This window comes from Peribacillus sp. NPDC097197 (assembly GCF_050278025.1).
Classification (GTDB): Bacteria; Bacillota; Bacilli; order Bacillales; family DSM-1321; genus Peribacillus.
In genome coordinates this window covers 1-57,671 of record NZ_JBNNST010000001.1, presented here as the reverse complement: position 1 = coordinate 57,671, position 57,671 = coordinate 1, and the positions used below count along the sequence as shown (strand labels likewise).

At 42.2% G+C, this 57,671-nt stretch carries 51 protein-coding genes, 1 tRNA gene, 1 pseudogene and 1 riboswitch (1 of these 54 running past the window's edge); of the genes and pseudogenes, 22 read left to right on the top strand and 31 right to left on the bottom strand.

Annotation, left to right across the window (positions count from 1 at the left end):
• The 7 genes from ACQKL6_RS00265 to ACQKL6_RS00235 all read right to left on the bottom strand — a co-directional run.
• A protein-coding gene (locus tag ACQKL6_RS00265) for a FecCD family ABC transporter permease (protein ID WP_427591684.1) crosses the window boundary here: on the bottom strand, positions 1 to 889 show its 5' portion. The gene continues 167 nt to the left of window position 1, outside the view; 889 of the gene's 1,056 nt are visible here — the first part of the coding sequence; it begins with the start codon at positions 887 to 889; the stop codon falls past the left edge of the window.
• Complete coding sequence (locus ACQKL6_RS00260) at positions 852 to 1,817, bottom strand: helical backbone metal receptor (RefSeq protein ID WP_427650209.1); 966 nt, start codon at positions 1,815 to 1,817, stop codon at positions 852 to 854. Before ACQKL6_RS00260 ends, ACQKL6_RS00265 begins: the two co-directional genes overlap by 38 nt.
• Positions 1,818 to 1,983: 166 nt before the next feature.
• Positions 1,984 to 2,161: riboswitch (cobalamin riboswitch) on the bottom strand.
• Between the two features lie 121 nt (positions 2,162 to 2,282).
• Positions 2,283 to 3,131 (bottom strand): ABC transporter ATP-binding protein, encoded by an 849-nt coding sequence (locus ACQKL6_RS00255; RefSeq protein WP_402955000.1) that lies wholly within the window; start codon positions 3,129 to 3,131, stop codon positions 2,283 to 2,285.
• A complete protein-coding gene (locus tag ACQKL6_RS00250; RefSeq protein WP_427650208.1) occupies positions 3,128 to 4,126 on the bottom strand; it encodes a FecCD family ABC transporter permease in 999 nt (332 codons plus the stop codon). Before ACQKL6_RS00250 ends, ACQKL6_RS00255 begins: the two co-directional genes overlap by 4 nt.
• Before the next feature lie 14 nt (positions 4,127 to 4,140).
• A complete protein-coding gene (locus ACQKL6_RS00245) occupies positions 4,141 to 5,271 on the bottom strand; it encodes an ABC transporter substrate-binding protein (RefSeq protein WP_427650206.1) in 1,131 nt (376 codons plus the stop codon).
• A gap of 12 nt (positions 5,272 to 5,283) precedes the next feature.
• Positions 5,284 to 5,880, bottom strand: coding sequence for a hypothetical protein (locus tag ACQKL6_RS00240; protein ID WP_427650204.1), 597 nt, complete (start codon positions 5,878 to 5,880; stop codon positions 5,284 to 5,286).
• Positions 5,877 to 6,497: a hypothetical protein gene (locus ACQKL6_RS00235; protein WP_427650203.1), complete on the bottom strand. Its 621-nt coding sequence runs from the start codon at positions 6,495 to 6,497 to the stop codon at positions 5,877 to 5,879. The genes ACQKL6_RS00240 and ACQKL6_RS00235 overlap by 4 nt, the downstream gene beginning before the upstream one ends.
• Positions 6,498 to 6,903: 406 nt before the next feature.
• Between ACQKL6_RS00235 and ACQKL6_RS00230 the strand changes: the two genes are divergently transcribed.
• Positions 6,904 to 6,977, top strand: a tRNA-Arg gene (locus ACQKL6_RS00230).
• 142 nt (positions 6,978 to 7,119) lie between these two features.
• On the opposite strand, the gene ACQKL6_RS00225 is transcribed toward ACQKL6_RS00230, so the two are convergent.
• A complete protein-coding gene (locus ACQKL6_RS00225) occupies positions 7,120 to 7,797 on the bottom strand; it encodes a YetF domain-containing protein (protein WP_427650484.1) in 678 nt (225 codons plus the stop codon).
• A 508-nt stretch (positions 7,798 to 8,305) separates the two neighbouring features.
• Here ACQKL6_RS00225 and ACQKL6_RS00220 point away from each other — a divergent pair.
• On the top strand, positions 8,306 to 8,467 hold the full coding sequence (locus ACQKL6_RS00220; protein WP_402870111.1) for a hypothetical protein: 162 nt from the start codon (positions 8,306 to 8,308) through the stop codon (positions 8,465 to 8,467).
• Between the two features lie 59 nt (positions 8,468 to 8,526).
• Here ACQKL6_RS00220 and ACQKL6_RS00215 read toward each other — a convergent pair whose 3' ends face one another.
• Both ACQKL6_RS00215 and ACQKL6_RS00210 read right to left on the bottom strand, forming a co-directional pair.
• Positions 8,527 to 8,805 (bottom strand): nitroreductase family protein, encoded by a 279-nt coding sequence (locus ACQKL6_RS00215; RefSeq protein WP_402991188.1) that lies wholly within the window; start codon positions 8,803 to 8,805, stop codon positions 8,527 to 8,529.
• Positions 8,805 to 10,997 carry a DNA topoisomerase III gene (locus ACQKL6_RS00210; protein WP_402991182.1) on the bottom strand — a complete coding sequence of 731 codons (2,193 nt, stop codon included), beginning with the start codon at positions 10,995 to 10,997 and terminating at the stop codon, positions 8,805 to 8,807. Before ACQKL6_RS00210 ends, ACQKL6_RS00215 begins: the two co-directional genes overlap by 1 nt.
• 255 nt (positions 10,998 to 11,252) lie before the next feature.
• On the opposite strand from ACQKL6_RS00210, the gene abc-f reads away from it, so the two are divergent.
• Complete coding sequence (abc-f, locus tag ACQKL6_RS00205; RefSeq protein WP_402870105.1) at positions 11,253 to 12,803, top strand: ribosomal protection-like ABC-F family protein; 1,551 nt, start codon at positions 11,253 to 11,255, stop codon at positions 12,801 to 12,803.
• A gap of 79 nt (positions 12,804 to 12,882) precedes the next feature.
• Here the strand turns inward: abc-f and ACQKL6_RS00200 are convergent, their stop codons facing one another.
• Genes ACQKL6_RS00200 through ACQKL6_RS00190 form a run of 3 tightly spaced genes read right to left on the bottom strand, consistent with a single transcriptional unit; the run spans position 12,883 to position 16,550 of the window.
• A complete protein-coding gene (locus ACQKL6_RS00200; protein ID WP_427650202.1) occupies positions 12,883 to 14,082 on the bottom strand; it encodes a class I SAM-dependent methyltransferase in 1,200 nt (399 codons plus the stop codon).
• A 33-nt stretch (positions 14,083 to 14,115) separates the two neighbouring features.
• A complete protein-coding gene (locus ACQKL6_RS00195) occupies positions 14,116 to 15,024 on the bottom strand; it encodes a phosphotransferase (RefSeq protein WP_427650200.1) in 909 nt (302 codons plus the stop codon).
• A 14-nt stretch (positions 15,025 to 15,038) separates the two neighbouring features.
• Positions 15,039 to 16,550 carry a DEAD/DEAH box helicase gene (locus ACQKL6_RS00190; RefSeq protein ID WP_427650198.1) on the bottom strand — a complete coding sequence of 504 codons (1,512 nt, stop codon included), beginning with the start codon at positions 16,548 to 16,550 and terminating at the stop codon, positions 15,039 to 15,041.
• 306 nt (positions 16,551 to 16,856) lie between these two features.
• Between ACQKL6_RS00190 and ACQKL6_RS00185 the strand changes: the two genes are divergently transcribed.
• Complete coding sequence (locus ACQKL6_RS00185) at positions 16,857 to 18,149, top strand: NCS2 family permease (protein WP_402870094.1); 1,293 nt, start codon at positions 16,857 to 16,859, stop codon at positions 18,147 to 18,149.
• A gap of 117 nt (positions 18,150 to 18,266) precedes the next feature.
• Here ACQKL6_RS00185 and ACQKL6_RS00180 read toward each other — a convergent pair whose 3' ends face one another.
• On the bottom strand, positions 18,267 to 18,815 hold the full coding sequence (locus ACQKL6_RS00180; protein ID WP_402870092.1) for a hypothetical protein: 549 nt from the start codon (positions 18,813 to 18,815) through the stop codon (positions 18,267 to 18,269).
• 8 nt (positions 18,816 to 18,823) lie between these two features.
• Positions 18,824 to 20,017, bottom strand: coding sequence for a hypothetical protein (locus ACQKL6_RS00175; RefSeq protein WP_402870090.1), 1,194 nt, complete (start codon positions 20,015 to 20,017; stop codon positions 18,824 to 18,826).
• 360 nt (positions 20,018 to 20,377) lie between these two features.
• On the opposite strand from ACQKL6_RS00175, the gene ACQKL6_RS00170 reads away from it, so the two are divergent.
• The 3 genes from ACQKL6_RS00170 to ACQKL6_RS00160 all read left to right on the top strand — a co-directional run bounded on the left by ACQKL6_RS00170 (position 20,378) and on the right by ACQKL6_RS00160 (position 22,997).
• The gene (locus ACQKL6_RS00170; protein WP_402991171.1) at positions 20,378 to 21,898 is read left to right on the top strand and encodes an FAD-dependent oxidoreductase; all 1,521 of its coding nucleotides are present in this window, start codon (positions 20,378 to 20,380) and stop codon (positions 21,896 to 21,898) included.
• A 112-nt stretch (positions 21,899 to 22,010) separates the two neighbouring features.
• A complete protein-coding gene (locus ACQKL6_RS00165; protein WP_057914066.1) occupies positions 22,011 to 22,205 on the top strand; it encodes a YwbE family protein in 195 nt (64 codons plus the stop codon).
• A gap of 135 nt (positions 22,206 to 22,340) precedes the next feature.
• Positions 22,341 to 22,997: an SIMPL domain-containing protein gene (locus ACQKL6_RS00160; RefSeq protein WP_402991168.1), complete on the top strand. Its 657-nt coding sequence runs from the start codon at positions 22,341 to 22,343 to the stop codon at positions 22,995 to 22,997.
• Positions 22,998 to 23,062: 65 nt separating this feature from the next.
• Here ACQKL6_RS00160 and purU read toward each other — a convergent pair whose 3' ends face one another.
• Entirely contained in the window at positions 23,063 to 23,965 is a 903-nt protein-coding gene (purU, locus tag ACQKL6_RS00155; RefSeq protein WP_402870082.1) for a formyltetrahydrofolate deformylase, read from the bottom strand.
• A gap of 492 nt (positions 23,966 to 24,457) precedes the next feature.
• Here purU and ACQKL6_RS00150 point away from each other — a divergent pair, with 492 nt between their 5' ends.
• From ACQKL6_RS00150 to ACQKL6_RS00135, 4 genes are all read left to right on the top strand, one after another.
• Entirely contained in the window at positions 24,458 to 25,237 is a 780-nt protein-coding gene (locus ACQKL6_RS00150; RefSeq protein WP_402870080.1) for a transporter substrate-binding domain-containing protein, read from the top strand.
• Positions 25,238 to 25,263: 26 nt separating this feature from the next.
• Entirely contained in the window at positions 25,264 to 25,929 is a 666-nt protein-coding gene (locus ACQKL6_RS00145) for an amino acid ABC transporter permease (protein ID WP_402870078.1), read from the top strand.
• A 12-nt stretch (positions 25,930 to 25,941) separates the two neighbouring features.
• Positions 25,942 to 26,682 carry an amino acid ABC transporter ATP-binding protein gene (locus tag ACQKL6_RS00140; RefSeq protein ID WP_402870075.1) on the top strand — a complete coding sequence of 247 codons (741 nt, stop codon included), beginning with the start codon at positions 25,942 to 25,944 and terminating at the stop codon, positions 26,680 to 26,682.
• 259 nt (positions 26,683 to 26,941) lie between these two features.
• The gene (locus ACQKL6_RS00135) at positions 26,942 to 28,594 is read left to right on the top strand and encodes a glutamine--tRNA ligase/YqeY domain fusion protein (protein ID WP_402870072.1); all 1,653 of its coding nucleotides are present in this window, start codon (positions 26,942 to 26,944) and stop codon (positions 28,592 to 28,594) included.
• Positions 28,595 to 28,684: 90 nt separating this feature from the next.
• Here ACQKL6_RS00135 and msrB read toward each other — a convergent pair whose 3' ends face one another.
• The 4 genes from msrB to ACQKL6_RS00115 all read right to left on the bottom strand — a co-directional run bounded on the left by msrB (position 28,685) and on the right by ACQKL6_RS00115 (position 33,245).
• Complete coding sequence (msrB, locus tag ACQKL6_RS00130) at positions 28,685 to 29,644, bottom strand: peptide-methionine (R)-S-oxide reductase MsrB (RefSeq protein ID WP_427650195.1); 960 nt, start codon at positions 29,642 to 29,644, stop codon at positions 28,685 to 28,687.
• Between the two features lie 183 nt (positions 29,645 to 29,827).
• The gene (locus ACQKL6_RS00125) at positions 29,828 to 31,006 is read right to left on the bottom strand and encodes a NupC/NupG family nucleoside CNT transporter (protein WP_402870067.1); all 1,179 of its coding nucleotides are present in this window, start codon (positions 31,004 to 31,006) and stop codon (positions 29,828 to 29,830) included.
• A 329-nt stretch (positions 31,007 to 31,335) separates the two neighbouring features.
• On the bottom strand, positions 31,336 to 32,562 hold the full coding sequence (locus tag ACQKL6_RS00120; RefSeq protein ID WP_427650193.1) for a sensor histidine kinase: 1,227 nt from the start codon (positions 32,560 to 32,562) through the stop codon (positions 31,336 to 31,338).
• Positions 32,563 to 32,573: 11 nt separating this feature from the next.
• Positions 32,574 to 33,245, bottom strand: coding sequence for a response regulator transcription factor (locus ACQKL6_RS00115; RefSeq protein ID WP_427650191.1), 672 nt, complete (start codon positions 33,243 to 33,245; stop codon positions 32,574 to 32,576).
• A gap of 355 nt (positions 33,246 to 33,600) precedes the next feature.
• Between ACQKL6_RS00115 and ACQKL6_RS00110 the strand changes: the two genes are divergently transcribed.
• Both ACQKL6_RS00110 and ACQKL6_RS00105 read left to right on the top strand, forming a co-directional pair.
• Positions 33,601 to 33,927, top strand: a complete 327-nt coding sequence (locus ACQKL6_RS00110) for a DUF485 domain-containing protein (protein WP_427650483.1) — start codon at positions 33,601 to 33,603, stop codon at positions 33,925 to 33,927.
• Between the two features lie 7 nt (positions 33,928 to 33,934).
• The gene (locus ACQKL6_RS00105) at positions 33,935 to 35,470 is read left to right on the top strand and encodes a solute symporter family protein (protein ID WP_427591674.1); all 1,536 of its coding nucleotides are present in this window, start codon (positions 33,935 to 33,937) and stop codon (positions 35,468 to 35,470) included.
• A gap of 66 nt (positions 35,471 to 35,536) precedes the next feature.
• On the opposite strand, the gene ACQKL6_RS00100 is transcribed toward ACQKL6_RS00105, so the two are convergent.
• Both ACQKL6_RS00100 and ACQKL6_RS00095 read right to left on the bottom strand, forming a co-directional pair.
• Positions 35,537 to 35,989, bottom strand: a complete 453-nt coding sequence (locus ACQKL6_RS00100) for a threonine/serine exporter family protein (protein ID WP_402870056.1) — start codon at positions 35,987 to 35,989, stop codon at positions 35,537 to 35,539.
• Between the two features lie 18 nt (positions 35,990 to 36,007).
• Positions 36,008 to 36,763: a threonine/serine exporter family protein gene (locus ACQKL6_RS00095; RefSeq protein ID WP_402870054.1), complete on the bottom strand. Its 756-nt coding sequence runs from the start codon at positions 36,761 to 36,763 to the stop codon at positions 36,008 to 36,010.
• 622 nt (positions 36,764 to 37,385) lie between these two features.
• On the opposite strand from ACQKL6_RS00095, the gene ACQKL6_RS00090 reads away from it, so the two are divergent.
• Positions 37,386 to 38,654 carry a dicarboxylate/amino acid:cation symporter gene (locus ACQKL6_RS00090; protein ID WP_402870052.1) on the top strand — a complete coding sequence of 423 codons (1,269 nt, stop codon included), beginning with the start codon at positions 37,386 to 37,388 and terminating at the stop codon, positions 38,652 to 38,654.
• Positions 38,655 to 38,795: 141 nt separating this feature from the next.
• Positions 38,796 to 39,473: a lysoplasmalogenase gene (locus ACQKL6_RS00085; protein ID WP_427650189.1), complete on the top strand. Its 678-nt coding sequence runs from the start codon at positions 38,796 to 38,798 to the stop codon at positions 39,471 to 39,473.
• 74 nt (positions 39,474 to 39,547) lie between these two features.
• Here ACQKL6_RS00085 and ACQKL6_RS00080 read toward each other — a convergent pair whose 3' ends face one another.
• From ACQKL6_RS00080 to ACQKL6_RS00070, 3 genes are all read right to left on the bottom strand, one after another.
• Entirely contained in the window at positions 39,548 to 40,756 is a 1,209-nt protein-coding gene (locus ACQKL6_RS00080) for a class I SAM-dependent rRNA methyltransferase (protein ID WP_427650187.1), read from the bottom strand.
• 102 nt (positions 40,757 to 40,858) lie between these two features.
• On the bottom strand, positions 40,859 to 41,851 hold the full coding sequence (locus ACQKL6_RS00075) for a PTS transporter subunit IIC (protein WP_427650481.1): 993 nt from the start codon (positions 41,849 to 41,851) through the stop codon (positions 40,859 to 40,861).
• Between the two features lie 482 nt (positions 41,852 to 42,333).
• On the bottom strand, positions 42,334 to 43,236 hold the full coding sequence (locus ACQKL6_RS00070; RefSeq protein WP_402870044.1) for a LysR family transcriptional regulator: 903 nt from the start codon (positions 43,234 to 43,236) through the stop codon (positions 42,334 to 42,336).
• Between the two features lie 163 nt (positions 43,237 to 43,399).
• On the opposite strand from ACQKL6_RS00070, the gene gdhA reads away from it, so the two are divergent.
• Positions 43,400 to 44,782: an NADP-specific glutamate dehydrogenase gene (gdhA, locus tag ACQKL6_RS00065; RefSeq protein WP_402870042.1), complete on the top strand. Its 1,383-nt coding sequence runs from the start codon at positions 43,400 to 43,402 to the stop codon at positions 44,780 to 44,782.
• Between the two features lie 111 nt (positions 44,783 to 44,893).
• Here the strand turns inward: gdhA and rbsB are convergent, their stop codons facing one another.
• From rbsB to ACQKL6_RS00035, 6 genes are read right to left on the bottom strand one after another with little or no spacing between them, the layout of a single operon-like run.
• The gene (rbsB, locus tag ACQKL6_RS00060; RefSeq protein WP_402870039.1) at positions 44,894 to 45,814 is read right to left on the bottom strand and encodes a ribose ABC transporter substrate-binding protein RbsB; all 921 of its coding nucleotides are present in this window, start codon (positions 45,812 to 45,814) and stop codon (positions 44,894 to 44,896) included.
• 16 nt (positions 45,815 to 45,830) lie between these two features.
• Positions 45,831 to 46,775, bottom strand: a complete 945-nt coding sequence (locus ACQKL6_RS00055) for an ABC transporter permease (RefSeq protein ID WP_402870036.1) — start codon at positions 46,773 to 46,775, stop codon at positions 45,831 to 45,833.
• A 1-nt stretch (position 46,776) separates the two neighbouring features.
• Complete coding sequence (locus ACQKL6_RS00050; protein ID WP_402955036.1) at positions 46,777 to 48,258, bottom strand: sugar ABC transporter ATP-binding protein; 1,482 nt, start codon at positions 48,256 to 48,258, stop codon at positions 46,777 to 46,779.
• Positions 48,259 to 48,276: 18 nt separating this feature from the next.
• Positions 48,277 to 48,669, bottom strand: coding sequence for a D-ribose pyranase (gene rbsD, locus ACQKL6_RS00045; RefSeq protein WP_402870030.1), 393 nt, complete (start codon positions 48,667 to 48,669; stop codon positions 48,277 to 48,279).
• The gene (gene rbsK / locus ACQKL6_RS00040; protein ID WP_402870027.1) at positions 48,666 to 49,550 is read right to left on the bottom strand and encodes a ribokinase; all 885 of its coding nucleotides are present in this window, start codon (positions 49,548 to 49,550) and stop codon (positions 48,666 to 48,668) included. The genes rbsD and rbsK overlap by 4 nt, the downstream gene beginning before the upstream one ends.
• Positions 49,547 to 50,530, bottom strand: coding sequence for a LacI family DNA-binding transcriptional regulator (locus ACQKL6_RS00035; protein ID WP_427650185.1), 984 nt, complete (start codon positions 50,528 to 50,530; stop codon positions 49,547 to 49,549). The genes rbsK and ACQKL6_RS00035 overlap by 4 nt, the downstream gene beginning before the upstream one ends.
• A 362-nt stretch (positions 50,531 to 50,892) precedes the next feature.
• On the opposite strand from ACQKL6_RS00035, the gene ACQKL6_RS00030 reads away from it, so the two are divergent.
• From ACQKL6_RS00030 to ACQKL6_RS00005, 6 genes and pseudogenes are all read left to right on the top strand, one after another.
• Entirely contained in the window at positions 50,893 to 51,576 is a 684-nt protein-coding gene (locus ACQKL6_RS00030; RefSeq protein ID WP_427650184.1) for a polyphosphate polymerase domain-containing protein, read from the top strand.
• 32 nt (positions 51,577 to 51,608) lie between these two features.
• Complete coding sequence (locus ACQKL6_RS00025; protein WP_427650182.1) at positions 51,609 to 52,304, top strand: DUF4956 domain-containing protein; 696 nt, start codon at positions 51,609 to 51,611, stop codon at positions 52,302 to 52,304.
• Between the two features lie 30 nt (positions 52,305 to 52,334).
• On the top strand, positions 52,335 to 54,077 hold the full coding sequence (locus ACQKL6_RS00020) for a CotH kinase family protein (protein WP_427650180.1): 1,743 nt from the start codon (positions 52,335 to 52,337) through the stop codon (positions 54,075 to 54,077).
• Positions 54,078 to 54,376: 299 nt separating this feature from the next.
• The gene (locus tag ACQKL6_RS00015) at positions 54,377 to 55,834 is read left to right on the top strand and encodes an alpha-amylase (RefSeq protein ID WP_402870020.1); all 1,458 of its coding nucleotides are present in this window, start codon (positions 54,377 to 54,379) and stop codon (positions 55,832 to 55,834) included.
• A 168-nt stretch (positions 55,835 to 56,002) separates the two neighbouring features.
• Complete coding sequence (gene pepT, locus ACQKL6_RS00010) at positions 56,003 to 57,238, top strand: peptidase T (protein WP_427591672.1); 1,236 nt, start codon at positions 56,003 to 56,005, stop codon at positions 57,236 to 57,238.
• Positions 57,192 to 57,671 (top strand): annotated as a pseudogene (locus ACQKL6_RS00005) (hypothetical protein); the annotation flags it as partial. The gene pepT and the pseudogene ACQKL6_RS00005, both read left to right, overlap by 47 nt.

Sequence of the window (57,671 nt, the reverse complement as noted above, 5' to 3'; positions counted from 1 at the left end):
GCGTATGGTCTGGCCCCCAAATCCTGCGGACCAAATGGGGGATGACCAGCCCTACAAAGCCAATCGTCCCTGATACGGCAACGGCAGCCCCTGTCAGTATCGAGCCGGCGATCAGAATCAGCATCTTCCTCCGCTGAACATTCACGCCTAGGTGCCTCGCACGGTCTTCCCCAAATGTCATGGCATTCAATTCGTGGGTGTTCATCATCAATACGAGAGAACCAACGAGGAAAAATGGCAAAATGATCGTGACATGACTCCAACCACGCATCGAGACACTTCCCATCAGCCAGCTGATGATTTGCCTTAACTCCTCACCCGTCAATGCAATCATCAATGAGATGAAAGCACTTAAAAACGAGCTGAAAATGATGCCGGTTAAAATAATCGTTTCTACCTTCATGGAACGATCCATTTTTCTTGCAAAGGTCAATACGCAAAAAATCGTCAACAATGAAAAAAGAACGCTTAATGTAGGCAGTGTATATAGGCCCAAAAACGGCAGTGACAAATTCAAAAACAACGTTAATACTGCACCAAGCGAAGCCCCTGAGGATATTCCCAGGGTATAGGGGTCAGCTAGGGGATTCCTGAGCAATCCCTGAAATGCTGCCCCTGCTATTGCAAGGGATGCCCCAACCAAACTTGCAAGCACGACCCTCGGCAGGCGGATGTTCATCACGATATTCGTCAGTGTCCCATCCGGTTCCATGGCCAGGGGCAAATGAAGGACTTCCTTGCCAATGATTTGCAAAAGCACTGGTATCGGAACAGAAACCGATCCTAAGGAAACACCGATCAATATCGAAATAACCAAAAATGATAGGGCAAATACATAGGCCAATGCCCGTTTAGTTTTTAAATACGTTCGGATAGACTGATTTGGCAAGTTCCTCTACTCCCTCTATAAGCCTAGGACCGGAACGAGTGACAATATCTGAATGGACATCGAAAACCTCACCATTCTTAACTGCCTGAATGTCGGCCCATCCATTTCTTCCCGTTACCTCTTTGACTGGATCTCCTGTGTAATAACCATAGGTTGTAATGATGACATCCGGGTTGGCCGCTATCATCGACTCTTCATCGAGTTTTACCCAGCCATCCAATTCACCTGCGACATTATCCGCTGAAATGATGTCCAGCATTTCATCCATGAAAGTATTTTTTCCCGTTGTATAGATTTCAGGTGACGGTGAAACCTCTACAAAAACACTTTTTCTATCCTCACTCTTGATTGCCTTAGCCTTTTCTTTGATCTTTTCCAGCTTGTTCTGCATCGTCTTGACGATTTCCTTTGCCTTATCCAGTTCCCCTATTGCCGTTCCAATCATCTCGATAGACGTATACACTTCTTTAAAGCTTTTAGCATCATTGACGATTATAACTGGAATACCCGCATCCTTAAGCTGTTGGATTCCTTCTTTGGAATTATGGGCACTCTCATGAGCAAGAACGATATCAGGCTGCAAGGCTAAAATCATCTCTGTATCTATTTCCATTCCACCTATCTTCTGAATATCTTTCGTTTCTTCCGGGTAATTGTCATTTTCAGACACTCCAATCACTTTCTCACCCGAACCTAGCGCAAAGACCGCTTCTGTATTACTTGGGATTAATGAAACGATTTTTTCTGGTTTCTGCTCGATGGTGACTTTGTTACCCACTGCATCTTGTAACGAAAGCGGGAAGCCCTGGTTAACAGCTTGTTTTGTCGACTGGTTTTCTCCTGTTCTATCCTGAGAGGCATCGCTACAGCCAACCAATATACCGACCATCAATCCCATCACAAGCATGAAACTATATATCTTCCTCATCTTAAAACCTCCATCATTTTTGTGTTCATTTCTGGACCTTCACACATGTGTTGCGAATATCAAAAGCCATACAAAAAAGCATCCCCCATCAAAACGGAGGATGCTTGTATGGCAACGGAACAAAAAAGGGACATAGCTCTGCCACACACCTCCCCATCCGCGTGGTTACCGGTGTACAATTTTGGCAGGTCTCCTGGCTCATGGTCATTGCTAACGGCACCTTCCCATATTATTCATACAGTGGTATACATCCGTTAACTCCCATTTACAGTGGCGCGACCGCGTTGGCATTTCACCAACTTCCCTTTCAAGTCCTTACAGACACCAAATTGTTCATATGTATATAATTTCACTGCCTTTCATTATACACCATATAGGAAATCGTATTATATGATATTTCAGATTACTTTAAATTAAGATTTGGAACGCAAAAAGGCAACCATCACATGGCTGCCTTCTATAGCTTTAGATGTCACTATTAAAACGGCATGTACTTTGATCACGTAAAAGACCTAGATCTTTCGGCACCATCGTTTCAATCAAAAAGTCATCCTCTTCCTCATAAATGATTTTCTTCATTTCGATTCCGAAGTACTCTTTCATCCGGGCTTCCGTCATCACTTCGCGGACTTCGCCATACACCACACGCTTTTCCTTGGCAGTCATTAAAACATGGTCAGCCAAGTAGAATGCGTGGTTCGGATAATGCGTGTTTATGATACAAGAAATGTTCTTCTCTTTCGATAACCGCTTAAGTGTCTGTAAAATCACGATTTGCTTTTGAATATCAAGATGCGACTCCGGCTCATCAAGAATCAATACATCCGGATCCGATACAAGCGTCCGGGCAATCAAGGCCAGCTGCAATTCCCCACCACTAACGGAATTACAGGACTTTTTGGCAAGGTGAGCAATGCCAACCATTTCAAGAGCAGCGATGGCAGCCTCCCGATCCTTTGCAGAAGGCTGGGACAGCGTACTGATATAAGGCGCCCTTCCCATAATGACAAGCTCTTCCAAAGTAAATCCGAAAACCATTTTATGTGCCTGAGGAACATAACCGATTCGTTTCCAGATCGTTTTGCGTGATAGCGCAGTAAGCGGCTTTCCGTCGATGAGCGTTTGACCCTTTTTCCAATCAAGAAGGCCGGTGATACACTTCAGCATCGTGGTTTTACCGGCACCGTTCGGGCCAAGGATCGCCATGATCTCTCCGTCATTCAACGAAAAGTCAATGTCGGTCTGGTAAAGAAAAGGAGCTTTCTCTCTTTTTTTAGCATAGAAAAAATTCCCTCCCTGCACCTCGATTTTCATGACCACCCACCTCCTGTCTTTCTAAGTAGAATCGCAAAAAATGGTGCGCCGATAACGGCTGTCAATATCGATAGCGGAATTTCCGTAGCCGTTACAGAACGAGCCAGATTATCGATCAGGAGTAAATAGGCGCCACCAACCGATAGGGATACCGGTAAGACAAGTTGATTGTTGTTCCCGACAAGCATTCTTGCCACATGAGGGATAATCAATCCAACCCAGCCAATGATACCGGCTATCGCTACAGAAGAAGCCGTAATTAACGTCGCACCAAGAATGACCGTCCACTTCAATCTAGTGACCGGGATACCTAGCGATTTTGCTTCATCCTCAGGTAAGGTCAGTAAATTGATTCTCCAGCGTAGTGAATACAAAATCAAGATGCCGACAAGGATGATTGGTCCACCCACATATAAATCCTTGTATGTGGCCGTTCCAAGGCTTCCCATTAACCAGTATGTGATGGCTGGCAGCTTTTCCTCAGGGTCGGCGACAAACTTAATTAACGAGATCAACGCTTGGAAAAGGGCGGAGGTGACAACCCCAGCCAAAACAAGCATGAAGACCGGTGAATCTTTTTTGCCGCTGATTATGAACGTGAAAACGATGGCGGCTAAACCACAGCCAAGTGCCAAGACTTGAGATGCAAAACCATGTCCCAATAATAAAATCCCAAGGGAAGCACCGAACCCAGCACCTGCAGACACTCCTAGGATATCGGGACTGACCAAGGGATTGCCGAACATCCCTTGGAAAGAGGCGCCTGCAATCGATAGGCCCGCACCGATTAACAAGGCCAGTAAAATTCGTGGCAGACGTATTTGAAGGACCACTGTTTCTTCCATCTGTGTCCATGTTGGCTCGATTGGAAACACGGTTGAAAGCAATATTTTAATTTGAGTCCCTAAGTCCATTCCAAAGCGTCCGATGCTCAATGATAGGAGAACCATCGCAATGGGCAATATCCAGAAGAGGACCGTTTTCCATTTTTTCATTTTCATTCCCTACTTTACTGTTTTGCGGCTTCGGAAGATGGGTGAAGAATGTTCTCTACTTGTTCTTCCGTTACATCATAATCATAGAACTCTGAGTAGTAATCCGTGATTTCATCCTTCATATCATAATCAAATAGCTCGGGATGATTTTTCTGAGCCATCCATTTTAACATAAGAGGTGCATCACCGCTTGGTGGGAACCATCTATAGATGCCCAGCGGAATTTTATATACATTTCCTTCTTGTACAGCACTGACCTGACTCCAATCTTGTCCCTTCACTGTATTGTTCGTTAGGTCTTCAGGCTGAGTTGTCGAAAAGTTTGTAATGTAGATGATATCCGGGTTCCATTTGTAGATTTGTTCCATATTGACTTCTTTTGTTCCTGTAACTTCTTCTGCTGCTATATCATAGGCCCCTGTAGCATTTAACCATTGGTTACTAAAGAAGTTCTTCCCACCGACCATGATGCTTTTATCACTGTGCTGATAGAGGATCAATGCTCTAGGCTTTTCTTTATCCTTAATGCCATCTAATTTCTTATCCAATTCGGCTTGAACGGCTTGGCCTTTTTCCAAGAACTTGTCCGTTCTTTCGGTAGTGCCCGTAATTTCCCCAGTCAGTTCCAACCAACTGTTGAAGGTAGCCAATGGCTCCGCAGCTGCTGCATCCATAGGGTTGAGTGCCACAACCGAAACACCTGCATCTTCTAATTTGTTTATGGACTTTTGGTCCTGTGCTTTTTCAAAGTATAGTTGCGGATTGACTTTCATCAATTCTTCCACGTTCACTTCGCCATTTTTAATGAATGATGTATCTGCCTTTAAAATATCGGGTGATATTTCAGAAAGAATCGAGTTTTCCGCGGCATTATACGCATTAGGATGCAAGCCGACAACTTCCTTCGTCGAATTCGTCGCTACATACCAAGTCGAGAAGTACGGAAGAATGCCACCGACCGCAATACGTTCCACTTTACCTGGTACCGTTACATCACGGCCAAGTTGATCTTGAATCACTTTTTCCTCTGCAGTCGTCTGTTTTTCTGAAGTATTGCCTTTCGAATCATCCCCAGAGTTTCCACAGCCCGTAATCAAAGCGGCCATCGCAGTGGTTGCCGCTAACATTGTCCATTTCTTCTTCATAAAACTTCCTCCTTATCCTTCTCTAAGCCACTTAGCCATCCCATGTAAGAATGGTTTAGATTGGTCGATGAATCCAAGTCCAATGTGGAATATTGGATCAAGTGTGGTAATGATCAATTCTCCTTTATAAGACACATCATCGGTGTAGATGATCGAGCGACCCTCGGGAGTATTCACAAGTGATTTTGCCCCTTCCGGAACGTGGAACGTCCCGTGGTAATGCCACTTCATATCTGATAGGGATACATGTTGATATAAAGGATGATCTGTATTTTCAGCCATTAAAGGTAAATCTCCATGCTCCTTCACCCACCAACTGAAATTCACTTCAGATTCCTCCCAGTCTATTCCAGGAAGCCAGTTATCCAACACTTCACCGAAAACGACTAGACGTTTTCCCTCTTGAAGGAACTTCACGAAAAGCGACTGGTACCGTTTTAAAAGCATTAGGGACATCCGATCATTAACAATTAGCGTGTCATATTGACTTAAATCATATGTATGGAGCTGACGAAGTTGAAGCACATCATCATACATATAAGCAAACTCGTCCATTTGAAAGAAACGATGATGGAAACTATAACCGTTATCTAAGATTGCCACTTTCATTGCTTTTTTTCCCCCTTGTTTGCTTCATACTCTTCGCGTATCCAGTCCAAAATTTGTTGACGTAGCACACGCGAGCTATTTTCTTGGATTCCAAAGCGGTATAGATCCGTTCCTGCACCCGCGACAATCGTGCCACCAGTCGTTTTTCGGTCAATGTAAATGATTGCTTTTCCTTCTTGGTCTTCAACGATTACTTCCGAATGTTCTGGAGCCTCAAGATATCCTCTTGAGAAAAAGCCACGAACCCCTTTTTTATAATTCAAATCATAAGGGTCAATTCCTGCGAACATAGGATGTACAGGCTCAGTCAAGCGGATTTCACGGTCCTTCAAAGAAATCGGAGAACGCATCCAATTTCCGCAACCAGGTAACCAAGGTAGGAAATTTTCGGTTTGGGAAAGAATGACGCCGCCATCATTCAAATAATTTTCGATGATTTCTTTATGTTCAAGTAAAAAGGCCTCTTCCACGAAATTAGTCACGATGACCCCAGCATATGCCGAGAAATCAGCAAATGGAATATCATACAATTGCAAAGAAACCAAACCATTTTCATGATCGATATCTTTAAGTCTTGTGAATTGAATATCAGTACTTATATAGGCTATAGGTTTCATAATCAACCATCTTTCTTATATTGATATAATATTATTTCGATTGTAAATATTGTCAAATGTTGATTTAACGGGATATAACCACTTTTATTTATTACTTCAAGATAGAATATTTATGTTTATCAGTATAAGTGATAATGATTATCATCGTCAACAAAAACTTTTATCCAATTGGTTTTATCAAATAACTAGTGGGGTAACTGATGGACTCCACCGTAATTAGCCTTTCTCTGTCGAACGAAAAAGCATGGCGCGAAAGGTATTTATCGCCTTCTTCACACTGCCATTCAGACACTACAAGGCAGTCAATATAGATAATTTCCCATGAATATTTTCGCAACAAGAGGCTATAACCTTGAAATGTTTACTAATAACAAATATAATAAGAAAGTCGTCGTTACCTTTATATGTCCCAGTAGCTCAGTAGGATAGAGCGACAGCCTCCTAAGCTGTAGGTCGTAGGTTCGATTCCTATCTGGGACGCTAAATTGAAAACAGCCAAAACCTTGTAATATGGAGGTTTTGGCTGTTTTTTTATTGGAACAATGATAAAAGTAGAAATATTGATGTAAGTTGTTTATTAAAAGAGGGATATGACATCCAGCCTGTCCAATTATTCATACCATTAATAAAGGCTGCCTTCCTTTATGTCCATATAAAGTGTTCGGTCTGATTGAACTTCAGCATAAAAGACATCAGAGATTGATGTAATACCAGCTTTAGCTAATTGACCATTCAACCACTCCATATCAAGGTTTAACTGATCCAGGTTATCCATGTTGACTACCCCATCCGAAATAACGCCTGTTATGATGGGCGAAGGGTTCTTTTGAAGATTTCCAATATTCATGTCGCCTCTTACGATAGGCTGTTTATGTTCTTTCTTCATAACGGAAAGCTTACCCGTAATTTCAAAAATGGCATACTCCACTTCAGTGATTGAGAATATACTTTTTTGCCTAAGCAATGCCATTAACGTATCTGCATCCAAGTTAACCTTGCGAAGTGGTTTTTCCATCATTTTACCGTTTTTGATAATGATAAGGGGTTCCCCATCAATTACTCTTCGTGCTTTTTTAGACTTAATGACAATTCGTCCAGATAAGATCGTAAGTAAACTCCATATCATTAAGGCGACTATACCATTTTGAATGCTTAAACGATGGTTGAAAGAAAGATTTCCCGCTATTGAACCGATGGAAATGGCAGAAGCAAAGTTGAAGAATGTCATCTCTGAGATTTCTTTTCTTTCCATCACCCTTGTTAGAGTCAAAAGAATAACAAAGGACAATGATGATCTAATGATTATTTCGATAACCCCAAATCAATTCCCCCTTTTCTACAATATTATTTCCACCATTGATAAAAATATCGTAAAAAGGTTATTTTTCTCGAAGGCGAAATAATACAAGACTCTAAATAATAATTACTCGTATATTTTTTTACTTTTTTTGAAAAAATTGTTTAATCTTGTCCCAATCGGGTAGATAAATAGTGTAAGACATTCTCACCAAAGGAGATGATGTGCAAGATGAGTACTATCAGAAGCCAATGGAACAAAGAGAATGACGCAGCGGTGTTTAGTCCCGGTGATCAGCGTTAGAAGCTAGTGAAGCTTTCATGAAAACCACGAGGAAAATACAAATCTTCTCATCCAAAGGAGGATACCAACATGAGTATTTACAGCCAATGGAATCCAGAGAATGACGAAGCAATTTTCAGTCCAGGGATCAGTGTTAGAAACTAGTAAAGCATTCGATGAAAACCATGAAGGAAAATGACAAATCTTCTCACCAAAGGAGGATACCAACATGAGTATTCACAGCCAATGGAATCCAGAGAATGATGAAGCAATTTTCAGTCCAGGTGATCAGTTGCCCTTCAGTGCGCTCACACCATTAGAAACGGTCAAACAGACGACCGATAAAACACCTGAATTTGATTTACAAGGTACCGTACTGAATAAAATCTAATTGATATTGATGAATGATAGAAAAAGGATGGAGCAAATCTGCTCCATCCTTTTTCATATTTAGATGAACTTCGCTACTTCATCTAACGACAATCTTGTAGTTTGGAAAGAAGGTGAAGCTGCCTTCCCTATTGCAATTAAGACAATCGGAACATAACGTTCAGGCACATCGAATCTTTCAATGAATTGTTGTTTATTATACCCACCCATTGTAAGTGTGTCGTATCCCTTAGATTTCGCTATTAGCATAAGCTGCATCGAAACAAGTCCAGCATCAAAATTAGCCATACTCTCCCTGGTTTCTCTTGAAGCATCATTCCGATACTGGACTTTTCCTATTATTTATCGAATTTCAGTTTCGCCAATGCATCTGCTAATGCTGTATTGATTGGCTCCTCTTTGTTTTGCTTTTTCATATAATTCGAGACTTCATTTTTAGACACTTTCTTATTCTTGTTTTGACCTTTTCGTTTGTTATATGAAGAAAGCTTTTCATGAAAGCCACATTTACATGTGAACGTCTGTGCTTCTCCTTGCCCTCTCATTTCCATTTTCTTATGGCATTGTGGGCATCTTGCATTTGTTACACGTGAAACACCTTTTTTATGCCCGCATTCTCGGTCTTGGCAAACGAGCATTTTCCCTTTTTTACTGTTTACTTCAAGCATCAACTTGCCGCAATCCGGGCATTTTGTGCCGGAAATGTTATCATGCTTGAATTTTTGATCACTCGTCTTGATTTCGTGAACGATATTTTTCGCATAGGTGCGCATATCCCCAATGAATGTACGCTTATCAAGCGTTCCGTTAGCAATGGCGGTTAGCTTCTGTTCCCATTGTGCGGTCAACGCTGGCGAACGTAGATCTTCGGGAGCCAACTCGAGGAGCTGTTTACCTTTTGAGGTAACATGAAGACCTTTTCCACGTTTTTCAATCAGGAAACTATTGAACAATTTTTCAATAACATCGGCCCGGGTCGCAACGGTGCCGATTCCCCCGGTTTCCCCCAACGTCTTAATGAGTTCCTTGCTTTCCCCAGCCATGAAACGAGCGGGATTTTCCATTGCAGATAACAAGGTGCCCTCATTGAATGGCTCCGGTGGTCTTGTTTCTCCCTCTGTTTGTTTCACTGCCGTGATGTCTAAGATGTCACCATTCTCGAGTGTCGGAAGCAATTGCTCTGTAAGGCCATCACTTGCCTCTTCTTCCTCGAACTGATGATCATAGACTTCCTTCCAACCTGATTTCAAGATGACTTTTCCTTTAGCGACGAATGTTTCACTGCCCACTTTTGCGGTAACGGTCGTTTGCTCATATTCAAATGGTGGCATCAGAACCGCAAGGAACCGTTTGACGACAAGGTCGTAAATTTTCGATTCCTTGTCACTCAATTTACCCGGTAGTGGCGTTTGCTCAGTAGGTATGATGGCATGATGATCACTAACCTTGCTGTCATCCACGAATGATTTATTAGCCTTGATCGGGCTACGCAAGATTCTCGATGCATATTGGGCATATGGCTTGATGCTGACTGCCTGTAATCTTTCTTTCAGCGTCTCGACCAAATCCGAGGTTAAGAAACGCGAGTCCGTTCTTGGATAGGTCAGGACTTTATGTCCTTCATATAAACGTTGCATGATGGAAAGTGTCTCTTTCGCCGAATAACCGAATTTCTTATTGGCATCCCTTTGTAGCTCAGTTAGGTCATATAACTGGGGCGCAAAATTCTTCTTATGGGCTTTTTTCACTTCCACCACTTCAGCCTTTTTGTTTTTCACATCAGCAAGGACTTTGTCTGCCTTTGCCTTTTCGAATGTGCGTATATCTTTCGAATGGACGTCTTGCCAGACAAGGCGTAGTTGAGATTCTGCCGTTGCCGTAACGCCATAAAATTTCCTCGGCTGAAATTGTTTGATTTCCTTTTCCTTGGCAGCTATCATCGCTAGTGTAGGCGTTTGAACCCTTCCGCACGATAACTGGGCATTATGCTTCGTTGTCAGTGCCCTTGTAGCATTCATACCGACAAACCAATCCGCCTCGGCCCGAGCAACTGCAGAGGCAAATAGATTCTCGTACTCTTTCCCATCCTTCAGCTTGTTAAATCCATCCTTAATCGCCTTATCAGTTACCGATGATATCCAGAGCCGCTTGATTGGTTTTTTAACATTCGCTTTTTCCAGAATCCAACGTGCAACGAGCTCCCCTTCCCGTCCTGCATCGGTTGCGATGATGACGTCCTTGACATCACTGCGGTTCAATTGCGTTTTTACCGCTTGAAACTGCTTTCCGGATTGCTTGATTACGACCAATTTCAAGGATGGAGGCAACATAGGGAGGTCTTCGAGCCGCCATGTTTTGTATTTTTCGTCATACGTTTCCGGATCTGCATGGGTAACTAAATGACCAAGCGCCCAGGTGACGATATACTGACTTCCTTCCAAATAACCGTTGCCTTTTTTTTCGCAATTCAGCACTTTTGCTATATCTCTTCCGACCGATGGTTTCTCGGCCAGTACGACTGTTTTACTCATCAAATACATCCTTTCCCTTTTAAACTGATTCTCTCATTATCTCATATATTTTTAGTCAGGGCGATAAAGGACTAGGGACTAACAACTAATGTCGAAGTGACTTAGGCAGACCGTCTAGTGGTGAACCATTTATCGGTGGACCCCACCTAATTCATGCGCAATATGTAAATTACTAGATTAGATAGCAATCTAGTACAGATTTTAGTATGATGAAACGTAGAGATTTTTTCAAAATAATTGGGAGGTTCAACATAAATGAGCTTACTTTCTATAGATAATTTGGCACACAGCTTTGGTGATCGGACATTATTCAGAGATGTTACGTTCCGATTGATGGCTGGGGAACATGTAGGCCTCGTCGGCGCTAACGGCGTAGGTAAATCAACAATGATGAACATTATTACCGGGCAACTGATTCACGATGAAGGCCGAGTTGATTGGACACCTGGCGTTGAATATGGCTACCTTGACCAGCACACCGTCCTGACTAAAGGCAAAACGATACGCGATGTGTTAAGAGATGCCTACTTACCTTTATTCGAGCAGGAAAAAGCTTTGAATGAAGTGACCGAGAAAATGGGTTCAGCGACACCAGAGGAACTTGAAGAACTTTTGGAACAAATGGGGGAAATCCAAGATAAACTCGAAGCTGGGGATTTTTATAATTTAGATATGAAAATCGAAGATGCGGCACGCGGGTTGGGCTTGGATGCGATAGGCCTTGAGCGTGACGTTTCTGCTCTGAGTGGCGGACAGCGGACAAAAGTATTGCTGGCGAAACTGCTATTGGAACAACCCCAAGTACTACTGTTGGATGAGCCGACAAACTACTTGGATGTGGAGCATATCCGTTGGTTGAGCAGCTACTTAAAGGAATATCCTAACGCATTCCTATTGATTTCACATGATACCGAGTTCATGAACGGCGTAGTTGATGTCATCTTCCATCTAGAATTCTCGAAATTGACCCGTTATACGGCGACATACGAAAAATTCCTTGAACTTGCTGAACTGAATAAGAACCAACATATTAATGCATACGAAAAACAGCGGGACTTCATTAAAAAGCAGGAAGACTTCATCGCAAAAAATAAAGCCCGTTATTCAACTTCTGGCCGGGCAAAAAGTCGGGAGAAGCAATTGAATCGCATAGAACGTATCGACCGTCCGGAAACGGCGATGAAACCGACTTTCGATTTCAAAGAGTCACGTGCGAGCAGCCGGTATGTATTTGAAGGGGAAGATATTGAAATCGGCTATGACCGTCCATTACTTCCAAAACTTTCAATGAACATAGAGCGTGGGGAGAAAATTGCCATTGTGGGATGTAACGGAGTGGGGAAATCCACACTGTTAAAAACGATTCTTGGTAAAATCGAGCCACTAAGCGGGAAAAGATCACTTGGTGATTTCCTCTTCCCTTCTTATTTTGAACAAGAGGTACAAGCAGGCAACACGACACCGATCGATGAAGTGTGGAATGCATTCCCTCATCTCGATCAACCTCAAGTACGGGCTATCCTCGCGCGGGTTGGCTTAAAAAATGAACATATCACTCGCCCGATGGCCCACTTAAGTGGTGGGGAACAGTCCAAGGTCCGCTTGTGTAAGTTGATGCTTACAGAAAGCAACTGGCTTCTGTTCGATGAACCAACAAACCATTTAGACGTGGTGGCCAAGGAAGAATTGAAACGTGCATTGAAAGAATATAAAGGAACGGTTCTGATTGTCTGCCATGAACCCGATTTCTACGAGGATTGGGTCACGAAAGTATGGGACGTCGAAGAATGGTCGAACAACAACTAAATGAACGGTCAAAGAGGGTGCCGCATACGTTGCGGGCACCCTCTTTATTTTATTGAACGGGAGTGGTCATGCTCAATGATTAATGCATTCCCCCACTACGTTCAGCTACTAACGTATACGTTTTAGGTATCCCAATGTCATGGATTTTGTGGTTTGGTTCTTCTTCAAGGACTTTGATGATCAAACCGGATTCTCCGACTGCCGTTATGAGTTCACCCATGGTCCATTTGCGTTGGATCACTTTCGAAAGGCTTTGCTTATCTTCATCAGGCATATGTTTGGAGAAAGCCACCTCGTTATTTTCAATGGCAGGAGCAAAATAATTGCCTGTCACCTTATGTTTTTTGCCAGAAGAGGTTATGAGTTTCGTCGAAATTGGATGGAACTCATGCAGCACGAATCGTCCCCCCGGCTTCAACATCCTTTTTACCGTTTCGAATAATGGCTGCAGATCTATGAGATAGTGAAGGACACCCAGTTCCATCAAGACCAAGTCCTGGTCTCCTAATGCATGTTTGGGCAGCAAGGACAGCACATCCGAGACAATATATTCAATGCAGACGTTAGCTGATTCAGCCAGTTCGTTCGCGAAAGTAGCATTTTCCCGAGAGAAATCCACGACCTTAACGTCAGCTCCCAACCTCGCCATGGCGACTGCCTTGACCCCATTCGATCCCATTAAATGTGTGACTTTCCGACCCACTATGTCTCCCATATATTTATAAAATGGATGCAATCTCCATCGCGGGTTGTGCTTGATCTTCCCTGCCAATTCATCCGGTTTCCCGTAACGGTTCACAAGGGCTAGATAATTATTTTGATTCCAGGCCTGTTCATTTTCAGCTGTAAAGCCTTTTTGTGCCGATAATAGATACGCATGGATTTCATCACGATTACTCTGCATTTCAGCATTGTAAAGGTAGCTGTATAGGGATTGGCACCAAAGCTCGGTTTCCCCTACTGGTATGAGTAATCGGTAAGGGTCCGTTTTAATTGTCCTATTGAATAAACAGCGGACCGTAATCAGTATTCCATCCTTTTCAACCTGGAAAAAGGCTGTTTCAGGATTCTTTGCGGGCTGTGAAGGAGCATGATCTATGAAAAGGGAAAATGTTTCATCAAAAACATCCCACTGCACGTCGACCGAGACATTTATAGTATCCTTTATTTCAACCCCTTGTATAAATAAAGCGGAGGGTCCCGTAAATTGATAGGGAATGTTTCCATCCTCAAGCAATTCCCCTATCCATGTAATTGTATGTAAATAGTTTCCGTTCATGCGAACCTCCTAGATCAGTAAAAATCAGTAGAATCAATCTTCCATAGCCAACGACAAACCTGTGCGCGTGAGGGAGATCAGTTCTTTGTCACCTCGATCGATTCCATACACAAGCAGCCTGACGAGCATGTAAATCGCCCTAAATCTTGCCAGGTTTTTGACTTCGGTTTCAATTTCACCATAGATTTCAAAAAAGGACCGTCTCGCCTCTTTTGGAAAGTAGCTGTATAAAAAAGAAAAATCGATAGCTGGATGCCCGATATGAACGTCCCCCCAGTCAATGATGCCCATTAGTACACCCTGGGCATCGAGCAAGACGTTCCGGACATGAATATCACCATGGACAAGGGTATCGCATGTCCCTTCATACGATGCATCCAGGTCTTTCAAATACATCGAAACGGCATGGGCCTGTTCAGAATAGCCTAGTGCCACTAATGCTAAGAGTTGCTCATCAAGGCTGTCCTGCCGGAAAGAAACATCAAGTCTCCGCATTCCATCAGGCTGTACACCCAATTGTTTCGCCGTTGGCACAGGAAACCCGTGAAGCACTTTCAGGAAGTGGGCAAACTTTATTGCCGAGGAAATCTTACTTTCCATGGTTTCCTTCACAGGTAAGTGTCCCTTCACCATTTTGAAGCCAGTAAAGGGATATGGATAACTACTGCTCGGCTCTCCAAAAAAGACCGGTTCAGGAATGGCTAGCGGAAGATTTCCGGCCAATGAAGGCAAAAGCTTGTTTTCCACTTGAATTAAGGTAACAGCAATGGGTCTTCGGGGAAATCTGAATACATACTCCTCATTCAACTGAATGACCGTATTGTCAAACCCTTCCCCGATTTGCCTCACCTTTTCCAAGCCCACATCGGGAAACTGCTTCTTTATCAAATTCTTTGCAAGTTCTAAGGAAACTGGATATTCTGCCAACCATGGTTTGTCCAATTCTCCTTCCCCCTTTATCGGTTTCTGCCCCTGCTAGGTGAACCTCCTGAATCATTGCGACGGTTCCCATTCGGACTATGGGTATTCCCCCTTCTGCTTTGACTCCCTCCTTGTCGTTCTCCTCGGGCATTGTCGCGACTACGTCCCCGACTTTCATCCCTTTTATCTCCTCGTGTGTTCTCGCGTTTAGGACCTCGGTTTGCAAAGCCCTCACGTGTATTCTCTAGACTCAACTCACGATTGTCGGCCTGATTAGCGGAGCGGTGACTTCCTCGGTTCGGACCTCGCGTATCGATTCTTTCTCTATGACGGCGTCCACCACCCGAACGTGGACGACGTGCTTCCCCTTCAGACGAGTCGCGGTCATGACGCTTCCGTTTATTCTCGACTTCGCCCGGCTGGAACATCTTAACCCCTTCGATCTTTCTCCGTTCAATTTTCATTGAAATACCTTTTTCAATATCACTCAAAAGCTGAAGATCCTTCGTAGCAATAAAGGTTACGGCTAATCCATGCTCACCGGCCCTTCCTGTACGTCCTATCCTATGGATATAGCTTTCGGCATCTTCAGGAACATCGTAGTTAAAAACATGTGTCACGCCTTCAACATCCAGCCCACGCGCAGCAACATCCGTGGCCACTAAATATTGAAGCTTCGCATCCCGGAAGTTTTTCATGACGCGCTCTCGTTTTGCCTGCGACAGATCTCCATGAAGTTCATCCGAGTTGAAACCAGCCGCCTTTAAAGCATCGTTCAAAACAGAAACACGGCGCTTTGTCCGGCAAAAAACAATCGCCAGATATGGCTGTTCTTCCTTTATGATGCTGATCAGTGAGGACTGTTTGGCCCTATCCGTCGTTTCAATGACAAGTTGACGGATCTGCTCGACCGTCACTTGCTCAGCTTTAACAGCAGCTGTCAATGGTCTATCCATATAACGCTTCGCCAACTGATGGACTTGTTCTGGCATCGTCGCGGAAAAGAGCAGCGTTTGTCTTGTCTCCGGCAATTGTCCCATGATTTCTTCCACTTCCGGTAAAAATCCAATATGGAGCATTTGGTCCGCTTCATCCAAAACAAGCGTTTCGGTTTGGGATAAATCAATGGTTCCCCTTCGTAAATGGTCTAATAATCGGCCCGGTGTAGCTACCACGACAGAAATATTCCGTGTCAGCTTTTTCATTTGCTGCTCCACATCTTGTCCACCATACACGGCTAGCACTTGCAATTCCTCGATCTCATTGGCGAACTTTTTCAGCTCAGCCGTTATCTGTAACGCTAACTCCCTAGTCGGTGTGACGATTAATGATTGAACGTGGGAAGCTTTTGGGTCGACTTTTTCTAATATTGGAAGCAAAAATGCCAATGTCTTCCCCGTTCCTGTCTGTGCTTTTGCGATGACATCCCGGCCCGCCATTATGTCAGGTATCGATTTTTCCTGTATCGGGGTTGGGCTGGTTATGCCGGTTTGCTTCAATATCGTGTTAATTTCTGGGCTTATGCCAAGCTCGATGAAATTTGTCATGTATCGGCCTACTCTCTATATTTGTGATATCTTATTTAAATCATCATTACATCCATTGTTTATTACTGATTCTACACTAAGGCAATTTCCTTTACTCCAAGTTCTTTGTTAGTATATCATTATCTATTTTTGAGAGAAAATTTTTCATGGTATTGTGCTTTAGATGTTTTTCTAATATAATTTATAAGATTTTAAATTTCTGACTAACTATACTATTTGAGCTACTTGCCTGGAAAAAGGTGGGCGTCTCCTCCTTGTAAATGTCCGTACAAGGAGTTTTTGTATATAAAAAGAAGGAGTGGCCGCATGTTTAAATTAAAAGAACGGAAAACGAATATTAAGACAGAAGTCCTTGCAGGGCTTACAACCTTTTTAACATTAGCTTATATCATCGTTGTAAACCCCAAAATTCTTTCTGATGCTGGTGTTCCCTTTGAACAGGCTTTTACAGCAACCATCATCGCTACCTTAGTCGGTACTCTTTTCATGGCTTTTCTAGCCAATTATCCGATTGTCATTGCTCCTGCGATGGGATTGAATGCCTATTTCGCGTACTCTGTCCTAGGCACGCATGATATCTCGTACACGGTTGCCTTTTCGGCAGTCTTTGTTACAGGGATTATCTTCGTCATATTATCGCTTACTTCTTTCCGGTCTAAACTGATTGAAGCGATCCCCAATAATCTGAAACATGCTATCAGCGCCGGGATTGGTCTATTCATCACCTTTATCGGGCTTCGTTTATCTGGGGTCGTAACGAGTCATGAATCGAACCTGGTGACCCTAGGGAGCTTCAGAGACCCAGGAGTGGCACTTACCTTAATCGGTTTGGTAATAACCATCATTTTAATGGTCCGTAAGATTCAGGGTTCCATTTTCATCGGGATGATCATTACAGCGATCATTGCCCTATTTACTGGACAACTTAAAATTGAACATTTTGTTTCGGTGCCATCGTTACCCGAGGGCATCATTGTTGCTAATCCAATCACTTCTTTTGCGGATGTTGTAAACTACGGCCTATATGGTGTAGTGTTTTCCATCCTTCTCGTTATGCTATTCGACACCACCGGAGCCCTAATCGGGATTGTGCGCCAAGCAGGGTTATTGAAAGACGGAAAGTTGGAGAAAGCAGGAAGTGCTTTCTTCGCGGATTCCGTTGGGACAACAATCGGAGCCATGTTCGGTACAAGCCCTACTGCCGCCTCCGTGGAGTCCTCGGCCGGTGTAGGTTCAGGTGGTAAAACAGGGTTAACCGCTCTTGTCGTAGCCATTCTTTTCTTGGTCACTGCTTTCTTCAGCCCACTTATCGGGGCAGTATCAGATATTGCGGCCATCACTGCACCTAGCTTGATCATAGTTGGTAGCATGATGATCAAAAGCATCAATGAGATTGAATGGACCCATTTCGACGAATCTTTCCCAGCCTTTTTGGTCATTGTTACGATGCCTCTTACTTCAAGTATCGCCAATGGTATAGCACTTGGATTCATCTCATATCCAATACTAAAAATCGCAAGAGGGAAATTCAAAGAAGTCCATCCGTTAGTATACATCTTTGCCGTTCTTTTTCTTTACCAACTCATTTTCTTAGCATAAAAGAGAGGAACCGTGACATCACGGTTCCTCTTTTCATGTCTTATCCTCGCCTTTAACCCCCTTCGAATCCTATCAAAAAAAAGGATATCCAACATTTTGTCAGATACCCTTCCTCTTTTACTGATTCATTTGATCAAGAAAGTCGCCAAGAAGATCATCCAGATTTTCCTCTTCTGGTTCCGGTTGCTCTGACTGTTCTGAAGTCTCATCGAAACTCCAATCAAAATCATCCAGATCCATTTCGGGTAATTCCTTCGGTTCTTCTTCCAAACTCCTCTCCACCAATTCTTCCTCTTCCTTTACATAGACATCCTCATTGATTCCATTGCTGTTTAGTGAGGCCAACAAGGCCGTAGCCCGTAAAGGATCGGATAAAAGATGGTACAAAATCGTTCCAAGCATTGCTTCTGAGTGGGAATGCTTTAGCCAGTCACGCTGAGATTTACTAAGCTTATTCGGCATGGGCAAGGCAACCATCTCCCGTTCCTGATGAGAGGATTGCCCAACGCCATCAAGAACATACTCAGCAATTTTACTGGAAAAATTTCTTCTTTCCGTTTCCTTTAATTTCTGCAGCTGCCTTAACGTATAATCGGATACATCTGAAGGGATACGAAAAGTGATGGCCTGTCCTCTTTTGATTTCAGAAGAAGCTGTTTTTTTCATTTTCTCACCTATTTAACTGAACCTGTACGTTGTTCTTTCTTCTTATGTTGAGATTGTTGCTCTTCCTTTGAATTCCGGCGTTTAAAGTCGGAAATCAGCTTGTAATAGGCGTTGGCCATCATCCAAACGCTTTCTCTTTCATCTTCAAAAAAGTCGATATTGTACCCATCAAAGTTTTGATTGAGTGTTTTCAAGTAATCCTTCAGTACAATTGAACCCCCACCTACGAAGTAGCAAATCTCCGTCTGTGAATTCTTTTTCCAAACGTTGCGAAGATGACGATATTGTTTTTTTGCAAGCTCCCCTAAAATGCGGTCGACAATATCATGCACACTTGTCCGACTTCCACGGACCATTATATGGTTCCGGTCGTTTTTTTTCGTGATAATCTCCACCACGTCACGTCTGCTGTCCAATTCGACACCATGTTTCTTCCTGATTTCCTCACGAATTGATTCGAGTGCTTCAGCCACACCAAGGTTAAACCCTTGTGCTTTATCATCATCCACTTTACGGTTCTTAATGACCGCGATATCTGTCGAAAGTCCGCCGATATCTTGAATAAGAATTCTTTTGTCGATCAGCTCACGGTTAATGATGTTCAAATCATTGTCCATTACTAGATTGATATAAGCTGCAAACCCTTCAGGATAGACCTTCACTTCATCAAATTTAATATTCACTTTCAATCCCTGATATTTAGGCGTGATTAAAAATTCCACTTGGTGAACCGAACCCACTAATTTCGAGCGATATCCGACATCTTTCCCTTCCTTCACTTCACGGAGCGGAAGGCCCGTACCCAACGTATAGTTCGCTTCGACGACATTATTAACCTTTTTGAAGCGATCATTGTTCCCCTGTTTAGCCGCATCCAATGCCAGTGCCGCAAAAAGCATGATCAACGTTTGGTCTTCTTCCGATTTACTGCTGCCTAAATCCAATTCTGTAGGGTTATCACTTTTTGTCGCTAAATTCCCAACACGGTAAATAGCATTATTATCTTGAAGTGCTGGTGAGTGAACTCTTATATGAATTCCATCCAATGGGTTATTCTCATCCAGTTCCTCTATCCCGATGACCGGCCGGTCCTCAATATCTTTTGCAATGACATTCGGTATATATAGTTCAGACTCTAGTTTTCCAAAAATAGCTTTGATAGCATCATTACCTACATCTACTGCTGCGATTCTAGAACTCATCTTAAAACATCCCCTTTTTTTAAAAAAATGCCAGACAGTGTACTTTAATAAGAATAGAAAAAAATACCATAATAGTCAATGATTCGATAGATATACCTTTTCCTAAAATATGTATTCATTTTGTATACATTAGTAACAAGTGTGTACACACCTTGTATATAGCCATGTATACGTGTTTGTAAACATGTTTACTATATTGTTTACAAACTATCTTATTTTGTTTACATGTATACATTTTTGTATACAATGCAAACCATTTCCTTTTTATAACATCCATCTACCAAAAAGAGGATAAAAAGCTAGGTGAAAGGGAATGGTAATAAACGGAAACCATTCCTAAACGTCTGGAGGAATTTAAAAATGACTGAAAAAAATACAGAACTCCCACAGTATCCTGAACCCTTCTGGAGAAGTACATTGACTTTTCCTTCATTCCCCAAGGTAGAAGAAGATATTAAAACAGATGTCTTGATTGTTGGGGGCGGGATCACAGGCATAACTTCCGCTTATCTATTAGCCAAGCAAGGAGTTCAAGTCACACTCATTGAGGCGAGCGAGATCCTAAACGGAACCACAGGACATACAACAGCCAAGATTACCGCCCAGCATGGACTGGTTTATGACAAGCTAATTGCAGCGCATGGCGAGGAAAAGGCAAAACTATACTATGAAGCAAATACTGAAGCAATGAATTTAATCAAGGAATTGGTCGAGGAACATTCTATAGAATGTAATTTATCTAAACAAGATGCTTATGTGTATGCAAATACTGAAGAATATGTTAGTAAGATTCAAAAAGAATTGAGGGCCTATCGTAAACTCGGTATTCCCGGTGATTATACCGACACTATACCCTTCTCCATTCCATGCAAAGCCGCGGTAATCATGAAGGACCAGGCACAGTTCCATCCATTGAAATATTTACTGGGACTTACCTCCCCCATTCTGGATGGTGGCGGGAAAATCTTTGAACATACGACAGCCATGAAGATTGAAGATGGAGAGAATCCGACCGTTCTGACTGAGGATGGTCATAAAATTAAATGCAACCATGTCATCGTCGCTTCTCATTTTCCTTTTAATGATGAGATGGGTTTATACTTTGCACGGGTCCATGTAAAAAGATCCTATGTCCTTGGCATTAGGATGAAACAGGAATATCCGGGAGGCATGTTTTATAGCGCGGATAGCCCTTCCCGTTCCCTTCGCTATACGGAAAACGACAATGGTGAAAAGCTGATTCTTGTAGGCGGAGAAGGGCATAAAACCGGGCAAGGTATATCCACAATAAACCATTATGAGGCTTTACAGGATTTTGGCTCCCACTATTTCAAAGTGGAGGACATCCCTTACCGTTGGTCGGCTCAGGATATCGTGACGCCTGATGACCTGCCATTCGTTGGCCCGGCAACCCCCAATCATCCCCGGGTGCTCATTGCAACCGGTTATGCAAAATGGGGCATGACAAATGGAACCATTGCCGCAAAAATCTTGACTGACCGCATTTTACAAAAGGATAACCGATATGCGGACTTGTATGATCCCGCCAGATTAGATGGAATGAAAAACATGGTGAAAGATAATGCGGATGTCGCGAAGCATATGATTCAGGGCAAGCTTTCCATCCTTCATAAAAAGCCAGACGACCTAGGATTGGATGAAGGGGCCATTGTCAAAGTGAATGGGGATAAGGCTGGGTGTTACCGAGATAAAGAAGGTCAACTATTCATCGTGGACTCGACATGTACCCATATGGGATGTGAAGTCGCGTGGAACAGTGGGGATAGGACTTGGGATTGTCCGTGCCATGGCTCACGTTACTCTATTACTGGAGAAGTTATGGAAGGTCCTGCAGTCGAGCCCCTCAAGAAAATTCGGTAATAACGGATACCTAGCGTACATTGCCCTATTATTCTCGACTATAACAACTGTTTTCCTTATACTGAAGGGACTGCAGTAACTTGCAAATACCTCTAAAAGGGATTGAAGTAAAATGAACGGTAAAAACCGAAAAGATATCACTCCAGGAACCTCTGTAGACATTGTACTGAAAGCAGATCAACGAAGCGGAAAACTAACAAGTGGTACAGTAAAGGACATCTTAACAAACTCTAGCAGTCACCCACATGGAATAAAAGTACGGTTGACAGACGGCCAAGTTGGCAGGGTCCAGGTCATTCATAAATAACATGCACTCGGTTTGAAACCGAGTGTTTTTTTATATCCTTATTCTTTCGATCAATCCTTCAACAAAAGGGAGCATGTTTTCCCTTACGGTCCCGTACAATAGGATAAACTCACTTTTATAAAAGGTTGGTGTCTTATGAATCAGGAATTTAGCACCCCCAATCGAAATTATCTTGATAACCCTCACGCTTTAAAGGTGTCCGGCTCTGAGACGCTTCAGGCTGCCCCTGATCAGGCGACCATTACCCTGGGGGTCATAACAGAGGATGAGGACCCCCGGAAGGCTCAACAAGCCAATTCACAAAGCATTGCACGAGTCATTGCTGGACTGAAGTCCATTGGCATTTCCGAAGATCAATTGAAAACGAGTGAATATAGGATTGACCCGCAATATGATTATGTTGGTGGAAAAGAACAGTTTAAAAATTATAAGGTCCATTATATAATCCAAGTCCAAACAACTGAGATTGAGGCCATTGGCATCATAATTGACACGGCTGTCAGCAATGGGGCCAATTCCATCTCCAATATCCGTTTTTCCTTGTCCACTCCAGAGGTCTATTACAATCAAGCCCTTTCACTAGCTTTAAAGAATGCTTATGAAAAAGCACTCTCCATGGCGAGAACGATAGGAGTTACCTTAAACCCCATTCCCACTCTCGTTGAAGAAATGTCGGAAACAACTCCTCCTGTTCTTTTCCAAACCAGTTCCTACACCAAAGCAGCCACTACCCCCATCCAACCTGGTGAATTGAACATTACCGCTACAGTAAGAGTGGAATATACTTACTAAGTTGCCGGTTTCCAAAGTAAAACCCTCTATTGGCAAGGCTACTTGCCAATAGAGGGTTTTTGTTTTTAAAAGACGACTGTTTTGTTTTCATGAACAAGAACACGGTCTTCCAAATGCCACTTCACAGCATGAGCAAGTACCCTGCGTTCTGCAGAACGACCAATTTTCTTCATCTCTTCTGCAGAGTCACGGTGATCGACACGTTCTATGTCCTGCTCGATGATGGGACCTTCATCTAAATCATTTGTCACATAGTGGGATGTTGCCCCTATCAACTTAACACCGCGGGTATATGCGCGTTCATAAGGTCGAGCCCCTATGAATGCAGGTAGGAATGAATGATGGATGTTGATGATTTTATTCGGATGGGCTGCCACGAAATCGGGTGTCAAAATCTGCATATATCGAGCCAATACGATTAAATCAATTTTAAAGTCCTCCAGCAATTTAAGCTGCTGCGCTTCCACTTCTTTACGAATCTCTTTATTTGCCGGAATATAATAAAAAGGAATATTCATGGATTCGACAATTTCCCTAGTATCTTCATGATTACTGATGACCATCGCTATATCTGCTAGTAGATTGCCGCTTTGCCACTCCCATAACAACTCAAGTAGACAATGTGGTTCTTTCGAAACGAAAATCGCCGTCCTCTTTAAATCACTAACGTAATTGAACGTCCATTGCATGGAAAACTTTTCTGAAATTTCTTGAAAATCTTTTTCCATGTCTCCTGATTTCGCTTTTAAGTTGGGGCAATCAAATTCAATTCTAGTAAAAAAAGTCCCGCCATTTGGATTCATGGAATACTGACTCAATTCAACAATATTCGCTTCATATTCTTTTAAAAAAGCCGTTACCGTTGCGACTATGCCTGGTTGATCCGGACATTTTATTATCAAACGTCCTCTATCTTCATTTTTTTCACGGTATGCCTGTAATTGCTCTTGCACAAAGTTGTTCACCATTATCCCAACTGCCCTTCGTCTTTTTGGCTCTATTATACTTTATTTCGTCAGCAATGTTAAAGTCAGTCCATTACTCCCCGATTAATAAGCACGATAATCCTTGTCTGAAACCTGTACTGCTTTCAACACCCACTCCGGATTGGAAGGTAATACATCCCCGTATACCGGCTTTTTTATTATTTCTTCGGTGGTTTCCACTTGCGTACCGTTTTAATAAGGGGGATTTTTTTCGATTGGATTTTCAATGACTTGATAGACACCCAGCTATCCAGTGGCTTGAACATAACGGGAGAAGAAGTAAATGCAAAGTCCTAGAACCTCTAAGAATTGCATAGTAAAAGAGATTAAAAGACAAGAATGGGCTGATTAAGGACGATTTTTTTTGATATTTGGACATTTTGGGACGTTCTTCCCAAAATTGGAGGTTATGACAGAAGACATGTTGGGTATAAAACACTTTATCAGTACCTAAAAGGGGGATTAGAAATAATCATGAAATTATCAGTAAAATTCATTCTTGCATTATTGGTCATTCTTGGTCTCATGTCCGGCTGTGCTGAGAAGGATCAGCTTGAAGATGGTAGTAAGCTGATTAATGAGGATCAGTTCATCTTCGCTTCCTCAGGTGAATTCAAACCATTCAGCTATGTCAATGATGACATGACTGTAACTGGATTTGATGTCGAGGTGGGAACGGCCATTGCCAAAGAATTAGGACTTGAAGCAGTTCCTAAGCGAATAAAATTCAAAGGAATTGTTGAAGGGGTCAAGACTGGTCGGGCAGATGCAGCTGTTGCCAGTCATACCATCAATGAACAGCGTAGTAAACACGTTTCCTTCTCTACTCCCTATTACTACTCTGGTCCTCAAATCTTTGTGCGCCCTGATAGTGATATCGAGACAATCGAGGATTTAAAAGGAAAAGAAGTAGCCGCGTCTAAAGGTTCTACATACGCAAACACCGCTGAAGAATATACAACCAATGTAAAAACCTATGATAGCGACATCACGGCCCTTAAAGCATTGAGCGGAGGGCGTCATGATGCTGTCATAACGGATTTTGTCACCGGAAAAGAAGCCGTGAAAGAAGGCTTTGAAATTGAAGGACGACAATTGATTGAACGGAGTGAGCAGGCGATTGTACTGCCACAAGATAACCCTGAGTTGCTCGCACGTGTCAATGCAGCACTCGACAATCTCCGTGAAGACGGAACGCTTGCTGAAATCAGCAAAAAGTACTTTGGTGAAGATATCACGACCAAACCTGAATAAAGATAGATAGAAAGGGAGTTGTTCCATTGCCAAGTTTTTCACATTTCTTTGATACATTATTTAGCTCTTCGGATGTGTTCATCCGAGCCATGCTCCTCACCTTGGAGCTTACTGTCGTATCCATTTTAGTGGGGACCGTCATCGGATTACTTTTTGCACTCTTAAAAATTTCTAATATTAAGATCCTCGCATGGATTTCAGATGCTTATGTATTCCTAGTCCGGGGTACACCATTGATCGTACAAATATTCATCCTTTACTTTGGTATTAGTAACATCTTCCTGCTTCCTGATTTTTGGGCAGCATCTCTTGCACTCGCCTTCCATAACGGTGCTTATATTTCGGAAATACTTCGTGGAACGATTCAATCCATCGACAAAGGACAGGTGGAAGCTGGTCGCTCGCTAGGAATGAGCAAGTCTCTCACACTAAGAAGAATCATCCTGCCACAGGCTTTCCGCCGTGCACTGCCACCACTAGGCAATCAATTCATCATCGGCCTTAAGGATTCCTCATTAGCCGCATTCATCTCAATGAATGAGCTCTTTAACGTTGCCACTACGTTAGGATCTAATAACTTTGATGAAATGACTTACCTTCTGATTGTAGCCGTCTATTACTTGATACTTGTAGCAATCTTAACCATAGCCGTCAATGCATTCGAAAAGAAACTGTCCATTAGCGATCGATAGGGGGAAATGAACATGGAACAAAAAGAAATGATTCGCATAAGAAACTTGAATAAATCATATGGAGATCTTCATGTGCTTAAGGATATCGATATGAAGGTGCTGGATAGCGATGTAGTCTGCCTGATAGGCCCTAGTGGCTCTGGTAAAAGTACATTGCTCCGTTGCTTGAACTATTTAGAGAAAAAGGACAGTGGACAGATCCTGATCGAGGGAACAGAGATTCAGCCTGGAAAACATGATATTAATAAGATTCGGGAAAAAGTGGGCATGGTTTTTCAGCATTTTTACCTTTTCCCACATATGACAGTGCTTGAGAATATTATAGAAGCACCTACTCACGTCAAGAAGGTCCCTAAGGCCCAAGCCATTAAGGAAGCAAAAGAGTTATTGGTTAAAGTGGGACTCTCGGATAAAGCGGATGTCTACCCAAGCAAACTATCGGGTGGGCAAAAACAACGGGTTGCCATAGCTCGGGCACTAGCCATGAAACCGGATATCCTACTCTTTGACGAACCCACTTCCGCTCTCGACCCGGAACTTGTCGGTGAAGTATTAGCGACAATGAAGGAACTGGCCATTGAAGGCATGACAATGGTCGTCGTGACCCATGAGATGAGCTTTGCCCGTGAAGTAGGAGACTGGATTGTCTTCATGCACAACGGACGTGTGATAGAAAGCGGCCCACCTACGGAATTTTTCTCCAATCCAAAAGAAGAACGGACGAAGGAATTTTTACAAACGACTGTATTTTAAATGACACCATCCGAAGCAATGCAGAGAAACTCTGCATTGCTTCTTTTCTGAACAATACTAGTTATATAGATTTATCAGTTGCCACCAAAGTTTCAGGGATATATTCTTCCCAAATGTGCAAACTAAATACTAGATGAATTGTTTCAGAATATATCCTCACTCCCCCCATTCCGGCTCGAACATGGAAAAATGTCTGTATTTATGGTATATATACAGGTAAAATTAAAAGAAGTATATAAATGAAAGAGGTCGAATTCTGTTGGAACATAACTCTTCAAACTTTATTAAAAATATTATAAACGATGATCTAGAGTCCGGAAAACATAATCATATCGTCACCCGTTTCCCTCCTGAGCCAAATGGTTACTTACACATCGGGCACGCAAAATCCATCATACTGAATTTTGGTGTGGCTGATGAATTCAATGGGAAAACGAACCTGCGTTTCGATGACACGAATCCATTGAAGGAAGATATTGAGTATGTCAATTCCATCAAGGAAGATGTCAAATGGCTTGGTTATGACTGGGATAACCTTTTCTTTGCTTCCGATTACTTTGATAAGATGTATCAAAAGGCTGTATTGCTAATCACTAAAGGTCTAGCCTATGTGGATGACCTAAATGCAGACCAAATCCGTGAATATCGTGGAACATTAACGGAACCTGGAAAAGATAGCCCTTACCGCAATAGAACGGTTGAGGAAAACCTTGAGCTATTTGAAAAGATGCGTAACGGCGAATTTGAGAATGGCCAAAAGGTATTGCGTGCAAAAATCGATATGAGCTCGCCAAATATTAACCTGCGGGATCCTGTTATTTACCGTATTTCCCATACGGAACACCACAATACAGGAGATAAATGGTGCATCTATCCGATGTATGCATTTGCTCACCCAATTGAGGATGCCATTGAAGGCGTCACTCATTCCATCTGTACGTTGGAGTTTGAAGATCAACGTCCGCTTTATGACTGGATTGTTGATAATTGTGAAATGGAAAGCAAACCACAACAATATGAATTTGGCCGTTTAAACCTGACGAATACGGTGATGAGCAAGCGTAAATTGAAACAGCTTGTCGATGAGAAATTTGTCGACGGCTGGGATGATCCACGTATGCCTACCATCTCCGGTTTACGGAGACGGGGATATACACCGGAAGCGATTCGTGCTTTCTGCCAGGAAATAGGTGTTGCTAAAACGAGTGGTGTCGTCGATTCCCAAATGCTTGATCACTTTGTCCGTGAGGATTTGAAGCTGAAGGCTCCACGTACCATGGGTGTTTTAAAGCCACTTAAAGTCGTCATCACCAACTATCCAGAAGGTGAAGTTGAAATGCTTGAAGCTGAAATCAATCCCGAAGTACCTGAGATGGGTACTCGACAAATTCCATTTTCACGTGAAATATACATCGAGCAAGATGATTTCATGGAGAATCCACCGAAAAAGTACTTCCGTCTTTTCCCGGGTAATGAAGTCCGTTTGAAACACGCTTATTTCATTAAATGCGAAGACGTGATAAAAGATGAGGCTGGAAATGTCATTGAGCTTCATTGCACATATGATGTTGAAACAAAGAGCGGATCTGGTTTCACCGGCCGTAAGGTGAAAGGGACACTTCACTGGGTCGAAGCTACACAAGCTATTTCAGCAGAATTCCGTAACTTCCAACCTTTAATCTTGGATAATGAGCAAAATGAAGAAGAAGAAAAATCATTTTTAGAGCGGGTTAACCCTGATTCCATAGAAGTCTTACAAGGATTTGTTGAGCCTAATATGAAAGACGTCAAGCCACAGGATAAATTCCAGTTTTTCAGACATGGCTATTACAATGTCGATCCTAAACTTACGTCATCCGATCAGCTCGTCTTCAATCAAATCGTTAGCTTGAAGAGTTCATTTAAATTATAAAAACTAATGAAAAGGACCAAATTCCATAATGGAGTTTGGTCCTTTTCATATGCTTATGAATTATCTTGCATCTTCCATCCCTCAACAACATCACTTCATTTGAAATAGCAATAATAGGTCTCCGTATCCTTCCTCTTCCATTTCATTTCTAGGGATGAACCGAAGTGCAGCCGAATTGATGCAATAACGAGTTCCCTTGGGGGCAGGACCATCCGAAAACACATGTCCTAGATGGGAATCGCCTTCCCTGCTCCGCACCTCAGTACGGGTAGATCGATAGCTTACGTCAATCTTTTCATGAACACTGGCAGACATGATCGGCTTTGTAAAGCTTGGCCATCCACATCCACTATCATACTTATTCCTGGAGCTGAATAGGGGCTCTCCAGAAACGACATCCACATAGATGCCTTCTTTAAAATGATCCCAGTACTCATTGTCAAAAGGTGGCTCTGTCCCATTTTCCTGTGTAACGAAAAATTGCCTCTCAGTCAAGATTTCCTTAAGGTGGGATTGATCCTTAGGCCAGTTTTCTTTTAAGAAAGCATCGCGGCCTGAACCCTTACGATACAAGGCGTACCTAAATTGATTCTTTTTATGGAAATCCTGGTGATATTCCTCGGCAGGATGAAACTCCATGGCCGGTAAAATATCCGTTACGATGGGGTCATCGAACAGATTATTCTCCATTAATTCTTTCTTAGACTCCTCGGCTTCTAATCGTTGACGATCATTATGATAAAATATCGCAGATTTATATTGATTACCCCTATCAGAAAATTGTCCACCAACATCGGTAGGGTCAATCTGCTGCCAGAATATCCGAAGTAAATCTTTATAAGAAATGAGGCGAGGATCAAACACTAGCTGAACCGCTTCTACATGATCGGTCTGACCTGAAATCACCTGCTTGTAACGGGGGTTGCGAACCTTCCCGCCCGTATAACCCGAAGTCACTTCAATCATTCCATCCATTTCATCAAAGGGAGCTACCATACACCAAAAGCATCCCCCTGCAAAGGTCGCGATCTCTCTATCATTCACTGTCACACTTGGCACCCTTTCCGACTATTTATTTTGTTTTATTATTACATATCCAAACAAGAAAACCCTTCTAGTCTCTTGAAGATTGGATGGCGCTACACTCCTTCATGTCATGCCATTCTATAAAAAGAGGCACTTAGGAATCAACCTAAGTGCCTTACATAATCATTTATTATAGCCTGGAACCTATTAAAGGATGACACTGACGATGATGGCTGATAGAATGCTGACAAGCGTCGCACCATAAAGTAACTTCAAGCCAAATCGTGCCACAACGTTCCCTTGCTTTTCATTTAGTCCTTTAACTGCACCAGCGATAATCCCGATTGATGAGAAGTTTGCAAAAGATACCAAGAACACCGATACAATACCTAAAGTTCTCTCACTGAATCCAGCATCCGCTAAGCTCAACATGGCAACGAATTCATTCGTCACTAATTTAGTGGCCATGATTCCACCAGCAGATACAATTTCAGATGCCGGAACACCCATGATGAAGGCAAATGGAGCAAAGATATATCCTAGGATTTCTTGGAAGCTAATACCTAGAATCAAGTCGAATAAGCTGTTTATACCAGCGATTAATGCGACAAAACCAATTAACATGGCAGCAACAGTTATCGCCACTTTGAATCCATCCATGATATATTCTCCGAGCATCTCGAAGAAGGATTGCTTTTCTGCCCCTTCTTCAACAGCGAGAATATCTTCTTCCTCGGAAACTGTATATGGATTGATGATAGAAGCGATAATAAATCCACCAAACATGTTAATAACAATGGCTGTCACCACATACCTTGGCTCAACCATAGTCATGTAAGCTCCTACAATCGACATGGATACAGTGGACATGGCCGATGCACAAAGCGTGTACATACGTGAAGGCGGTATGGCACCCAGCTGTTTCTTCAAAGTAATGAATACTTCTGATTGACCAACGATAGCCGAAGCAACCGCATTATAGGATTCAAGCTTACCCATCCCATTTATTTTACTGATTAGTAAACCAATCCACTTCATAATGAATGGAAGGATTCTTAAATACTGTAAAATACCAATTAAGGCGGATATAAAGACAATCGGAAGAAGAACATTTAAAAAGAACGGTGATGCGCCTTCATTGACGATTCCGCCGAAGACGAATGTTACCCCTTCATTGGCCCATTTCAAAAGCATTCCAAATGCGTCAGCAATAGCATTGATGATGACAAGACCAAACTTCGTATTTAATAATATATACGTCAAGATAAGCTGAATCAGGATCATTATGATGATTGGTTTAACTTTGATTTTCTTACGGTCACTGCTCACTAATACAGCAAGTCCAAAAACGACGATCAGCCCTAAAATTGCTATCAGAAATTTCATTATGCGGCCTCCACTTAGGTGAATTTAATTTATTTTAACTGGTACCTTAAAAGAATTATGCAAGCGTTTTCTCTTTTAGCCAAAATACCTTGTCCGTACCTCTTCAATTTTATATACTATACTAATATTTTTTGTAGTGCAATTAATTTTTTTCTATAAGCACAATACAATATTTGGTAACTGACAAACCCATTTTATTAAAAGTTTCCCCAACTGGTTTCTCTATATCCACATCTAACGAAACAGCAACGATCAAAAAAACTTAGGGTTAAAAAAGACCCTTAACTTTCCCTTAAGATAAAAGGGGAAATTAGAGCCTATCTTTTTATTTATATCTTTGGTTTTTTTGGAAAGGTAATTTCGAAACGCGTGCGTTTTCTCTCTTCACTCGTCACTTTAATAATCCCTTGATGCATTTGGACAATCCACTTGGCAATAGAGAGACCAAGCCCTGACCCTTCGTTTAAGGAACGGGATTGTTCCACTTGATAAAATCGATCAAAGATTTTCGATAGTTCCTCTTGAGGAATCCCCTTCCCATCATCTTCTACAGATAGAATGATGGACGAAGCGCTCTTGACGCAGGTTATCGAAATCTTCCCGCCTTTTTCCGTAAACTTCAATGCATTATCGACTAATATCACCAGTAATTGATGAATTCTTTCTTTATCCCCGAAAAACTCAACCTGCTCCGGGACTAAGCTAACCATTGTTTTATTCTGAAAAGAGGCTATATCGATATACTGTTCAACAATCTCGCTAATGACTTCATCGAAGAAAAACCTTCCTTTTGTAACCTCAATTTGATTGGAATCCGTTCGAGTCAAGGTTAAAAGGCTTGTAACTAACTTATTCAAACGTCGCACTTCTTTAGAAATAATCGATATATCGACCGCTTTATCTTCGATTGTCGCGGAAGGTGATTGAAACAACAAATCGGCTCTCGATTGAATGACAGCAAGCGGTGTCCTGATTTCATGCGAAGCATCGGAAACGAACTGCTGCTGTTGCTCCCATGATTTTTTTATCGGGATGAGGGCCCTCCCCGCCAAAAGGTAACCAGCTCCAATGGCCAAAAGGCTTCCAATCCCCCCACCCATGAGCAATATGAGCAATAAGCGATTGAGCATAGCTTTTTCCGAATCTACATTCCGAATGAATTGCCACGTCATTTTTCCGTATTCTGTTTCTACCTGTGTGGAAACCGCCCGGTATGTAGCACCATCGACAGAAATTTCTTCAATCTCATCAAACGTTTTCGGGAAAAACTCTGGTTCATTGACCTTGAAGAAACTGTTTTCGTTTAACCTTGGCTCAATGATTGTTTCATTCGGACCCCAAACGATCACACTCGGACCTGGGCCTAACTGAAATTCACCTGGGGGACGAATTCCCCCCGGCATTCCCCCAATCCTTTGCTCACGTAAGGAGTCATTCACTTCTTTATAAATCTGATTTTCCGTATAGAAATAAATTGTTCTGCTTAATATCGCAATAAGAACTATGAAGACGATTGAATTCAATAATGTCAACTGAAGCCTCGTTTTTTGAAACATGCTAACCCCCCTTAAGGTTGTTTTAACATATAGCCAATTCCTCGGATAGTCTGTAAGTCCTTATGGTATTGAAAGGGTTCCAATTTCTTTCTTAAATGGTGCACAAACACTTCAACGATTGCAATCGTCGTATCGGAGTCAAACCCCCAGATGCGGTCAAAAATCTGTTCACGGGTAAGGATTTTTCCTTTGTTTTGAATGAGGTATTCGAGCAATTCATATTGCTTCAGCGTTAGTCTTACCGCCTCACCCTCTACCAAAATACCCTTTTCCTTCTCCAACAATTGAATTCCTCGGTACTTCCAACCTTGCTCAAGCGAAAGAATTCCACTCCTACGCAGAAGAGCCCGTATTCTTGCCTTAAGCTCGGCTGCCTGAAATGGCTTGACCAAGTAATCATCCCCTCCAAGTTCCAGGCCCTTTACCCGATCCTCCAGGGAATCTTTTGCGGTTAAAAATAAAACACTCGTATCAATTTTGGCGTTCCTCATTTGGCGGATGATCTCGAATCCATCCATACCCGGAAGCATTACATCCAAAAGAATGATATCGTATATACGTTGCTGGGCCAAAAAGAGCCCATCTTCCCCGTTATCAGCTGTATCCACTTCATATTCATCCTCTAAAATTTGCCTCATTGACTCTAATAATGAAGCATTATCCTCTACCACTAATACCTTCATCAAAAGTCTCCCTCCCGACAAAATCCTCCTGTAAATATATTTTAATCCTACCCCTTTATATATATAAAAGAAAACCTGACAACATCAGCCTGCTTTTTTAAAGATGTATGATGAAATCAGTATTACGAAAGAAGCTTAACTTTTCCTTAATGATGGCTGCCTTTATATGTAACAAATGAACGAAGATTTCTTTTCTACGCTTTACTAAATTCTATGTCGAACAAAAAAAGGGGATTTTTTTAAAATTAAATTTACAAAATATTCTAATAAATATATACTGAGAGTGTTATCGGGCTCCACTAGGTAAATTATCTTGATTTATAAAGGGGGAACCACATTGCCATCAAATGAATCAATGGCTGAAGATCAAAAAGTAAGCGCTTCCACAAATTACACCGGAATTGTCCAATCACCATCATTTCAAGATCTCCTTAGAAAAAAACGTAAGTTCATCGTTCCACTTTCCATCTTTTTCATGGTCTTTTATTTCTCCTTACCCATTCTCACTTCCTATTCTACAGTCCTGAATTCAAATGCTTTCGGCGCTATCAGTTGGGCCTGGGTGCTTGCCTTCGCACAATTCATCATGACATGGACCCTATGTGTGCTTTACTCCAAAAAGGCTGCAACTTTCGACAAGCTTGTCGAACATATTATAAAAGAAGCGAAAGGAAGGGGGTGAAGAGGGCATGAATGTACTTGCTTTTGTCTTATTTCTTCTCATAGTCGGTCTAACCTTGGTCATAACCTTCTTTGCCTCACGCCGCACCAAAACGACAGCTGACTTCTATACGGCGGATAGCAGTCTAACCGGTTGGCAAAATGGCTGGGCAATAGCCGGGGACTATATGTCCGCCGCTTCATTTCTGGGAATTGCGGGGATGGTCGCACTCTCTGGATTCGATGGGTTCTTCTATAGCATCGGTTTTCTAGTCGCTTACCTCGTCGTACTCTATATTGTAGCCGAGCCCCTTCGTAATCTTGGGAAATACACTCTTGCCGACATGATTGCTGCACGCTTCAATGAAAAGAAGGTACGCGGCGTGGCTGCTTTAAATACGATTTCCATTTCTACCTTTTATATGATTGCCCAACTTGTCGGTGCAGGCGCCCTCATAAAATTATTACTTGGAATCGATTACTTATACTCCGTTATCATTGTTGGGGTTTTAATGACCGTATACGTCGTATTTGGTGGGATGACCGCAACTAGCTGGGTGCAAATCGTCAAAGCCGTTTTATTGATGGCCGGGACATTCATCATCTCCATTATCGTACTGGCAAAATTCGACTTCAGTGTGTTGGAGATGTTCCGGCAGATGAAAACAGCCACTCCTCTCGGAGGTGATTTCCTGAACCCAGGAAACAAGTTTAAAGATCCATTGGACACTTTATCACTCAATCTGGCCCTCGTGCTAGGAACGGCTGGACTTCCGCATATACTCATTCGATTCTTTACAGTGAAAGATGCCATCACTGCGCGAAAGTCCGTGGTCTATGCTACATGGATCATTGGAATTTTCTATATCATGACCATATTCCTTGGATTCGGGGCAGCAGCCTTCGTAGGGTATGACAAAATCGTTGGAGCGAATTCTGCTGGCAATATGGCTGCTCCCTTGCTTGCTGAAGCCCTAGGCGGAGATTTCCTTTTCGCCTTTGTATCAGCCGTTGCTTTTGCTACCATCTTAGCGGTTGTGGCCGGTCTTGTTCTATCTGCCGCCTCCGCCTTTGCCCATGATTTTTATGGTCATATCATTCGTAAAGGTGAAGCCACTGATAAAGAACAAGTCGTAGCCGCTCGTTGGGCATCCATCGGTGTGTCCATCCTTTCCATCATCCTTGCTCTATTTGCCCAAAATATGAATGTTGCCTTCCTTGTATCCCTTGCCTTTGCCGTTGCCGCTAGCGCCAATCTTCCCATCATTCTCTTTACGGTATTCTGGAAACGCTTCAACACAGCCGGAGCAGTCACAGGCATGCTTGTCGGCCTAGTCAGCTCCCTGTTGCTCGTGTTCTTAAGCCCGAATGTCTGGTCTCCGGATGGGAATGCCATCTTTGTAGGGAATCCGCTCTTTCCTCTTGAAAATCCAGGAATCATCTCCATCCCGATTGGCTTTATCGCTGCAATCGTAGGAACCTTGTTGTCCAGTAAAAAAGCGGATGCCAAGAAATATGATGAAATATTAGTCAAGGCTAATACGGGGATGAAGGATTCAATTTAACCCAAATAGGAAAAGAGGGGGATCATTTTTCCCCTCTTTTCCTATTTGGTAACATTCCAGCTATTTCTATATCTTATTTAGCCTCTTTAATTTTCTTTTATTGTATTTATTCACTAACTGATTCATAACCTCAGCAAAAATCAAACCCATGGCAATCGCCCCTGCTAGCATAAATGCTTTTGCTGCCAGCTGGACGGCCATATTGAAATCATTTTCCACAAAATGCTTCATCGCATCATAGGATAGTCCCCCAGGTACGAGTGGGATAATCCCTGACACATTAAAGATTGTAATCGGTGTTTTATACCTCTTCGCAAAATATTGGCTGATAACTGCTACGAGGAATGCCGCTGCCAATGTAGCAGCAATGCTATTTATCTCATTTTCGACCAGATAATAATAGAGAAACCAACCTACCATTCCAACCGTACCACATTGAATCAACGATTTTTTTGGCACATTGAAAATGACTCCAAATGCAGCAGAGGCAATAAAACTTGTAATTAACTGTGCAATCATTTTTCTACCTCCCCAACATCATAGGAAAACAAAGGCAACCGCAATCCCAGTACCAATGGCCAAGGCGGTCAAACCTGCATCTGCTCCTTTGGACAGCCCTGAAACTAAATGCCCTGCAATTAAATCCCTTGCTGCATTCGTAATTAATAATCCCGGCACAAGTGGCATCACGGCTCCAATAATGATCTTATCCAACTGACTACCCAAACCGAATTGCACAAATAACATAGCGGCCATGCCCACAACTAACGAAGCGATAAACTCGGCAAAAAAACGGACCTCCAATAACCAATGCAAATACAGCAGGCAAGAAAACCCTAACCCTCCGGCGATACACGACCAGATAAAATCACTCCACTGTCCTTGGAACATAATTAAAAAACAACCACTTGATATGAAGGCTGCAAAAATCTGTACCCACACGGAATACCCCATGCCTTCCTTTTCTATTTCCTTCAGACGGGAATAAGCTTGCTGTGGCGTCATTTCCCGACTTGATATGCTACGGGAAATGCTGTTCACTAACGTCACCTTGTGTAAATCAGTGGACCTTTGGGAAACCCTGATTAGCTTAGAGGCGGGGTGTTCCCCATCCAAGGAGAAGATAATTCCTGTCGGCGTTGAAAAGCTATGCGATTCATCACAACCAAAAGCGGCCGCTATCCTAACCATCGTATCTTCCACCCTGGAGGTTTCCGCCCCGTTTTGGAGCATGATTTTCCCTGCAAGCAAACAAACATCTATAATTTCATTCGTCTGAAACTGACTTTCCATCGTATCCTCTCCATTACTTCCTATATAGGAAATGCTTGCTTTATAAGTAAAAACTAACCCTTCCAAATTCATTCCATGATAGCCTAATTTTCGAAAAAAGGATATAGCTAACCCTTCCTAAATAAGCCGATTATTCTAACAAATCTCTCCCTATTATTTATATTCCTCATTACGCTAATCGAAGGGTACCCCCTTTTCCACCTAGTAACCTCATCAAGCCTTCTACATCCTGCAAGGGCTGGTTCTTAAAGACTGGAATCCCACTAAACTTTCAACTGCCCCAGCATCCACGGTACTTGGTAACAGGCATATCCACCTCGTTGGCCAATGGAACATATCTCCTTGCTATTTCAGTGTTTTATCGAATTCACCTTTTCTAATCCGTACATGGTCAACCAAATTGCCCCCTAGGCCTACATATTTTCACAAAGATTCTGATATTTATTGTTACATAACACATGAGAGATTTCTCAAATGCCAACTGCTAACTCACCGCACTATTTTTATCTGATTATTCTTTTAACTAAACTTCCTTTAATTAATTATTGTCAAACTACGCTCTAAAGCTGATAATTGAGCGTGTAATTATTGTTAGCCACATCCTGAAAGGAAGGAATATTTCATGAAAAGCTTCTTTAAAAACTATCGATCCTCACTAATATTGCTGACGGCAATTATTATTGGCGGTATAGCTGGTCTGATATTTGGAGAGAAGACCTCCATCATCCAGCCGCTGGGGGACTTATTTCTAAATTTAATGTTCACAATAATTGTGCCACTGGTATTTTTCAGTATCTCTTCGGCCATCGCCAATATGAATGGGATGAATCGTCTAGGGAAAATCATGGGCAGCATCGTCTTCGTTTTCTTAGCAACAGCTGCGCTGGCTGCCGTAATTGGCTTCGTTGGGACAACTATCATCAATCCATTGGAAGGCACAGATACCACTGCGATTAAAGAACTAATGGAAAATGGTGGTTCACAGGAGCCTGTTGAAGAGGTTTCATTACTTAGCCAGCTCGTTCAAACGGTTACGGTCTCCGACTTTCCCGAACTGTTCTCAAGAAGCAATATGCTACAGTTAATTGTCTTCTCTGTTTTAATTGGACTTTCCACCGCATTAGTCGGCGAAAAAGCCAAACCGATTACTGTGTTTTTATCAGCTGGTACGGCTGTGATGATGAAAGTCGTTAAAATTGTCATGTATTATGCACCGATTGGTCTAGGCGCTTACTTCGCTTCCATCATCGGTCAGCTTGGACCACAAATTTTAGAAGGCTATGCACGCACATTCGTTCTTTATCTCATTTTGACCGTGATCTATTATTTTGGGTTCTTCACTCTATATGCCTTTCTTGCTGGTGGCAAAGAGGGTATTAAATTGTTCTGGAAAAACGCATTCACGCCTTCCATTACAGCCATCGCTACCTGCTCGAGTGCGGCTTCGATTCCAGTCAACTTGGAATACGTCCGAAAAATGGGTGTACCAAAGGATATTGCCGAAACAATCATCCCACTTGGGGCCAACACACATAAAGATGGTTCTGTATTTGGTGGTGTCTTGAAGATTGTTTTCCTTTTCACCCTATTCGGCAAAGATATGACGAGTATTTCCAGCATTCTAAGCATCCTTGCCGTGGCCTTTTTAGTCGGTGCGGTCATGGGCGCCATTCCTGGAGGTGGCATGATTGGGGAAATGTTGATTCTAAGCGTGTTTGGCTTCCCTATCGAAGTCTTACCAATTATTGCTGTCATCTCTACCATTATCGATGCACCCGCTACACTTCTAAACTCAACAGGGAATACCGTGTGCGCTATGCTTGTCACACGGCTTGTCGAGGGTAAGAACTGGGTAAAACAGGCCTTTGTAAAAGAGGATCCTACTATATAAGCTTCGTATGAAATAGACTCCAAGAGATTTGGAGTCTATTTTTTTATTCCTTAATTGTCTTCTAACAAGTTTTCATCAGAAAAGGATTTTCCCTTCCTTAAATCGAATTAAAGGAGAAAGAACGCGAGGAGGGGTAGAATATTGAATAAGTGGCTGCCTGCTGGAATTCTTATCATGGGCTTACTCTATATATTTTTCATACCTGAAGAACCGTTAGCTATAAAGATTCTATTCAAGATTATCCCCATGATATTGATCCTGTTTTATGCCTACACCAAAAATATGGATCGTATGACCCGCTATCAACAACTTGTATTACTTGGTCTATTCTTTTGCATGCTAGGTGACGGCTTATTAATCTGGTTTGTTATTGGCCTAACGGCTTTCTTGATTGGACACATCTTCTATATTGTCGCATTCTTGAACCAGTGGAATTTTTCATGGCTGCGCATGGCAAGCATTCTTCCTATTGGGGTCTATTCCACTTGGATTGGCCGGGAAATAGTTCTTTCTTTGACTGAGAAGGGGGAGAGCAGTTTGATCATTCCCGTCATTTGCTATATAACCGTGATTTCCATCATGGGCTGGACCGCATTCATGACTGGGAAGGCAGCCGCCATTATCGGTGGTTTGCTGTTTGTCATTTCAGACTCCATTTTATCCTGGAATAAATTCGTCGAAGATATTACCTTTGCCGGTCCCCTGATCATGCTTACCTACTATACAGCTCAATTCTTCATCGCTTCTAGCATTCGGCCAAAATATGCTTATCCTTCATTGATAAACAGAAAGTATGATGAACCGACTATATACGACTAATTTCATTCCTATTCGATACATAAAAAAGGTATGCACAGTCTTATTCCAGACCGTTGCATACCTACATAGGGATTTCATCCTTTGATTTTCTTGATAAATGCCACTTTTAAATAATTGCCCTCTTTGAAGTTCGAATTTGTTCTAAAATCGGTGGGGAGCGTGAACTCTTCCATCAATTCATATTTTCCATTCATTTCTCTAAATGCCGCGTCAATGAAGCTTTTGAATTTTTTCATATCAAAGGTGCTACAGTTCGTAGATGCAATAATCACTCCATTGTCCTCTGTAATGGCAATAGCATCTTTCAATAAGTTCGTATAGTCTTTACCAGCACTAAAGGTAAACTTCTTTGATTTGGCAAAACTCGGCGGATCCAGGATGACTATATCAAATTTCAGAGCTTTCTTCATCGCATACTTAAAGTAATTAAATACATCCATTACGACGATGTTCTGCGCTTCTGGATCAATTCCATTCACGTTAAATTGTTCAATCGTTTTAGGCAAACTGCGGTTAGCCAAGTCCACACTTGTCGTTTTAATGGCACCGCCTAAAGCTGCAAATACAGAGAAGGCACCGGTGTAAGAGAACATATTCAAGACAGTTTTCCCTTTTGCATACTTATCCCTGATGGTCATTCTAACATCACGTTGATCGAGGAAAACGCCTACCATTGCTCCATCGTTCAGGTAAACCGCAAATTGAACACCATTTTCCTTGACGATAAGTGGAAATTCCGGCTGCACACCCATGACAAAGTCATCTTCCTCTACATATTGTCCCTTTGTATCAAAGCGTTTCTTCTGATAGATGGATTTGACATTGACCGTATTCTGCAAGGCTTTAATAATATAGTCTTTAAATGAATAGATTCCCTTGCTATACCAGTTTATGACATAGTTGCCCTCGTAGTGATCAATGATTATCCCGCCAACTCCATCTCCCTCACCATTGAAGAAGCGGAATGCCGTCGTTTCGTTATCTTTGAAGAAAGGCTTTCGATAGTCATAAGCAGCCTGGATTTTTTGATTGAAAAACTCCTGGTCAATGTTTTCGCCCTCTTTGTGCGTCAACACCCATCCATAGCCTTTATTCTGTCTTCCATAATAGCCCTTGGCAAGAAAGCGATTGTTTTCGTCGACCAATCGCAACAAGCATCCTTCTTCCTGAAGGTCATTGAGGTTGCCAATCGCCTCCTTGGCAATCAGAGGATAGCCTTTTGCGATTTTACTTACGAATTTAGTTTTAACTTTTACATCTATTTCTTTTATCAAATATATCATCCTATCTTTGGTATTGCTTTCCTCCCCATTTTACCCTAATCCCCACATAAATAAAAACCAGCTTGGTTCCCTGACCAAGCTGGTTTCTAAAACTCTATCGATTCATGAGATTTTCAAGTGAAGGTCCCCGGCATGGGCTTTCCCCATCACTTTCAAGGCCCGGTGTAAAACGATGGTAATTAAGGCGGGCAGCACCATCCCTACTGCCACATAGATAAGAAACGTATACAACCCTTGACCCGTCAGTACGGCAATCGGAGCGATTAAGGAGCTTAGCCCCATTCCTCCAAGCTCATAAGACACTTGAAAATCAAAGACCATCGTGGCAATTGGAGCACAGACAATAGCTGCCACGAATGGCGGAATGACGTATAACGGATTCTTTATTAAGTTGGGAAATTGAACCTTTGGAGTCACGACCATCTGGGCTAGAAAACCGCCCATATCATTATCTTTATAAGACATGACAGTAAAGCCAACAAACTGAACAGTGCACCCAATTAACGCTGCCGCACTAGAAACGGGATCCAACTGGAGCGCAATTGCTAAAGCAGCGGAAGAAGCCGGTGTCATCAATAAAATGCTAAAGACTAACGCAATGACCATGGAACCAATTAAAGGAGAACCGGAAACAGCGGCGGTAATTTGACCGCTTAACCAAGTCAGTAACGGTGTCGTAACAAGCGCAAGTCCATAACCTGACACCCCTCCGACAAGGACAGCAGCCAACGGGATGGCCATGATATCCAACTTGGTTTTCCCTATCAAACGTTTACCGACATACGTGGCAACCAATGCAGCCAGAACAGCACTGATCGGCTGACCGGTGACAATCGTAAAAGCCCCCTCTGCCGTTCGGTTAATTGCAGCTCCACCGACCGCACTTGAAGCCATCGCACTAAAGATGACCAACGAATTACCCCCGAGTTGGTATGCTATTCCAGCTCCTAAAGCTGGTGCCAACAAGACCTTAGTAGCCCCGCCGATTGCAAGGAAGACTTCCCAGTCTAAATACCCTCCTATTGATTCAAACAATAAACCGATCCCTAATGTTACCAATACAGCATTAGCGATTCCCGTTGAAGCCTTATACATTCGTTCTGTGATGTATTCTTTTCTGCTCACTGGATTCCACTCCTATTTTTTAAATATTCTAATATTAAATATCAAATAAAAAACTGACTACGCTAAGCCTATATAAAAGGTAGAATATACCCCAAACTATCCATCGTAAGATAGAGGTTAGACAATTGATTTTCTCCTTCATTAATTGAGCTTGTTCGTATAGTAACACGAATATTCTGACAATGTAAACAGGATTTATATTCTAATAAAATAAAAACGCTTACAAAAAGGAATGATTTCTTCATTTAGCGCTAACCATTTCGCTTCCACTTATTATCTTCATGACTATTTGGCACAAGGTTTATGGTTAAATTATCCATATAATCAATCCCTTCAATCCTCCGATTTCTTAGTTATTTCACTATAATAGACGATTTTTTCTTTCCTAACAAAAAAGAGAACCACTTTACAGCGGATTCTCCTTTTTTAGGTTTATGTCCTTACCTTTCCTACTATTGAAAGCCTTCAAGGGTAGCAAAGGTTTCTCTAAGAAATTTATAAAATAACTTTTCCGTTGGCATTAATTCTCTTTCAGTAGGAATGATAACACCAACTGCACGTGTTACGGAAGGTTCCTCTAAAGGCAATCTCACCGTGAAGCGAGGCAGGCTATCAATCAAAGAAATTTCAGGTATCAGCGTGACGCCAAGCCCGGCTGCCACCAACCCTTTAATAGCATCGGTGTCTTTCCCTTCGAAGGCAACCTCCGGCTCAAAGCCGTTAAGCTTACACGCCTTCATGACCAGTTCCCGCAGAACATATCCCTTAGGGTAGACAATGAATGGGTTTCCCTGTAATTCATTTAACTTGATGGACTTCCTCTTTGCCAATGGATGATTTTCCGATAGAAGGGCAACTAGCTGTTCAATAAATAACGTTTCTCCATGAATTTTCTTTTCATTCGGTGGTAACGGACCTATCAAGGCCATATTGATATTTCCTTTTATTACAGAATCTATTAAGTAGCGATAGGATCCTTGTTTTAATGTGAATTTAGCTTGCGGGTATATTTCCCTGAAGTCAGAAATGACCTTTGGCAATATATAGGAAGCTAAACTACTCGGAAAACCGATCCGAATCGTTCCCTTTTCCGGATCCAAGCTTTCAGCCATCTCCCGTTTTGCCCGTTCAATCATGTCGACTGCCTTCTGCATATGTATGAGAAAGGTATTTCCTATGGGGGTCAGCTTGATTTTCCGTCCTTCACGGATAAATAACTGCACACCCAGTTCTTCTTCTAAATTATATATTTGACGACTAACCGCAGATTGGGCCACATGCAACGCCACGGCTGCTTCAGTCATATGTTCTCGTTTTGCCACTTCAATGAAGTACTCGATTTGTCTTAATTCCAATGTTGGTTCCTTCTTTCATATCAAAACAGCATGTAATTTATCTAATATTCAGATTGTTCTTTTAGAATTTAAATTATATCATGAAACTATCACATAAGAACCCATCGATAATACTACTTATAATTATTTTACTAAATAACAAAAAAAAGGGAGCTAAATGAAGATGATAACATCCCAAGAAATCCAGCAAGATGAATTGCAAGTTGCAAAAGAATACGTAAGCGACGTATATGCAAAAGTGAAAGAACGCAATCCCCACGAAAGTGAATTCCAACAAGCTGTAAAGGAAATCTTCCTTTCGTTGGTACCGGTATTTGCACAACATCCGGATTATATGAAAAACGGGATACTAGAGCGGATCGTTGAACCAGAGAGAATGATCACCTTCCGTGTCCCTTGGGTCGATGACCTAGGTAATGTACACGTGAATCGAGGTTTCCGCGTACAATTCAATAACGCAATCGGACCCTATAAAGGCGGCCTACGTTTCCATCCAACGGTAAATGCAAGCATCATCAAGTTTCTAGGATTTGAACAAATCTTTAAAAACTCTTTAACAGGTCAACCGATCGGCGGAGGTAAAGGTGGCGCCGACTTTGATCCAAAAGGAAAATCAGATGGTGAAATCATGCGTTTCTGCCAAAGCTTCATGTCAGAACTTGGATTACATATAGGACCAGACACCGACGTACCGGCTGGGGATATCGGAGTGGGAGCCAGAGAGATCGGGTATCTGTTCGGTCAGTATAAGAAAATGCAGGGAAGCTACCATGCCGGCGTTTTAACCGGTAAAGGCATTAGTTACGGAGGCAGTCTAGCACGTACAGAAGCAACCGGCTATGGAACGGTTTACTTCGTTGAAGAAATGCTAAAAGATAAAGGACTACAATTCAACGGCAGTACTGTTGTCATCTCGGGATCTGGTAATGTTTCCATCTATGCGATTGAAAAAGCAACACAATTAGGTGCCAGAGTAGTCGCTTGCAGTGATTCCAATGGATACATTTATGATAAAAACGGTCTAAACCTAGATACGATTAAGCGACTAAAAGAAGTAGAACGGAAACGCCTATGTGATTATGTTAGTGTTCATCCTGAAGCGGAATACACTGAAGGCAGTTACGGAATTTGGTCTATCCCATGCGACATCGCCCTTCCTTGTGCAACACAGAATGAAATTGATGAAGATGCAGCAAAACTGCTGATCAAAAACAATGTAAAAGCGGTCGGCGAAGGTGCTAACATGCCTTCTACCCTTGAAGCGATTGACGTATTCCTTAACAATGGTGTCCTCTTTGGTCCAGCTAAAGCTGCCAATGCAGGTGGCGTAGCTGTTTCAGCCCTTGAAATGGCACAAAATAGTGCCAGAATGCCTTGGACGTTTGAAGAAGTCGACGAAAAACTGCATGGCATCATGAAAAATATTTACAAAAATAGTATAGAAGCAGCTGAAGCATATGGTGTTCCAGGCAACTTAGTTGTCGGTGCCAACATTGCAGGATTCCTTAAAGTAGCAGACGCTATGATGACTCAGGGAATACTCTAAGAGCTAGTGAAGGAGGCGGTCCAAATGGACCGCCTCCTCTTCATTGTAACATCCCACAACAAAGGAGAGTGCCGGACAAAATACCGGCACTCTCCTTTATTACATACACTTTTATTCCTTAGTCACTAGCTTCAATGGAACAGAAATCGTACTATCCACTTTTTCGCCTTTCAGGACTTTTTCAGCCGCATGAACTGCTTCTTCACCGATAAGGACCGGTTGTTGAGCAACGGTTGCTTGTAATTCACCGTTTTCAACCGCTTTTAGAGCATCCTCGTTTCCATCAAAACCAACGACAATGACGTCTTTTCCGGCCGCTTTGATTGCCTCTACTGCTCCTAATGCCATTTCATCATTATGAGCAAAGACCGCTTGGATGTCTTTTTTCCCTTGCAGGATGTTTTCCATAACGTTAAGCCCTTTTGTACGGTCAAATTCAGCCGTTTGGCTTGTCAGAACATCTAATTGCTCATCTGCGATGTTATGGAACCCTTTCCCCCGCTCACGCGTTGCAGATGCTCCAGAAACCCCTTCTAATTCCACAACTTTTGCCTGTTCTCCAAGTTGTTTAACAAGATATTCAGCCGCTGTCTCTCCGCCGGCTACATTATCTGAAGCAATGAACGTTTCAATGTCGCCTTCCTCGGAAGAACGGTCAATTGTTATGACGGGAATGCCCGCTTCATTAGCCGATTGAACCGCTGATGAAATCGCAGCCGAATCCGTAGGGTTGACGAGTAGTATATCGACGTTTTGAAGAATTAAATCTTCAATCCCGCTTATTTGTTTCGCTGTATCATCTTGTGCATCGACCACTGACACTTTCATGCCTTTTGCCTTCGCTTCTTTTTCAATCCCATCTTTCAACGCAACGAAGAAAGGATTATTTAATGTAGATATGCTGACTCCAACCTTCACGTCTTTCATGGACTCTTTTACTTCTTTTTTATTATCATTGAATCCCGATTCCATTGAACATGCTGCTAATACCACTAAAGACAGAACCATGAATAACGAAAGAACCTTTTTCATTTTGATACACCTCTACTTATGATTTTTTACGATCAAGTAAAACAGCAACCAATATAACTGCGCCCTTTACGACTTGCTGGTAGAAAGAGGACACACCAAGTAAATTCATTCCGTTGTTCAATGTACCGATAATCAAGACACCGACTAGCGTACCGAACATCCGGCCCTTTCCTCCTGATAGGCTTGTCCCGCCTAATACAACGGCAGCAATGGCATCCATTTCGTAGGATTGACCGGCAGTCGGCTGTGCTGAATTCAAACGAGATGTTAGAATGGCACCGGCAAGCGCTGCCATTGTGCCTGCAAGCCCATAAATAGCTACCTTGACCCGGTCCACTTTAATTCCAGAGATACGTGAAGCCTTCTCATTTCCACCTATTGCATACGTCTTACGTCCAAATGATGTTTTATGGAGCAAGAACCAGAGAATGATGAAAGCGATGATCATCACAACCGCTGGAACAGGAATTCCAAAGAAATATCCCCTACCAAACAATTGGAACATCAAAGAGTCACCAATACCCGTAATCGGCTTACCATCTGTATACACAAGCGTTAATCCACGGAAAATGGTCATCGTTGCCAATGTGACAATGAAAGGCGCCATTTTTCCTTTCGAGATAAGAATCCCATTAATCACACCCATTATGGTACCTAATAAAACGCCTACTAATATAGCTAAAATAGGGTCCAATCCTGAAACCATCATGCCAGCCATAAGTGCACTGGATAGTGCTAGAATGGAGCCGACCGACAGATCAATTCCGCCAGTCAAAATAATGAAGGTCATCCCAAACGCAATCAATGCATTAATGGAGGTTTGACGCAATAGATTCAAGATGTTACTCGGTTCCATGAATGATGGGTTTAAAACGGTTATTACGATAAATAAAAGAATCAAAGCAAGTAATGGACCAAATTTCTGCCAGATTCCAGTTTTCCCTGCAGCCTCAAGTTTCATCCTAGTTTCCTCCTGTTGCCAATGCCATAATTTTTTCTTGTGTTGCTTCCTTCTTCATCAATTCCCCGGCAATTTTACCTTCGTGTACAACAAGAACTCTGTCACTCATTCCCACAATTTCAGGAAGTTCTGACGAAACCATAATGATGGCGATGCCTCGTTCTGTTAATTCATTCATCAATTCATATATTTCACGTTTCGCTCCGACATCGATTCCCCTTGTCGGCTCATCCATGATCAACACTTTAGGAGAAGTTCCAATCCATTTGGCAATGACCACTTTTTGTTGATTTCCTCCGGATAAGTTGCCAATAATCGCTTCTGTAGACGATGTTTTCACGTGAAGACGCTTGACCATCATCTCCGCAAATTTTTTCTCATCAGCTGTCTTTACAATTCCGTTAGGGGCAAAGCTCTTTAGGTTTGGAAGGCCGATATTTTCGCGGATAGAAAAGTCCAGGATCAACCCTTCTTCTTTACGATTTTCCGTGATGAAGGCTAAACCATGCCGTACTGCATCTGTAGGTTTACGTATGGCTACCTTTTTACCCTCTATCTTTAACTCTCCACTACCTATTTGATCAATTCCGAAAATGGCACGCATGATTTCCGTTCTTCCTGCTCCCATTAACCCGGCTACACCCACAATTTCACCTTGACGGACAGCAAAATGAATATCTTCAAAGAGTCCTTTTTTAGTGAGTGCATTCACTTCAAGTACCACTTCTCCAGGGGATGCCTCACGATGAGGGAAACGGTCCTCTAGCTCACGACCGACCATCTTCTGGACCACTTCATCAAAATTGGTATCTATGATTCTTTTGGTATCCACTGTTTTACCGTCACGCATGACTGTGATCCGGTCACAAATGGCAAAAATCTCTTCCATCCGATGAGAAATATAAACAAGTGATACTCCTTTTTTTATTAGGCCTTTCATCACTTCAAACAACTTCTCAATTTCCCGATCGGTCAAGGCGGCGGTTGGTTCATCCATGATGATGACCTCAGCATCCGTCATCAGCGCTTTAGCAATCTCTATCATCTGCTGTTCGCCAACTGAGCAAAGACCGGCTTCTTTATCAAAAGGAAGCGAAATATTAAGCGTCTTAAAAATCTCATTGGCTTTAGCCTTCATTTGTTTGTTTTTCAACACACCGAAAGCATTGACCATTTCCTTACCGATGAATAGGTTTTCTAATACCGTCATTTCTGGCCAGATATTCAACTCTTGTCGGATAAAGGCCAATCCTGCTTTTTCCGCTTCCTTCGAGTCCTTGAAGGAAACCTCTTTGCCATTGATCATGATTGTTCCCTGGTCATGTTTATGAAGTCCGGTCAAAATATTCATCAAGGTTGACTTTCCGGCTCCGTTTTCCCCCATAAGTGCGTGGACTTCCCCTGCCTCTAAAGAAAACTGTACGCCCTCTAATACCTTGTTCTGGCCAAATGCCTTATAGATATTACTCATTTCAATTTGCATACTTTTCACCTCATTTCGTTAAAAGAATACGCCAGACTGCAAAATGCAATTGGAATACGGCGTCGTTTCTCCTGTACGGATGACTGCCTTTGCTTTACGCGTCAATACTTTGAATTCCTCGTGGGAAATATAATCAATCGATTCTCCGAATTCTTGTTTCATGAAAAGATGCTGTTCTGGATTTTTTTCTATGATTTCATTAGCCGCAATTACCTTTTCAATAACCATATCGTCGTGAACGGCACGAACGACATCTTGAAAAGAAGGTGTTCCCGGTGTTAATGCTACATCTATTTTGAGCACTCCCTCAGGAACTGGCAGGCCTGCATCTCCAATGACGATATAATCTGTATGTCCAAGATCGACTAGTACCTTGGCGATTGAACTATTGATGATTCCATGACGCTTCATGAATTAAAGCTCCCTTCGACTTCTTCCCTTGTCGGCATACCGCCCTGTGCGCCAAACTTCGTTACTGAAATAGAGGCTGCTCGGTTAGCAAAGAGCAAACACTCTTCGAAACCTTTCCCTTCTGCAACAGCCACAGCAAAGGCGGCATTAAACGTATCCCCGGCCCCTGTTGTATCGACTGCCTCGACCACGAAACTTGGAACCACTCTCTCTTGTTCCCCATCGAAATAGCGTACTCCGTCTTTCCCTTCTGTGATAAACAATTTATTAGGATATTCGGCCAAAACTTCACTCCGATCCCTTCCCTTGAAAAGAATGTCGAATTCGTGCTCATTCGGGGTGATAAAGGATGAGCGCTGAATAACAAGCTCACTAATCTCACGTGCAGGTGCAGGGTTCAACAGTAATTTTTTCTGGAGCTTTTCACATAATTCAGCAAGAAACTCCACAGTTTCCTCCGGTATTTCTTGTTGAACCAGGACGATATCGCTCCCTTCTATAATTTTCATTGCCTTTTTGACATAATCGGGGGTGATGGAATCATTAGCACCTTTAACAACTATAATGCTATTATCTCCCTCTGAAAGCGTTATATGGGCAGTTCCGGAAGCTTCACCTGCAACCGGTTCCACAAAATTGGTAAAAACGCCGTTATTTTTTAAATTTTCGAGGATAATTTCTCCGTAAAAGTCATCTCCTACACAACCGACCATCGTTACTTCAGCACCCAAACGGGCTGCTGCAACGGCTTGATTGGCTCCTTTTCCACCTGGAACTGTTACAAAAGAATCCCCAAGGACCGTTTCGCCTGCGATTGGACGCTTAGGCGATGTAACGACTAAGTCCATCGAGGAACTTCCGACTACTGCTATTTTTATCATGACTCCGCCTTCTTTCTCGTAGTTAGTCTTTCAACAAATGTAACTGGAAGCTTTCTATGTGTCTCTTCTATTACTTCCTGATTGATTCTTTTAATCAATAACTCTGCTGCCTGTTTTCCCATCTCATAAGCTGGCTGCCGAATAGTCGACAGAGGCGGGTGTAACAATGCTGTGAAGGCAATATCATCGTACCCAATCAATTGGATGTCATCAGGGATGCGTTTTTCTCTTTTTAAGATCTCCTGTAAAATCGCTGCTGCCACTATATCATTACAAGCAATGACTCCATCTGCATGTGGATATTTTTCAAATAATTCTTGCGCACAGACCTGACCACCTTGAATGGTAAGCGGCGAGTCCACAACATGGAACTTCACCTTTGCAAGCCTTAACTCTTCCATTGCCGCTACATACCGGTCATACACAGGTTTTATTTCAACAGGACCCCTGATTAAAACGATGTCCTTACTTCCTCTATCTATCAATATTCGGGCCGCCAGTTGGCCACCCGCCCTTTGGTCGGAATAAACCGCGGGCAGTCCCTCTACCGTCCGGTCCAGCAAGACGACGGGGATTTCCAGGTTGCTAAAACTTTCATTTCCTATCTCACTTGTAGAAGCAATCATTCCCACTACATTGTTTTGCAAAAAAGTATCTATATATTCCATTTCCTTACTTCTCTTCTCATCACTATTGCCAAAGATTAACCGATACCCATATTGTTGGAGATAATCTTCTACTCCCCTTGCCATCTCAGGAAAGAAGGGGTTCGTAATGTCAGGTAAAATAAGGCCTACCAATTTAGATTTACGTTTATAGAGGGATCTAGCCACCTCATTCGGCTTATAATTCAATTTTTCCACAGCTAACATGACGGCTTTTCTTGTATCTTCATGTGCGTACCCGCTGTCATTTATCACTCTAGAAACCGTCGCTACGGAAAATCCCGCTTCCTTCGCAACATCCCGAATAGTCGCCAATACATTCACCTCAATGTGTTATCTGTAACCGTTTCCACATTAGCTTATCATCATTTTATATGAACGGCAAGTCCTATTATCTAAGCAATTAGTAGGTATAAATAACTAAAAAGTGTAACACAATCCACCATCCTTTAAAATTTACACTGAGTAAAATGTGATTACCTTTCTAAATCCTGTCCTAGGATGCATATCGATGATCTTTTTCTTTCGCTGTTTTCATAACAAACTCGTCGGTTTCTCACTCGATTGGGTGGGATATATGAATCATTTATGAACCTTGCCTCTCTTCTTAAGGTTTATTTAAGATTCCAATAATAAGCTTATTAAGTTAAATCGTTCAAAAAAAGGGAGGGATACCAATGAATGGTTTGAAAGGCAGGCGTGAGCTTAAACATGCAATCACGAAGGCGGATTGCTATCTATTGAGAAGTAACCTACAGAATTTCATGATGCTCGACCCTCATGGAGAGGATGGCAAGTATTTAATCCGGAGTGCCTATTTCGATAACTTCGAGAATAAAATCATGCGCCAAAAAACAGAGGGATTTTATCACAGAGATAAATTCAGAGTCAGGCTTTACGACTATAATACCGATTTTATTAATCTAGAGAAAAAGAGTAAGAGGGATAACTTAACGTATAAGCAGAAATGCAGGCTTTTAGCCGAAGAATATGAACGGATTCGTTTTGGCGATATCTATTGGATGGCCGAAGACCCAAGGGATTTAATCCGGGAACTATATATCCAAATGACTCTCTATCAAATTAAGCCCACTACCATTGTGGATTATGAAAGAGAAGTGTTCATTTACGAATCCGGGAATGTCCGGGTGACATTTGATAGCCATGTCAAAACAAGTTATCGTGATACCGATTTTCTAAACCCCGATTTAATCGTTGTCGATGCGTTAAATTCCGATTGCGTGATTTTGGAAGTGAAATATGATGAGTTCTTACCGGATGTCATTAAACACCTGCTTTCTATTATCAATACAAGAAAAACGGCTTTTTCAAAATATCAGCTAAGCCGACGATATGGCTGATTTAGCGAACAATATAATATGGAGGAATAGATATGGATACAAATACAAATACGACCACGTTTAATGATATTTTCAAATCCAGCTTTTTGGACAAAACAGAAAGCTTTTCAATCATTGACTCTTTAATAGGATTACTATTAGCCTTTGCCATCGGTTTGTTCATTTACGTCATTTATAAAAAGACCTTTTCAGGCGTGATGTACTCCCACAATTTCAACATCTCTTTAATCATCATGACAATGGCTACCGCTTTGATCATCATGGGAATCTCAACTAACATCGTCATCTCGCTCGGTATGGTCGGTGCCCTTTCTATCGTACGGTTCAGGACACCCATTAAGGATCCAATGGACTTAGTTTTTCTATTTTGGGCTGCCGCTTCAGGGATTCTATGCGGAGCAGGTCTGATTCCTCTTGTCATTATCGGTGCCATCTTAATTGGTATTGTCATGCTAGTGTTTGCAAATCGACTGACTGTGGAGAACCCTTATTTACTGATCATTAGATACTCGAATGCTTCCATTGAAAAACAGTTAGAAGATTTAGTTTCTAGTAAAGTGAAAAAACACTCTATTAAATCGAAATCCATCATGCCGGACAATAACAATGAAGTCACATATGAAATTCGATTGAAGGATAATAATACGGACTTCATCAATCAGGTCAAGGAAATGGACAGTGTTCATTCTGCAATCATGTTAAGTTATGACGGCAACTTCACTGCCTAAGATAGACGAGCGGAGGAAGGGGCCCCTATTATGTTAAAAACAAGATACGTTGTAGCATCGGTTAGTTTATTGATAGTCATTTTCGTAGCCGTGATGTTTTTCCTTCCTAATTTTCAAATCGACAAGGCCACTAAAGGAAATACGTATACAGAATCGGTGTTTGACCAAAGCAAGGTGACAAACGTCGATATAACAGTCGACGATGAAGATCTAACCTCCATTTTGGAAAATCCCACTGAAAAGGAAATCATAAATGCGGATGTGACAATTGATGGAGAAACGGTTAAGAATGTAGGGTTTCGGACCAAAGGTAACCTTTCTTTAAATTCCGTTGTCCAAATGGAAGATTCCGATCGTTATAGTTGGAAGATAGACTTTGATTATTATCAGGAAGATCAAGACTTGCATGGTTTGAAAAAGCTGGCGTTGAACAACAATTACAGTGATCCCACCTATATGAGAGAGTATCTCTCCTATACGCTAATGGAAAAGATGGGTATCGCGACTCCAGGCCACTCCTATATGTACGTGACCATTAACGGAAAAGAATGGGGTTTATATTTAGGGGTCGAGGCCATTGAAGAAACATTTTTAGACACCCACTTCTCTGATGGCACAGGCGACCTTTATTATCCTGATGGCACGGGAAGTGATTTAAAATGGATCAGTGATGATATCGATGACTATACTGGAATGAATTTGAAAACAAATGATAACTCTGATCAATCGGCCTTGATCAAGTTGCTTAATGTGATCAATAACGGTGGCGATTTAGACGAAGTGATGGATGTAGACGAAATGCTACGGTATTTTGCAGCCAATACAGCTCTAGTTAACCTCGATCACTATCAAGGCGATAAAAAGCATAATTACTACTTATACGAGGAGAATGGTATCTTCTCCATCCTGCCATGGGATTATAATATGTCATTCGGTGGCTATTCCGTTGGTGGTGGCGGAAAGGGTCCAGTCGTAGGACAAGAGACTGCAAATGAGGGTGAAGATAAGGCAGTAGCCCAAAAAGATCCAGCATCGGTCAACGAAGATTCATCCCCTGCCAAAGCTAAGCTCCCTGAAGGAGCACCGAATAAGAATGGCGGTGGGGACATGAGTGCTAATTTCATGAATGAAGACAATATTAATTTCAGCATTACAGAGCCTGTGTCAGGAACGACCCTTGAAGATCGACCTTTACTGAATGCCCTGCTTACTAATGACGAGTACCGTGAAAAGTATAATGAATACCTAAACGATATTGCCGTAGACTATTTCTCTGAAGAAAATATGAAAGCCATGACGAAAGAAATCTCCACATTAATCACGCCATTCGTAGAAAAAGATCCAACTAAATTCTATTCAATGGATGAGTATACAGAAGCTACGTCCGGAGAAAAAACGCTGGTGAATTTCGCTACGCAACGTGCTGATTCTATCTTGGCTCAACTTTCGGGAGATTTGGTCGTTGAGGCTGATACCCAAAGTAGTATGGGCAGTGCCGCTCCTAATATGGAGAAGGAGAATGGTGCGGCTATGCAGCCTCCTAACATGGGAAATGGTGAAGGTGGAGCACCTATTCAACCTCCTAACATGGGAGATGGGGAAAATGGTATAGCCATGCAGCCTCCTGGTATGAATCGAGATTTGGATTCACGTGGTGGAATTAACAGTAGCTATTCCAAGGAAACCATCATTCTATCATCTGCCCTCCTTTTATTACTATTCGGTGCGATAGCCTTTGCTCACTCCTTTAGACGCAGAGGAAGAAAGGGATAATCGTTTATAACTTCATCACAATCAGGTATCCCGAGTTTGGGATGCCTTTTTCCAAGTTGCAAACATACGACAATAGGGAGAAGCCCAATCTCTATAACTTCGCCTTATTTTTTTTCAAGTCGAAACGCTATATCCATTTTTATTACAAGGTAGTAAAATAATAGGAGGGTGAATTTTATTTTCATCTAAACATTTTCAGTTGTTTATTATTTTTCTATAAAGGGTAAAGATTTCCATTATCACTTTTCCGATCGTTCTATATGTATCTTGTCAAACGTGTCGGTGTCAGGGGGGAAAGAATGAAAAGAAATCATACGATGATGCAATTTTTCGAGTGGCATTTAGAAGCGGATGGAAAGCACTGGGAAAGATTGAAATACGCGGCCCTGAAATTGAAGGATACAGGAATTGACTGTATATGGCTTCCACCTGTTACAAAGGGCCAATCCCTAGAGGATAATGGGTATGGTATTTATGACGGGTACGATTTGGGTGAATTCGACCAAAAAGGAACCGTGCGTACAAAATACGGGACAAAGGAAGAATTGCATCAGGCGATTGCCGCCTGTCATAACTACGGGCTATGCGTATATATCGACCTGGTCATGAACCATAAAGCTGGGGCTGATGGCACTGAAAAGTTCGAAGTCATCGAAGTCAATCCAGAGAACAGGATGGAAGACATATCGGAACCATTTGAAATAGAGGGATGGACAACATTCGATTTTCCCGGACGTAATAATCAGTACTCCTCTTTTAAATGGGACCATACTCATTTTAATGGAACAGACTATGACGCCAAACATGACAAAATGGGCGTTTACCGGATAACAGGCGAAAATAAGCATTGGAGTAAGCATGTCATTAATGAATTTGGGAACTACGATTACCTGATGTTTGCCAACATTGACTACAGTCTTCCAGAAGTTCGGCAGGAGATGATCACCTGGGGAAAATGGATGGTCGACACATTGAAATGCGATGGTTTTCGTTTAGATGCTGTAAAGCACATTGATTATGAATTCATCAATGAATTTTTACAAGAACTCATCCCTTACACAAAGGAACATTTCTTTATGGTGGGTGAATTCTGGAAGGCAGACGTAAATGCCTGTCAAACTTTTTTAGACCAAACGAATCATGACCTCAACCTATTCGATGTTTCCTTGCATTATAAATTTCACGAAGCCTCAAAAGCAGGATCTGACTTCGATCTCTCAACCATCTTTGATCATACCCTCGTTCAAACTAATCCGGCACAAGCCGTCACTTTTGTCGATAATCATGACTCTCAGCCCCATGAATCACTTGAATCATGGGTTAAGGATTGGTTCAAACCCTCGGCATATGCCCTAATCCTGCTTAGACTTTGTGGTTACCCTTGTGTCTTTTATGGAGATTACTATGGAATTGGCGGTCCTTCCCCGGTTCCCGGTAAAAAAGACATTATCGACCGGCTCCTGCATGCAAGGTATGAAAAAGCCTATGGTGAGCAAAAGGATTATTTCGATGATCCCCATACAATCGGTTGGGTACGCCTAGGCGTAGAAGAGCTAGAAGGATCGGGATGTGCAGTCGTCGTCTCCAACAGCGATCAAAACAGTGAGAAAAGGATGTTTGTTGGCGAGCACCGCGCCGGTGAAATCTGGACCGACCTAACCTTCCATAGAGATGATCACATTACGATAGAGGAAGATGGGTATGCAACGTTTCCCGTTCATGGAAAAAGCGTATCCGTATGGGCACTCAATCAATAAGTGATTTGCCTCCTACAGCAAAAACAGTAAGGTTCATCATCATCCTACTGTTTTTGCTGTTGTTTCTCATGGAAAAAGAAACCCCCATTACACCATTTCAAGCATGCACGAAGATTTCTCCATCCACAGCAACCATGGTAAGATAAGGGAAAAGGAGTTGGATGAATCATGAAAGATAAAATCATTGAGAGGTTTACATCTTATGTGAAGGTGGATACACAATCAAACGAGGATGTTTCCAGTTGTCCTTCCACAGCTGGGCAACTGCATTTAGCCCAACAGTTGGTGGAGGAGTTACAAGCTATCGGAATGTCCGATGTCACCATTGATGAAAATGGTTATGTCATGGCAACTTTGCCTGCCAATTCAGAAAAGCAGGTTCCGACAATCGGCTTCCTGGCCCATGTGGATACGGCAACGGATTTCACAGGGAAAGATGTGAAACCTCAGATCACTGAAGCCTATGATGGTAGTGACCTCCTATTACATAGAACATTGAATGTCATTCTATCACCTGATGACTTTCCCTCCCTTCATGACTACAAAGGACACACATTAATCACGACGGATGGAACAACCCTTCTTGGGGCGGATAATAAAGCAGGCATCGCTGAGATCATGACGGCTATGGACTATTTACTTCAACATCCAGAAATCAAGCATGGAAAAATCCGCGTGGCCTTCACTCCCGATGAGGAAATTGGAAGAGGTCCCCATAAATTTGACGTGGAAGCCTTCAATGCCCAATTTGCTTACACAGTGGACGGTGGCCCGCTTGGTGAACTCGAATATGAAAGCTTTAATGCTGCGTCTGCCAAGATTACCATAAAGGGCACGAACATCCACCCGGGCACAGCCAAGGGAAAAATGGTCAACTCCGCTAAAATAGCCATGGAGCTACATAGCAAACTGCCTGTTAACGAAGCACCGGAATACACAGAAGGATATGAAGGCTTTTATCATCTTAGCTCATTCCATGGAGACGTAGAAGAAACTAAACTATCCTATATCATCCGGGATTTCGATAAGCAAAAATTTAATGATCGTAAAAACTTCATCAAGCAAATTGTCGCCGAGTTAAGTGATAAGTATGGACATGAACAAGTCAAACTGGAATTGACTGACCAATACTACAATATGAAAGAAAAAATAGAACCGGTCAAAGAAATCGTCGATATCGCATACGAAGCCATGGAAAGGCTCGGGATTGAACCAAAAATCTCTCCAATCCGTGGAGGGACAGATGGGTCTCAGCTCTCTTATATGGGACTGCCTACCCCTAATATCTTTACAGGCGGCGAAAACTTCCATGGAAAATATGAATTCATCTCCGTCGATAATATGGTGAAAGCAACAAATGTCATTATTGGAATTGCTTCAATCTTTGAGGAAAAGGCGGTTTAATCGCTTTAACCACACGCGAAAAGCCCAGACTCTATACAGTCTGGGCCTTCCGAAGCTATTTGAAGAAATGATCCATCAACTAATAGAAGAAAAGCACGTCACAATGGAGAACTATTTTCTAGACGGAACAAAGATTGAAGCAAGCGCAAACAAGTATTCATTTGTGTGGAAAAAGGCGACGACCAAATTTGAGGCGAAGCTGCAAGAAAAAATCGAAGAAACGTACCAACAGATTCAGACCATTGCAAATGAAGAGGGTCTTGAACTGTCTACTCAAGATGAAACCTCCTCATTAACGGCAGAGGAAAAACTAACTCAAATAGAAAAAGCATTAGTGGAAAAAGTTGAAAAGGAAACGAATGGTATCCAACTTGAAGAAGATGTCCAGGTACGAAAAGAAAAACGACGGGAACTCAGTCCGGTTAAGAAACTA

Bases quoted from the DNA above. Each gene is read 5' to 3' on its own strand.
- ACQKL6_RS00200 (WP_427650202.1), bottom strand. From the start codon at position 14,082: ATGAACGGAAACTATTTACATACAATTACATGGATAGGGGAATTGCTT.
- ACQKL6_RS00025 (WP_427650182.1), top strand. From the start codon at position 51,609: ATGGATACAAATACAAATACGACCACGTTTAATGATATTTTCAAATCC.
- ACQKL6_RS00050 (WP_402955036.1), bottom strand. From the start codon at position 48,258: ATGCAAATTGAAATGAGTAATATCTATAAGGCATTTGGCCAGAACAAG.
- ACQKL6_RS00245 (WP_427650206.1), bottom strand. From the start codon at position 5,271: ATGAAGAAGAAATGGACAATGTTAGCGGCAACCACTGCGATGGCCGCT.
- ACQKL6_RS00105 (WP_427591674.1), top strand. From the start codon at position 33,935: ATGAATGTACTTGCTTTTGTCTTATTTCTTCTCATAGTCGGTCTAACC.
- ACQKL6_RS00175 (WP_402870090.1), bottom strand. From the start codon at position 20,017: ATGAGTTCTAGAATCGCAGCAGTAGATGTAGGTAATGATGCTATCAAA.
- ACQKL6_RS00150 (WP_402870080.1), top strand. From the start codon at position 24,458: ATGAAATTATCAGTAAAATTCATTCTTGCATTATTGGTCATTCTTGGT.
- ACQKL6_RS00090 (WP_402870052.1), top strand. From the start codon at position 37,386: ATGAAAAGCTTCTTTAAAAACTATCGATCCTCACTAATATTGCTGACG.
- ACQKL6_RS00100 (WP_402870056.1), bottom strand. From the start codon at position 35,989: ATGATTGCACAGTTAATTACAAGTTTTATTGCCTCTGCTGCATTTGGA.
- rbsB (WP_402870039.1), bottom strand. From the start codon at position 45,814: ATGAAAAAGGTTCTTTCGTTATTCATGGTTCTGTCTTTAGTGGTATTA.
- ACQKL6_RS00180 (WP_402870092.1), bottom strand. From the start codon at position 18,815: ATGAAAAAAACAGCTTCTTCTGAAATCAAAAGAGGACAGGCCATCACT.
- ACQKL6_RS00190 (WP_427650198.1), bottom strand. From the start codon at position 16,550: ATGACAAATTTCATCGAGCTTGGCATAAGCCCAGAAATTAACACGATA.
- ACQKL6_RS00075 (WP_427650481.1), bottom strand. From the start codon at position 41,851: ATGTATAAGGCTTCAACGGGAATCGCTAATGCTGTATTGGTAACATTA.
- ACQKL6_RS00125 (WP_402870067.1), bottom strand. From the start codon at position 31,006: ATGAAATTTCTGATAGCAATTTTAGGGCTGATCGTCGTTTTTGGACTT.
- ACQKL6_RS00160 (WP_402991168.1), top strand. From the start codon at position 22,341: ATGAATCAGGAATTTAGCACCCCCAATCGAAATTATCTTGATAACCCT.
- abc-f (WP_402870105.1), top strand. From the start codon at position 11,253: ATGAGCTTACTTTCTATAGATAATTTGGCACACAGCTTTGGTGATCGG.
- rbsK (WP_402870027.1), bottom strand. From the start codon at position 49,550: ATGATAAAAATAGCAGTAGTCGGAAGTTCCTCGATGGACTTAGTCGTT.
- ACQKL6_RS00165 (WP_057914066.1), top strand. From the start codon at position 22,011: ATGAACGGTAAAAACCGAAAAGATATCACTCCAGGAACCTCTGTAGAC.
- ACQKL6_RS00185 (WP_402870094.1), top strand. From the start codon at position 16,857: ATGTTTAAATTAAAAGAACGGAAAACGAATATTAAGACAGAAGTCCTT.
- ACQKL6_RS00030 (WP_427650184.1), top strand. From the start codon at position 50,893: ATGAATGGTTTGAAAGGCAGGCGTGAGCTTAAACATGCAATCACGAAG.
- rbsD (WP_402870030.1), bottom strand. From the start codon at position 48,669: ATGAAGCGTCATGGAATCATCAATAGTTCAATCGCCAAGGTACTAGTC.
- ACQKL6_RS00240 (WP_427650204.1), bottom strand. From the start codon at position 5,880: ATGAAAGTGGCAATCTTAGATAACGGTTATAGTTTCCATCATCGTTTC.
- ACQKL6_RS00080 (WP_427650187.1), bottom strand. From the start codon at position 40,756: ATGATATATTTGATAAAAGAAATAGATGTAAAAGTTAAAACTAAATTC.
- pepT (WP_427591672.1), top strand. From the start codon at position 56,003: ATGAAAGATAAAATCATTGAGAGGTTTACATCTTATGTGAAGGTGGAT.
- ACQKL6_RS00250 (WP_427650208.1), bottom strand. From the start codon at position 4,126: ATGAAAAAATGGAAAACGGTCCTCTTCTGGATATTGCCCATTGCGATG.
- ACQKL6_RS00110 (WP_427650483.1), top strand. From the start codon at position 33,601: ATGGCTGAAGATCAAAAAGTAAGCGCTTCCACAAATTACACCGGAATT.
- ACQKL6_RS00260 (WP_427650209.1), bottom strand. From the start codon at position 1,817: ATGAGGAAGATATATAGTTTCATGCTTGTGATGGGATTGATGGTCGGT.
- ACQKL6_RS00220 (WP_402870111.1), top strand. From the start codon at position 8,306: ATGAGTATTCACAGCCAATGGAATCCAGAGAATGATGAAGCAATTTTC.
- ACQKL6_RS00120 (WP_427650193.1), bottom strand. From the start codon at position 32,562: ATGTTTCAAAAAACGAGGCTTCAGTTGACATTATTGAATTCAATCGTC.
- ACQKL6_RS00095 (WP_402870054.1), bottom strand. From the start codon at position 36,763: ATGGAAAGTCAGTTTCAGACGAATGAAATTATAGATGTTTGTTTGCTT.
- ACQKL6_RS00210 (WP_402991182.1), bottom strand. From the start codon at position 10,997: ATGAGTAAAACAGTCGTACTGGCCGAGAAACCATCGGTCGGAAGAGAT.
- ACQKL6_RS00020 (WP_427650180.1), top strand. From the start codon at position 52,335: ATGTTAAAAACAAGATACGTTGTAGCATCGGTTAGTTTATTGATAGTC.
- ACQKL6_RS00015 (WP_402870020.1), top strand. From the start codon at position 54,377: ATGAAAAGAAATCATACGATGATGCAATTTTTCGAGTGGCATTTAGAA.
- ACQKL6_RS00255 (WP_402955000.1), bottom strand. From the start codon at position 3,131: ATGAAAATCGAGGTGCAGGGAGGGAATTTTTTCTATGCTAAAAAAAGA.
- ACQKL6_RS00140 (WP_402870075.1), top strand. From the start codon at position 25,942: ATGGAACAAAAAGAAATGATTCGCATAAGAAACTTGAATAAATCATAT.
- ACQKL6_RS00115 (WP_427650191.1), bottom strand. From the start codon at position 33,245: ATGAAGGTATTAGTGGTAGAGGATAATGCTTCATTATTAGAGTCAATG.
- ACQKL6_RS00235 (WP_427650203.1), bottom strand. From the start codon at position 6,497: ATGAAACCTATAGCCTATATAAGTACTGATATTCAATTCACAAGACTT.
- ACQKL6_RS00055 (WP_402870036.1), bottom strand. From the start codon at position 46,775: ATGAAACTTGAGGCTGCAGGGAAAACTGGAATCTGGCAGAAATTTGGT.
- gdhA (WP_402870042.1), top strand. From the start codon at position 43,400: ATGATAACATCCCAAGAAATCCAGCAAGATGAATTGCAAGTTGCAAAA.
- purU (WP_402870082.1), bottom strand. From the start codon at position 23,965: ATGGTGAACAACTTTGTGCAAGAGCAATTACAGGCATACCGTGAAAAA.
- ACQKL6_RS00170 (WP_402991171.1), top strand. From the start codon at position 20,378: ATGACTGAAAAAAATACAGAACTCCCACAGTATCCTGAACCCTTCTGG.